Consider the following 57301-nt stretch of genomic DNA (forward strand, 5'->3'; position numbering starts at 1 on the left):
CTTCTTCGTCACAGCATCAAGTGTCGTCATCACGGCACCTTTCCCGCCAGACCCAAGTCCGGCGCGTCAGGCCGGAAACACCGTTTAAGAGACAGTCCCTTCACGTAATGCCGCAGCGTGTGTGTGGTGACGCGTTTCCCGGTCAGGGATGGGCAGGAGGCGGCGGCAGTGGTGGCGGTGTGTCGGATGCCTCGTTCGATCGCGTCGCGGCTGAGCGGGCGCCCGGTGATGGTGGCGAATAACGCAGCGTCGGCGGGACCACCATGTTCGTCGATCCATCCGTTCACGACGGCGACAGTCGCCGGTCGGAGAGGTGTGCGCCGTTCTTTGCGGCCTTTGCTGAGGCAGTGAACGTGCCCGCCGACACCGGTGTGGATGTCAGCGACGGTGAGTCCGATGATCTGCGCTGATGCGCAGCACAGTCTGGATCGCCAGGGTGAACATCGCATGATCACGCCGGCCCATCCTCGTGGTCTGGTCGCAAGCGGCAAGGAGTGCGTCAACCTCTGCAGGGTCACTTCTTGATGGCCTCGTTCTTGTGCACACCCATCACGGTCTCAGCGGCGGCGTTGTCATACGCGTCGCCGACCGACCCGATCGATGAGACCAGGCCCCCGAGGGCGACGGTGTCGGTGAAGCGGGCCTTCCTGTGCCGCAGTCGGCCGACCCGTGGACCCGCTGTGTGTGAGGTTAGCCCAGGCGCTGATTGTAGATGGCGGATGCGATAGCAAGATCCTGCCACGCCATTCCTACTCCCGTGTACAGTGCCGGCCGTTCTCTGCTTCGGACGAGTCCGCCTCGCACGAGCTCGGAGAGGTTGACAATCTGTTCCAGCGCCCACTCCTCGGCGCTCCGCGCAGGGATGAGGTCGCCTGATTCGCGCATTGCCGAGGCACGCGCCTCGACGACGACATCAGCCCGACGCGCCAGTTCCGGGCCTACCTCGCGGGCGTCAAGGCCGTGTGAACCGATCGCGGCGACAACAGCGTGCGGCTGCACCAGCTTGCCTTCGAAGAGGGGCGTGGTCGACGAGGTCACGCAGACGACGATGTCCGCGTCGCCGACCTCGGAAACAGTTCCGCCGCGCGCAGTGATACCGCTGGCATTGCATGTCTCTACGACCGAGGCGATTTTTGCGGCGCTGCGTCCCACCACAACGACCTCTGCGATCTCAGTGATCGCAGCGATCGCCTCAATGTGGCGCCAAGCCTGCGGACCCGTGCCGAAGATCACGAGGCGGCAGGGGCCGGGCGTTTCCCCGTCCGGTCCCAGCCGTCGCGGATCAGCCGCCAGGATGTGCTTGACGGCGAGAGCAGTCGTGGCCGAGGTCCGCAGGAGTGTGAGTTCCGCAGCGTCGAGGCAGGCAACCGGCGCGAGGGTGCGGGCGTCGAAGAGCACGTACACACCCTGAATCTTTGGAAGGCCGACCGCGGCGTTGCCCGCACTCATTGTGAGAACTTTCACGCCAGCGAACTCCGCGCCCAGACCCGGCATGAGCAAGAACTCCCCCCCCCTGGAGCGCGGCTGAACAGTCGCTCGCTGTCCTGCTCGGGATCGAGACCCGAGGCCAGCGCCACCTCGAGCGNGACTGGTTCACCCTCAAGTACGGAAGGTCAAGTGCAGAGGGGGTCACAGAGAGTCCTTATGGGTCGTGGGCGCGGAGAACGCAGATGGCGAGCAGACGGCTTCGTCGTAATCTCGCGGGAATTTGCTCGGCAGGGATGCAGCAGAACGAACCGCAAGGCACATCCTGTTCGTTCTTCCGATTGAGTGTGGCTGTGTCGAACGAGATGTCATTCAGCCGTATTGTCGTGTGGACGGCGTCCGATTGCCGGCTGATCGCCGTCAAAGTATTTCAGGTGACATACCCGTTACCTCCCGTCAATTGCGTGGCCGAGGGCAAGATGCTTGAACAGAGCAGGCACGAACACCTGCAGCATGTTGAGCGAAGACTCGCCACCGACATGGTCGGGTGAACGCTATTGGATTTTGGCGGTGAGTTCGCGAGCAAGTTCGATGAGCGTCGCGACCGCTGTACCCGTGGCCGACCCGGTCGAGGCATCGCCGGCCCAGACGGAGCCGCCGAGGTCGATGTGCGCGAACGCTATGTCGCCAGGAACGAATTCGCCGAGGAAGAGCGCCGCGGTGATGGCCCGCCCCTGGTCGACCATGGGATGGTTTCGCACGGTCGTCGGCGAGAGCCTCACCTGGCTGCGGTAGCGCTCACCCCACGGGAGCGGCCACATCGCATCCCCCGCGCGCACAGCGACGGCAAGTAGCTGCCGCCCGAGTGCCGCATCACGTGATAGCACCGCCGCGACCTCCGCGCCAAGCGCGACGGTGGCCTGGTGTGTGAGTGTGGCCACACTCACGATCGCACGCGGCTGCGATGCGCCCGCCAGCGCGAGCGCATCGGAGAGCACCACTCGCCCTTCGAAGTCGGTGTCCATGACCTGGATTCGAGTACCGTCATACGCACGCACGACGTCACCCGGTTTGACAGCTCCCGGGCCGGGGAGGTTCTCCACGAGCGGAAATACGGCTCGCACGCCGTCAGAGTTTCCGCAGCGAGCCAGCGCGGCTACCGCCGCCAGTGCCGCGGCGGCACCCGCCATGTCATAGCGCATGCCCTGCATGCCGGCAGGTCCCTTGAGCGACAGGCCACCTGAGTCGAAAGTGACACCTTTTCCAACGAAGACCACGGCGTCCGGCTCTGTTGAACCGATTTCGACGAGGCAGGGGCGGTTCGCTGACCCTTCGCCGATCGCGAGAATGGCCCCGAACCCTTCCGCGATAAGGCGGTCCTCGTTCCTCACCACGCACGAGAGTCCGAGAGCCAACGCGATTTGGAGGCTGATTCCCGCCATAACGCTAGGGGTCAGCAGGTTCGACGGGGTATCCGTGAGGGCTGCCGAAAACCACTGAGCGTCCCCGGTCGCGATGCTCCGATCGAGTTCGCCCTCGTAGAAGTCCGTCGCGGGGTTGATGAAGACCGCGAAGCGGCAGGTGCGGTCGGTGGAACGGCGAAGGCCCGACAGGAAAGCTGCGATGAGCGCGGCAGGCAGGGTTCCGCCGCTCAGAGGGCTCAGATCGATCGCTATCTCTTCCAGGCGACTCCGATTCTCGAGCCGGGTTCCGAGGAGTCGGCCGAGGCTGCGTGCCGACTCAGCTGTCAGTTCAGCCACCGCACCGATGCCGACCCGCAGCAAGTCGGGAGAGGCGGCCGACAGCTGGCCAAAGTGCGCGCCGAAAATGCCCCAGGGGTCCTCGGACGACCCTGGTGATACGAGCGCGACCCGTGGACCCAGCGCCGCTACTTCATGAGCGAGACGAAAGTCGTGCTTTGGGGACGTCAAACGAGCTACCGCCTCGTCAAGGTCGAGTTCCCCGAACCCGGCGTTCACCGGAAAGTTCATCAATGTGACTTCATTCTTGTCAGTGACCAGCTAGGCGACGTTGAACGAGTCGCCCCAGCTGACCGATTCTCCCGCCGCGGCAATGTTTTGGGGCACGCCCCAGGGGTTGTCGTCGCGTAGCTCGGGCGGCAGTAGTTGCTGAGGCATGTCCTGGTAAGCCACGGCACGCAGGAAACGGGTGATCGCCGCAGTCCCGACGGAGGTGCCGTTGTCGCTTGTCGTGGCAGGCCAGGGCCCGCCGTGCTGCATCGCAGGGGTGACGGCGACGCCGGTCGGCCAGCCTCCGAAGAGTACGCGACCGGAGGTCTCGGCGAGCGTATGGAAGAGTCCGGTGAGTGTCGCGGTCGAGTCGTCCGCCGCGGCATAGACCGTCGACGTGAGATTGCCTGGGAACAAGCGCTCGGCAAGACAGGCGAGCTCTGACTCGTCCGGGTAGCCGACGACGATCGACAGTGGGCCGAAGGCCTCGTCAAGAAGGGTTTCGCCGGCGAGCTCAAGGGCCTCGGCGCTCGTTGCGACGATCGTCGGAGTCGCCCACACTTGCTCTTCAGAATCAGTGCGCAATGAACCTGACGCCACGATAGTGATGCCGGGGGTACTCAGGATTGCCGCGCGCCTTGCCGAGAAACCGGCTGCGATCGACGAGTTGAGCAGCCTGTGCTCCGGGACAGAAGCGACCGCTGACGCCGCCGCCGAAGCGACCGCGTCGAGTGACGTTGCAGGGACGAAGAGGAAGCCCGGTTTGGTGCAGAGTTGCCCTGCTGAGCCGGCGACACTCGAGGCGTAGCCGGCGGCGAGGGCAGCGGCATCCTCATCGCTCCTAAAGAACGAAGGCAGGGCATAAACCGGGTTGACGCTGCCGAGCTCGCCGAAGAACGGGATCGGGCGGGCGCGGGCGGCGGCCAGATCGGCTAGTAGCCGACCCGCTCGCAGCGAACCAGTGAATGATCCGGCGCGGATGCGGTCGTCCTTGAGCAGTGCCACCCCCTTCGCCTGCCCCGCAACGAGCTGGAACGTTCCCACCGGCATACCGGCGGCGGTGAGACCGGCGATCACGATCGCCGCCGTCGCTTCAGAAAGCAACGGATGCCCGGAGTGCGCCTTCAGGATGACCGGACACCCTGCCGCTAGTGCTGCTGCCGAGTCGCCACCGGCGACCGAGAAGGCGAACGGGAAGTTGCTGCCGGCGTAGTTGAGGACCGGCCCACGCGGAACGAGGGAACGGCGCAGGTCGGGACGCACTCCCAACACGAACTCCGGGTCGCGCCGGTCAATTCGCACATCCATATAGGCGCCGTCCGCGATGGCCTCAGCGAAGAGACAGAGCTGAACCGCGGTGCGTTTGAGTTCCCCGCGCAGTCGCTGTTCGCTGAGCCCAGTTTCGCTCATGCCGATGGTGATGAGGTCATCGGCGTTGGCAATTAGCAAGTCAGCGACGGTGACGAGCGCGACGGCACGCGCTCGTGGCGGAGTGGCCGCGAACAGGGGTGCGGCGGCGGCGGCGGTCGCGGCGATGGATTCGATGGAGCCGATGATGGGGGTGGTCATGATGTTCCTTAGAATTGGAAACCGGTGGGGAAGGGGTCGCTTGGGTCAAGCATGTACTGCCCGATGCCGGTGACCCACGCGCGCCCGGTGATGGTGGGAATGACTGCAGGGATGCCCTCGACCATGGTCTCCGCGATGAGCCTCCCGACGAAACGTGAGCCGATGAACGACTCGTTAATGAAGTCGGTATCCAAGGCGAGTTCGCCGCGTGCCCAGAGCTCAGCCATGCGGGCCGAGGTGCCGGTGCCGCACGGGGATCGGTCGAACCAGCCGGGGAAGATCGCCATCGCGTGCCGCGAATGCTGCGCCGTCGAACCCGGGGCGATGAACTCGACGTGGTGGCAGTGGTCGACACCGTCGATCGTCGGATGCCGGGGGGGATTTTGCTCGTTAATGGCGTTCATGATCGCGAGTCCGGCATCGATGATGTCGTGTTGCCTATCCCGGTCGAACGGCAGGTTGACACTGTCGAGGTCGACCATCGCATAGAAATTGCCGCCGAAGGCGAGAGAGTAGGGAATCGTGCCGAGGCCGGGCACCTCGATCATGGCATCCATGCGGTCAACGTACGACGGCACGTTCTCCAGCGTGACCGACTCCGCATGACCGTCACGCACGCTCACGCGGGCGATGACGAGGCCGGCCGGGGTGTCGAGACGGATTATAGTGACCGGCTCCTGCACGTCTACCATGCCAGTCTCGACCAGGACGGTCGCTACCCCGATGGTGCCGTGGCCGCACATCGGCAAGCAACCGGAGACTTCGATGAACACTACGCCCCAGTCGGCGTCCGGCCGCGTCGGCGCCTGCAGGATCGCTCCGCTCATGGCCGCGTGACCGCGGGGCTCGTTCATGAGCAATAGACGGATGTCGTCGAGGTGCTCCATGAAGTACAGCCGCTTCTCGTTCATGGTGGCGCCGGGGATGACCCCGACGCCACCCGTCACGACGCGGGTTGGCATACCCTCCGTGTGTGAATCAACGGCGGTAAACATACGCTTGCTACGCATAACTTCCCTTACAACTTGTCAGCGGCTCAGCGGCTCAGCGGCTCAGCGGGCGGCGATGTAGCTGAGCGCTCGTTCGGTGTCCGCGCGCACCAACGCTTCGTATTCTGCGCTGAGCGGCCCGCGCGGAGGACGCGTCGGTCCGCCGAAGCTCTGTCCGGCGATGTCGATGGACAGTTTGATGGCCTGCACGAACTCCACGCGGGAGTCCCAACGGAACACAGCGACGAGGTGCTTGTACAGCTCGCGAGCTTCCGTGAGTTTGCCGACCTGCACGAGATCGTAGATTTCTACGGCTTCTTTGGGGAATGCGTTCGGGTAGCCGGCGAACCATCCGACCGCTCCATCCACAAGTGTCTCGAAAAGCAAGTCATCCGCGCCTGCAATGACGTCGAGGTCAGTGAGTTCCTGGATCTCGAATACGCGACGCACGTCACCAGAGAATTCCTTGACCGCGACGACCTCGGGGATTTTCGCGAGCTCGACGAGCAGTTTCGGCGTTAGGTCGACCTTGGTGTCGATCGGGTTGTTGTAGGCCATGATGGGCAGTCCGACCTCAGCAACCCGCGTGTAGTGCTCGATGACTTCGGAATCGTTCGCCCGGTAAAGGGTTGGCGGCAAGAGGAGCACGCCGTCGGCGCCGTCTTCTCGCGCGAACTCAGCCCATTTCTGTGCCTGATGCCAGCCGACTCCGTGTACGCCCGCGATCACGAGGCCGCGGTCACCCACCGCCTCGACTGCCACCTGGATGACCTTGCGGCGCTCTTCGTCGGTGAGTGAAGAATACTCGCCGAGCGACCCATTGGGGCCAACACCACGACAGCCGTTGTCCATGAGCCAGGAGCAATGCTCGGCGAAACGGTCGTAGTCGACGGCGAGCCCGCCAGGCGCGGAAGGGTCTTCCTTGAAGGCGAGCGTTGTGGCGACGATGACGCCACCGAGGTCGAAGGTCTTGTCGGTCATGAGTGTCCTCTCGGGAATGATCCCAGGTAGTCGTACAGGTATGCGTGGATGGTTAATTTGAGTGGTGGCGAAAATCAGCCCCGGCCGCGGGCGCAGCGCCCGCAGCCGCAGCGCCCGCAGCCGCAGCCGACGTCGACGTCGACGCCAGAGTGGCAAGTTCGCTGAGGCGCATTGGCGAGGCGATCGGGCGCCGGCCGGTCGTAAACGGATCCTGCGGCCGCTCCGGGGGCGCGAGGCGTGCAATGAGCTCTTCGGCGGTGCGCCCGCACACGCGAGCCTGGCAGATGCCGAGGCCGACACGCGTGGAGAGCTTGAGCGAGCGAAGCCCGGAGTTGTCGGTAGCCTCGGCCGTCGAACACAGCTCGCCGTAGGTGACCTCTTCGCACCGGCAGATAACGGTTTCGTCTGTCAGCCAGCTAGGCCAACCCGTGCGGACGGCGTGAGCGCTCTCGATTCGGGCTGCGAATGAGCGATAGGTGGTGCGGCGCCGAACGGCCGAGCGGAGGGCGGGGTCACTCACCGATCCTCCCGCGGCGCAGTGGCCGGCGATCTCACCTTCTGCGAGGGCGAGGTCGACCCCGCCGATCCCGGTCACCTCGCCGGCGGCGTAGGCGCCCAAGACAGTCGTGAGCTGGGATTCGTCGACGAGAACGAACTTATTGGCGTCGAGTTCGCATCCGGCGGCGATGGCGAGTTCAAGCCGTGGCGTGAACCCGTGGCCGACGCACACGGCATCGACCTCGACCGTCTTCTCGGTTCCAGCTATGGGCGCCCAGTGCGCATCGACGGACGCGATTACGACTGATTCGACCCGGTCGTTGCCATTAGCTCGGATGACAGCTTTTCCAATGTGGTACGGAATGCGGTTGCGCACGTGGTTGGAGATGTAGCCGGCGAGCTCCCCGCCCTTTTTTGCGGCACGGACGAGCTCCCAAGGTTTGGGTAGCCAGCCGGCGGCGAGCCGAGCGGGTGTGCTTGCTTCGAAGACGCCGAGCACCGTGGATCCGGTCTGGGCGAGCGAGGCGGCGACTGGCAGGAGGAAGGGTCCGGCGCCGGCAACTACGACGCGCTGGCCGATGGACATCCGCTCGCCCTTGGCGAGGGCCTGGGCGGCTCCCGCGGTGAACACTCCGGGCAAGTCCCAGCCGGGGAAAGGCAGGGTGCGGTCGTAAGCGCCGGTGGCGAGGACGATCCCGTCGGGCCGCAGCTCCAGTTGCTCCCGGTCCACACCGTCTGGCTCACCTACTGCGACGTGAACTATGCCGGGTGTGCCGTCGGCCGTCTCGATCGCCCAGACTTGAGCGTTGGTGAGTACGCGGCAGCCCCCATCGCCCTCGAGTTCAGCACGCAGTTGGACGAAGCGTGCCCAACCGTGGTGGAGGAGACTCTCGCGTTCCGCGGGGCGCGAGGGCGGCAGGTGCCGCCAGTATTGGCCACCGATTTCGTCGCTCGAGTCAAGAATCGTCACTGATGCGCCCTGCAGAAGCGCGGAGCGGGCCGCGGCGAGGCCAGCGGGGCCCGCGCCGATCACCAGGACGTTAGTCATGCTTGACCTCTTTCGTGGGCAGCGCGTCGTACTGGGTCGTCACAATGTCGCCTTCGGAAGCGCGGCGCAGGCAAGCGCGGACATCGCGCAGGTCGTTCACCACGATCACGCAGTCGAAGCAGACGCCGATGCCGCAGAAGACGCCTCGCGGGCGTTGATTCGAGGAGGTCGTCCGCCAGGCGAGAGTCCCAGAACCGAGTAACACGCCAGCGATGGTCTGTCCGCGGACCCCCTGAACGACGGCGCCATCGACGATAATGCTGATCGGCTCGTCGGCCAGGGGACGGATCCGGTCACCGAACGAGGGGAGTCTGCGCGCGACCATCAGGATGCCTGCTTCAAGTGGGTGGCAAGGGATTGGCGTCCCGGCGAGAACGGTTCGGCGTTGATCGCCGGCTCGCCGCCCGTAAGCAGGGCAGCGAGCAGGTCACCGGTCGCGAGGCTCAGGCCGATTCCTGCTCCCTCGTGCCCGGTCGCATGCCATAGCCCGGGTAGACGGGGGTCTGCTCCGATGACAGGGAGGTGATCGGGCATGAAGGGGCGGAAACCGCCGTAGCTGCGCATTATCGATGCGGTGGCGAGGAATGGAAAAAGCCGCAGCGCCTTGGTCGCGAGTTCCCTCAAGACTTCCACTTGCAGCCCTGACTCGAACCCGATTTGCTGACGGGAGGAGCCAATGAGTACGGTTCCTGCTTCGGTGCTCTCGACGACGCTGGAGGTCTGCAGATCGGCGTCGTTTGATTCGACGGCGCCCACGTAGTCGGCGTCGTAAACCTTGTGGAAAATGCGGTGACGCATACGGGTGGTTACAAGGACGACGCCGCGGCGTGGGCGAACCGGGAGGTCAACGCCGAGAGCGGCGGATACTTGGCCGGACCATGGACCGGCGGCGATCACTACAGCATCCGCCCGTAATCCTCTGCCGGGAATGCTGATGCCGACGAGGGCGTCGCTCGCGTCTCTGATTCCGCCCAGCACGGGGGCATTGAGTATAACGCTCACCCTCCCGGTGAGTCTGGCGGACGCGAGCAGTGCTTCCGTCGCGATGACGGGCTGAACCTGGGCGTCCTCGGGGTAGTAGACAGCTGCGGTGATGGCAGGGTTGAGGTCGGGCTCGAGTCTGAGCGCGTCGTCGAGTCCGATCGGCTGAGCGTCGACGCCGGCAACGAGCTGGCTAACCGCGAACTCTAGCAGCGGAGTTGCGCCGGCCTCCGTGGTCGCGACAACGAGGCCGCCCTTGCGGTCGAACTCGATCGACGGGAATCGGGGGCCGAGCTGGTCGGCCAATTCCGCGGCCACGGTCGGCCAAAGTCTCGATGAGTGCTGGGCGAGTGCCAGCTCACTACCGGGGCCTTTGTCCGAGAGGAGGAGGTTGCCCTCCCCGGCCGACGAGGTCCCGCTTGCGGTGAGACCGCGATCAACGACGGTGACGTCGACGCCGAGCTGGGAAAGGCTGCGAGCCGTGGCGGCACCAATGATGCCAGCCCCGATGACGATAACGTGCAAGGCTTCCTCCTTCCCCTCTGATCAACACTCGATAATATGTAACATATCACACACTATACGAGAATGGCCCCCCGCAAAGAGGGCTCAACGGCCGCGTTTGCCGATCGCAGCGAGAGCGACGGCTACAAGGATTATCACTCCCGTGACCAAGTCCTTGAGTTGCGCATTGATGTTCATGATGTCGAAGCCGTTGCCGATCAAGGCGATTAGGAACACTCCGGCGATGGAGCGCCAGACGGCCCCGACACCGCCATTGATACTCGTGCCGCCGAGGACGATGGCAGCGATAGCGTCGAGTTCTATCCCGAGGCCAGCCTGGGGCTGTCCGGAGGCAATACGCGAGACGCCGATGGCCGCCGCCATGCCGGCAGCGAGGCCGCTGAGAACGAACACCGAAATGCGCGTGCGGGAGACGCGCACGCCGGAGAGCTCCGCGGCGTGTTCGTTCCCGCCGACCGCAAAGACGTGACGACCGAAGACGGTCTTCTGCAATAGGAACCATCCGATTGCGATCACGGCGATGAGTACGAAGACCGCGACGTACACTCCGCCGACGCGTGCGCGACCGAGGTCGGTGAAGCCAAGGACTTTGACCGTAATAAGCGAGCCGCCTGTGATGAGCACGGCAATCGCTCCAAAGGCGAGGCTCGTGGCGAGTGTGGCGAGAAAGGAATGCACTTTCAGAGCGGTGACCGCGAGGCCGTTTATGAGGCCGAGGGCCAAACCTGCGATCGGGGCTGCGGCGAGGCCGAGCCAAGGATTGCCGGTGGACGTCGCGACTGCCGCCGCAGTAACGCTGCCAACCGCGTATATGGCCCCAGTCGACAGATCGAAGTTTCCTGAGATGATGACGAATGTTCCGGCGACCGCGATGATCCCGAGCGGGACGTTCTGATTGACAATGTTGACGAAGTTCGGGAATGTGAAGAATGAAGGGGATACGGCTGCGAGCACTGCGAGCAGTATCGCCAGGAGGATGAGCACGGCGTAGTCACGCACGAAGAAGAGGACCTGGGCGGGCGCAATGCGCCGGGTCCCGGTGCTGGTTGTGGTGGTCATGACACGTTCTCCTTGAGTTCCGATACAGAAAAAAGTCTGAGCAGTAGCTGGTCGATCGAAGTTGTGGCCGGCTCAATTTCGCCGCGGGTGCATCCACCGCTGACGAGGTAGGCGCGGTGTGCGAGGTTGAGTACTTCCTCGTGCTCGCTTGAGACGAGGAGAACGGCCACGCCCTGTTTTGCGAGCTCAACGATCGCCTCGTAGATCGTGAACTTGGCACCGATGTCGACGCCGCGTGTTGGTTCATCCAAGATGACGAGTCGTGGTCCGCCAATGAGCCACTTCGCCAGCAATGCCTTTTGTTGGTTGCCGCCCGAGAATCCGGAGATCGGCAGGCCGATGGCAGGTGGCCGCATGGCGAGATCGGTAACGGCACGGGTGACGTGTTCTTTCTCCCTGCGGCCGTCGATGAGGCCGAGATGGGAAAATCGGTCGAGGAAGGCGAGGGAGACATTTTCGCGCACCGAACGCACCAGCACGAGTCCCTCCTTGTGTCTGTCTTCCGGGACCAGGGCCATGCCGCGTGCAATGGACTCGCGAGGGCTGGATGACGGGATCGTTTCGCCGTCAAAGATGATCGTGCCGGAGGTCAGCCTGTCCTTCCCGAAAATGGTCTTCAGTATTTCTGTACGTCCGCTTCCGACAAGGCCGAGGAGCCCGACGATCTCTCCTGGGCGCACAATGATAGATGCATCGACGACGCCGTTATCGCTCGCGATCTTGGTGACAGTGAGAAGTGGTTCGACGGATGGTGGAACCGCGGGAGCGCGCACGGGGAACAGGGATTCCAGCTGAGTGCCAAGCATCGCCTCGACGATTGACCGTTTGGTTTCGTCCGCGACCCTCGCGGTGCGCACGAGCTGGCCATCTCGCAAGACGGAGACGGTGTCACAGACTTCGATTACAGCGTCGAGAAAATGGGAGACGTAGACGACCGTGCGTCCCTGGGACTTGAGCCCGAGGATGAGCTCGTGCAGCCGGGCCGTTTCGTGGGCCGTGAGAGACGATGTTGGTTCGTCCATTACTATGACCCGGGCGTCGCGGGCAAGCGCCCGCATGATCTCGACCTTCTGCTGGTCGGCAATGCGCAGTGACCCGACCTTCGTTTTCGGCGACAGCCCGAACCGGGCCTCGCTCTCGAGTTCGGCAAACCGCGCGGACAGATCAGAGGTGAGAACGCCGAGCGAATTATGCTCAATCCCGAGGAACACATTCTGTTCTACCGTCAGATCGGGCACGAGCGACAGCTCCTGCGCGATCATCACCACCCCGGCACGCTGGGCACGGAGAGGATCCCACCGCGACACCTCCGCTCCCGAGACTAGGAGGGCACCTGAATCGGGGGTATAGAGGCCGGCTACGATTTTGCCGAGGGTCGACTTTCCGGCCCCGTTCTCGCCGACAAAGGCGTGAACTTCGCCGGCAGCCAGGGAGATGCTGACGTCCCTGAGTGCCTGCGTGCCGCCGAAACGCTTGGACACGTTCCGTATGTCGACGATCGGCGCCACCGTAGCGGTGGAATCCTTCTCCGTGCTTGTCATATGGAGACTAGCCGTCCCACTCGCCGAGGAACTCGGGCGTCTTGTCCAGTGTTTCCTTGGTGGCAAAAGGCTCGACTCCGCCCGCTGTATCGGCGTCAACCCAGGTCTTGACGTCCTTCCCCTGCAGTTTGTTCAGCAGCTGCTCAAGTGCGGCTTTACCCATGCTGACCGGGAAGTTCAGATAGTCGGCTTTCCACGAACCGTCCCGAACAGCGGCGACGGCGGCGGTTGTCCCACCGCCACCGGTGATGTAGACCGAGCTGAGCTCGATGGCGGCGGCCGTCAGGGCGATCTGGGCTCCCGCGGAGTCCTGGTCCGCGTTGGAGAGGACGACGTTGATGTCAGGGTTGGCCTGCAATACGTTCGTCATCGCGGTGAGCGCGACGTCCGGGTTGTACTGCCCCTCCGTGGTGGCGACAACCTTGATGTTGTCGTGCTCTGCCAGGACGGCGTTGTATGCCGCGACGCGCGCGACGTCGAGCGGCGAGGCCAGGAAGCCCATGAGGAGGACGACCTTGCAGGGGCTGATGTTGGCGCAGTAGTCGACAACGCCCTCCGCCTGCTTGGCTGCTGCAGCCGATGGAGCTACTGCAACCGTCGATACGACACCCTCGACCTGCGGCTCCATTTCCTCGATGTCGGAACCGATCGGAACGAGCACGGAGACGACCGGAGTATCAGTAGCGAGAGGGAAGGCTGCGGCGAGCCCGGGTCCGTCGTTGGGGATGACGACGACACCGTCGACATTGCCTGAGGTTGTGGCATTTTGCATCTGGGAAAGCTGCGTGTTGGCGTCGAACTTACCGTCGAGGAGCTGAAGCTTGATGTCGACACCGGAGGCCTTCGCGGCCTCCTCGACGCCCTTGTATACGGCCTGGCTGTATCCGTTCTGGCTGGATGCCGCCAGGACGGCAATCGTGTAACTTTCGCTGCCGTCCGCAGCGGGGGTCGTTGATGCTCCCGAACAAGCTGTGAGTGCGATGACGCTGAATGCCGCAAGGGCGGTGACCCCGGTGGCGACGAGTGGTCGTCGAGACTGCATTTTTACCTCCGATATCGATACAGAAATGATGGTTGGTGCTGCAAGAGTAATATGTCACATGCCATATTTCAATAGCATGTCAGTGGGATTTCCGGCGTGTTCTTATGGATTATTTCGAAACCGACTGGTCGATCTTCCAGGTTTGACCCACCCCCACGGCGTCCTTGAGTAACTCGCGCAGGATCGTGCCGGTGCGTTCGCGTTCGGGGTTGTCGAGCCAGCCCTGGTAGGCCGCTGTGGAAGGCCAAACCGCGGTGACAAGGATCGCGCCGCTGCCGTCGGTGGCGACGGATAACTCCGAGGCGACGGCTTCGGAGTTATCGAGTGAATACTGCAGGATGTCGTACTCGTTGTAGACGCCAATTACGGCGTCTACAACGTCTGGCGATGCTGGCAGGATCAGGGTGGTGCGGATCATGGGTAACTCCTCCAGGTTGAATTACGGCTAATAGTATGTGAAATACCACACAGCGGCGTCGTGAGAAACGGCATCCATGGTGCGTCTGGCTTGCCCGAAATATTCGCGTTACAAGAGTGACTATCTTTCGCAATGTGAAATGTGACATATTACTTATATCGTGTGCAGCCACACGATGTTAACAACGAAAGGAATGCCCACCATGGCACACGATGTGCGGATCGCGATCGACGTCGGAGGCACCTTCACCGATGTCGTCAAGCTCACCCCCGCAACCGGTGAAATGCGCTTCGAAAAAGTGCCCACCACTCCGGATGCACCGACCCGCGGAGTAATGAACGGGTTCAGCAAAGCGGAGACGAACCCAGCCGATGTCGCCATGTTTAACCACGGAACCACCCTCGGCCTCAACTCGCTCCTGACGCGCACGGGTGCGCGCGTCGCCGTCATCTCCACTTTCGGCTTTCGGGATGTCTACCTCCTCGGTCGCACGGACCGTCGCGCCATGTACGACATCACTTTTACGAAGCCTCCGGCGCTTCTCGATCGCAAGGACACCTTCGAGGTGCGGGAGCGCAGCTACTTCGATGGCCGCATCGCGATGCCGTTCGATGAAGACGATGCCCGCCGTGTGGCACAGCAGATTGCCGCCGGCGGCTACGAGGCCGTAGCCGTCGCGTTCCTGCACTCCTACGCGAACCCCAGCCACGAGCTGCGCATGCTCGAAGTGCTCTCCGAGGAAGCGCCCGACGTCGAAGTGACCCTTTCGCACCAGTTGTCTCGCGAATACCGCGAATACGAGCGTACGAGCACCGCCGTTCTCGACGCCTACATCAAGCCGATCGTGCGCAACTACCTCACCAAGCTGCAGCAAGGCCTCCAGCACGATGGGTTCACCGGCCAGTTCCTCATGTCACGTTCCGGCGGCGGCGCTATGACGGCGGAGGCTGCTGGCCAGCAGCCGGTAAACCTCATTCTCTCCGGCCCAGCAGGCGGCGTAATCGGCGCTGCCGCTCTCTCGAAGCTCATCGATGCCCCCAACCTGATCACCATCGACATGGGCGGCACGAGCCTCGATGCGTCCCTCATTCTTGACAACGAGCCCGTGATGTACCAAGGTGCCGAGTTCGAGGGAATGCCGATCAATACGCCATCGCTTTACATTCATACGATCGGCGCAGGAGGCGGCTCGATAGCGTGGACGGATGAGGCCGGCGCGCTCCAAGTCGGCCCACAGAGTGCTGGTGCGCGGCCGGGTCCTGCAGCCTACGGGCGTGGTGGAGTGCAGCCGACCTTCACTGATGCGGCCCTCGTGCTCGGCTATATGGGCACCGACTCTCCCCTCGGCGGCGACCTCACGCTCAACCTCGAAAACGCCACGAAGTCAATGTCGGCGATCGCCGCCGAGCTGGGACTGGGCGCGACGGAGCTCGCGAGGGGAATCATTCGTATCTCCACCACCAAGATCGTCGGTGCCGTGCGTGCGATCACCGTTGAACTTGGCCGTGACCCGAAAGACTTTGCCCTGCTGTCCTTCGGCGGTGGTGGTGGTCTCGTCGCGATCGACGTTGCGCGCGAACTCGGTATCCCTACGGTCATCGTGCCTCCGGGCCAGGGCGCGTTCTCCGCGCTTGGCATGCTGATGGCCGACGTGCAGCATGACTTTGCCCGCACCTCGGTCGTCTCGCTGTCCGATGTCGACGCCGACTTCTTCCTCGATGCATTCAGCTCGATGGAGGAAGAGTCGGCTGCAGTCCTCAGTACTGAAGGCTTCGATTCGGAGAAGCAGGTCGTTCACCGCACCGTTGACGTGCGATACGCGGGCCAGGAGCATTCGGCCACAGTGCAGTTCCCCGAAGGCACGAACGACGTGATCGCTGCGATTACGAAGGATTTTGCCGTCATGCACGAGCGGCTGTTCGGCCATGTAATGGACGATGACATCGAAATCACCACCGTACGGCTACGCGCTGTCGGACTCGTCGATAAGCCCGAACTTCCCCTCTATCAGGCGCGCACGAGTGGCGAACCGAGCGGCTATGGCCAACGCACCGTCTACGCGTTCGCCGACGAGGGCAGCAGCTATAACCTCATCACACGAGAGTCTCTTATGGCAGGCGACGTCATCGTCGGCCCGGCGGTCATCGCTGAACACACTGCGACGACTGTCATGCACGAAGGCGATCGACTCGAAGTCGGCAGCTACGGCGAACTCGTCATCACTATCGACTACAGCAAGGAGGCCTGACAATGGGCGACCCCATCATCATCGAGATCATCCGCCACGGGCTCCTCGCCGGCGCAGAAGAAATGGCACGCAACCTGTGTCGCACTGCATACAACACGGTCGTTTACGAAATCCACGACTACGGCATCGGTATCCACGACGCTAACGGTGACGTGGTCGCCGATGCCCCGGGAATTGCGATTTTCACTCGCGGCAATGACCACGGCATCAAGAAGTCGATCGAGTTCATCGGCAAGGAAAAGATGCTCCCGGGAGACGTCTTCATTCTGAATTACCCGTATTGGTCGTCCGCCCACACCCTTGACCCGCTCGTGTTCGCGCCCATTCATTTCGAGGGCGAGCTCATCGGCTTCACCTCGTGCCGCATCCACGTGCTAGACCTGAAGCAGAAGGACGCCGGCTACGTCCTCGACTCCACGGACATGTACCAGGAGGGCCTGGTCTTTCCGGTCTCCCGGCTTTACCGAGAGGGCGTTCAGAACGAGGACATCTTCAACATAATCCGCTTCAATAGCCGGATGCCGAAGCACACGATCGGTGATATTCAGGCCCAGGTCTCTGCCTGCGTCACCGGTGTGCGCCGCACCCAGGACGTCGCGGCCAAGTACGGCGTCGATGCCCTGCTTGACGCGATGGTCGCCATCAACGCCCACGGGGAGAAACTCGCTCGCCTCGCGCTCGCCCGCTTGCCGAAGGGCACTTGGTCTGCCTCGGACTTCGTCGACAGTGATGGCGTTGACCTCGATCGCCTGATCAAGATGAACGCGACCGTGACCATCACCGACGACGAGATGATCGTCGATTGGACCGGAAGCGAGATGAACGTGCGAGGTCCGATTAATCTCCCGGTCGGCCAAACCGAGGCGCTCTGCAGCCTAATCTTCAAGTCGATCACGACACCGAACTCACCTGTTGTCGCCGGCAACTTCGCGCCGCTGCGCGTCATCACCGAGCCCGGCTCAGTGATGCATGCAGTGCCGCCGATGCCGACCTTCACACTGTGGACCGGTCTGCTCGCGGGTGAGGTCGTGCTGAAGGCGCTCGCCCAAGGCATGCCCGACCGCATTCCGGCCAGCTCGGGAGGTGACGTCTCCTCCATGATGGGCCTCGGCGTCAACCCGCGCACCGGCGAATCCTGGCTCGAGGCGACCAACGAAGCCGTCGGGTTCGGTGGACACATGAACGGTGACGGCGAAGATGGGATCATGCATCTTTCCGAACCGGGCTGCCGCAACAACCCCGTTGAAGTTCTTGAGACCAAGTCCACGATGATCATCGACTCCTACGGCTACGTCGCGGACAGCGGAGGCGCCGGCGAACACCGCGGCGGTGTCGGCGTGAGCCGCGTCTACCGCTTCACGGCCGACGCCACAGGGATCTGCCTCGTGTACAAGACGAAGTCGCCGCCGTGGTCCATCGCGGGCGGTGACGAGGGCAAGAGCGCACGAATCGTCCTCAACCCAGGAACCGAACGTGAGGTCGTCACCGCAGGAAGTTACAATTCCCTACATGCTGGCGACGTGCTCGCAAACATCACGGGCGGAGGAGGGGGCTACGGCTCCCCATTCGACCGGGCAGCCGAGCGCGTACTCGTCGATGTCGTCAACGGCTTCGTAGGCCTCGAGGCAGCGCGACTCGACTATGGAGTCATTATCAGCCCTGACCTCGTCATCGATACTGAGGCAACGAGAGCACTGCGAGCCGCAAAGTGACCGCGCCCGCCCGCGTTGGCACCCTCACGATAACGAACGCGCTCGTCTTCGACGGAGCCTCCGACGACCTCGTCGAGGCGCACATCCACATTGCAGAAGGCATCATCCGTGAGATTGGCACCGCGGTCACGCCCGCAATGCACACGATCGATGCCAGGGGCCGCGTTGTGATGCCGGGCCTGATCGACGCCCACTTCCACGCCTACAGCTCGGCAATGGGTGGGCTCGAACTCGAACTGCGTCCGCTCAGCTACGTCGCAATCAACGGCACGGCCCGCCTCGGGAGCGCCCTGCGGCGCGGGTTCACCACAGTTCGTGACGTCGCAGGGGGCGACCTCGGTCTCGCGCGCGCCGTCGAGGAAGGACTCTTTCCTTCACCGCGCTACTTCTACACCGGTGCAGCTCTCAGCCAGACAGGCGGACACGGGGATCCCCGACCGGGCGACCTCGACGTGTGCTTCGACAGCGGACACATGAATGAGATTGCCGATGGGGTCGACGAACTGCGTAAAGCTGTGCGTAACCGCTTCCGCGGTGGCGCCCACGCCATCAAGATCATGACGTCGGGTGGCGTCGTATCACTCACCGATCCGATCCGTGTCCCGCAGTACTCGGCCGATGAAGTGCGGGCGGTGACAGAGGAAGCCACGAGGCGCGGCAGCTACGTCGCTGCGCACGCCTACTCGCCGGAAGCCATCATCCACTCGGTGGCAAACGGTGTGCGATCAATCGAGCACGGTAACCTGCTCGACGTCGAGGCGGCCGCCCTCATGCGCGAACGCGACGCCTACCTCGTGCCGACGCTCATCGCCTACGACGCAATGAACCGCAGGGGCGACGAGGTCAACCTCAACCCGATCTCTCGCGCGAAGAACCAGGAAGTACTCTCCGCCGGCCGCGAGGCGGTCGCGATTGCGCGTGCTGCCGGGGTCTCAATCGGCTTCGGCAGCGACCTGATGTCTGAACTCGCCAACGACCAGCTACTCGGCATTCGATTGCAACTCGAGGTGGAGTCTGTCGGGGATGTCATGCGGTCATTGACTTCGGTCAATGCTTCTCTGCTCAACACGACGAGCGTGGGCCGGATCGCGGAAGGATTCGTGGGCGACCTGCTATTACTCGACGGGAATCCCTTCAACGACAGCGCAGCGCTTTGGGACGAATCACGACCCCGAACCGTAGTCCAGGCAGGCCTCACCGTCTAGACAAGTTCAGGAGTAGTTGGGTTTCAGCTACCCAATGAGAGCTCGCGTGAGCGCGCTATCGCGGCATTCGTGGCCCTGTCGAAGAGCTCGGAGAGGTTCGCCGCTTCGAGAACCGCGATGGCCCGCTCGGTCGTGCCCTTCGGGCTAGTGACCTGGCGGCGGAGTTCTCGCGGATCGAGGCCCGAGCTGGTGAGGAGAGCCGCAGCTCCCGTGAGAGTGCCGTTCACGAGGATGGCAGCCTGCTCAGCAGTGAAGCCCTTAGCGATCGCCGCAGCGGTGAGTTGCTCGACCAAGTAGTAAATATAGGCGGGACCGGATCCAGAGATTGAGCTGACGACATCGATCATGGATTCCGGAACCTCGATGACATCACCGAGGCTCTGAAATAGGCGACGAATGAGCGCGAACTGCTCGTTGGTTGTCGAGCCTCCCTGAGTGAGTCCAGTCACGCCGAGACCGATCGAGGCCGGCGTGTTGGGCATCGCCCGCACGAGCGCGGTGGACGCCGGCAGCGAGCGTTCGAAGGATTCGAGGAGCACCCCGGCGGCGACGCTGACCACCACGACATCCGGTTCGAGTGCGTCACGAATCTCACGAAGCAGGTCGCTGACCATGTAGGGCTTGACAGCGATCACCACCAGGCCGGCGCCGGTCACGGCGCGGACGTTCGCTTCCGGCGTTGACTCGGTCGCCAGAGCGGTGACGTCGCTGAGTCCCGCGAGAGCGGCGGCTTTCTGGACCGAACGATTTGTGGTGCGGATCCCTCCGTTGACGGTAACGTCGGGGCTCAGCAGACCGGAAAGGACGGCGCGGCCCATCGAGCCCGCACCAAGGATGGCCGCTGTGGGGAGTTCAAGCACTAGCGTCAATCTCGGCTTGATCTTCTCGACGACCGGCCCACCAACCAAGAATATGACCGATATGGCGATGCATGAGTTCCTCGGCTTCGTCAGGCTTGCCGGCCGCGAGCAAGTCGAGCAGCACATGGTGTTCGTTGGCTGACTTCTCAAGTTCCACAGTGTCACGTAGCTCGGCGAGGCCGACCATGCGGGTCTGGCTGCGCAGCTCCGCGACCAGCCTCACGAGTCGTCCATTGCCGGTCAGTCGCATGATCGCGAGGTGAAAGTCGGAATCCGCGGCGAGGTAGTCGGCGAAGCGTCCTTCTGTGGCCGCCTGTTTGATCTTGTCGGCGAGACTGCGGAACCGCGGAAGGTCTTCGGCGGGAAAGACCTCCGCTGCAAGTCGCGTAGCCGGAACCTCGAGCCAGCGTCGTACCTGCACGATCTCGCGTAGGTCGTCCTCACCGACATGGGTGATGCGGAAGCCTTTGTTGCGCACGGATTCCACGAAACCGCGTTTCTCGAGGTCGAGCATGGCTTCGCGCACTGGTGTTGCAGACACTTCGAATTGTGCTGCGAGAGTTGGCACGGAGACAACTTTGCCCGGCTCCAGTTCGCCCGAGATAATAGCGGAGGAGAGCGCTTGCTCCACCTCTGCACGGAGGCTTGCCACTGGTCCGATGCGGTGGATGCTCTGACTGGTCTTCATAGGTGCTTCCAACTCTCGGTCACGGGATCAGTGGCGCGCCCTTGCGCAAGTGTGGCATATGCCATATTACAGCCCGGAATGGCAATGGTGGGCGACGAATCCAGGATGTCGCCCGTGCTTACGACAGGGGCCGATGCCGGCTCCGTGGCCGGAGCGTGAGCCCGGTCGGCGGGGCGTTAGGTGATCGATCTGCCATCGTGAACCCGCGAAGCTTCCGACTCCAGACACACGTGCACGCCAGTCCAGTTTCCTTATTCGGACGTGATGCGGGACTCAAAGCACGTGAAAAGATGACTTTGCCGTTCACGTCAGATAGGCCCGTTTGGGGAACGCCTGAGTGAGACGGGAAATTGTCGCGGGCTCGCCTATTCCTTCGGCGGGCTCGTCCGGGACGTGTTTATGTGCTTGCCTCACCAGCCGCTACTCGCGCGTCTCCCACAATGGACAAACCTCGCCTGCGGAAGCGACGTTGATCGGCTTTCAAGGATGCGAGTAGGCGCTCGTTAGTGCCTCTGATATGGCGGGTGACGAGCTGCGCTGCAAGATGGGCATTGCGGGCAAGAATCGCGTCGAGAATGTCTCGGTGCTCCCGCCATGCTTGGTCCCGCGCATTGGGCGTGCGAACTTCCCTCAGGACTTCGTCAACATCGGCGGTGGCGCCCTTGCGCCAGGTCAACACATCGAACCCAGCCTTGTGCAGGTGGGCGAACAGCGTCGGGGACCAGCCGCCCCGGTGTCTCTGCGCAACCGACGTATCAAGTCGTACACGGCCGCATAAGTCATCGCCCGACCGTGCGGACGACCCCACAAGTTCACGAAAATGTAGTCCGAATCAAGATCCCCATACTCACCAGAAAGATAGTCCGCATAGAGGCGAATCAGCTCGGCACTGACGGGGATCGTGAGGGAACGTGACGATTTAGAGCGCGCACCGTTAGTGTTCACGCGCCGACGGACGGTGACCTCACGTTCGGCAACTGCAAGGTCTTCGTGTCGCAAGCCCAGGGCTTCCCGATGCGCACGCCGGTGTCATAGAGCACCGCGAAAAGCAGGCGATCCCGGAGGTGCTCACACGAATCCAGAATCCGCTGCACCTCAGTAGGACTCAAGATTCGTGGGATCTTGGACGTCGTGGGAAGTTTTACCGTTCGCCGCGATCCCGGCGAACTCTTGCTGATGTGATGAAGGAAGGGCTTCCACCCGCCATGGCGTGCACCCGGCTCCCAACACGTCACCAACTCGCCCAGATCGAGGCCGTGACGCGCAGCGTGCAGATAGAAGACAGACACCGTGGACAGTTTGCGGTTCACGGTAGCCTCATTGCAATGGTGCTCGACCATAGGCAGCACCGACACCGACTGGCCTCGCGTCGCCGGTGGCCGTCGCAGCCATCGGCTGAAAGCACCGACGTCTTCCAACTTCACCGACTGCCAATCACATTCACGTTCGATGAGGAAAGTGAACCAGTCCTTGAGGTCGTGGGCATGAGCCCTGATCGTGTTCGGCGACCGTTCGGTATCAGCCAGATACCGCAAATAGCGTTCAGCCGGCTCCACGACGCCGTCCTCATCGAGCAACGTGAACGACGTCACGTCATTTGCCGGATTCAGTACCTTCGTCACTCGCATAGCGTCTCCCGCCACCACCGTCTTGGACGGCAATCACGCTAGCCGATCTATGACGAAGTGGCTATGTCAACCCAAGTCGAACCCACCATGGCAATCTAAGCCGGACCCACTTCGGGCGAAGCGGGGTGTCGCGGGCAACCTAACCGGGACCCACCTCCAGCTGTTGCGGTCATCCTCTGGGAGAATAGTGTCATGAGGACTTCCACCAATCCGAACGCTGGCGCAGTCCCTGAGGATTCGTAGTCGTGTCGGAGTGGTGGCAGGTTGTGGTCGGCGTCGTCGTCGGGCTGGTCCTGTTCTGGCTGGTGCTTGTTCTTGTTCTGTGGTTCGAGCAACGCAAACACTCGGGTCGTGCGTCGCTGGTGGATCTTCTTCGTCTCGCCCCGGATGTCGTGCGCCTGCTGAAGCGTCTCGCTTCAGACAGGTCCGTGCCGATCCGGAATTTGTCAAGGTGGATGAGGCCAGTGGGAGTTTAGGCGGCTACTTTGGTCTGTTCAATCGCGGCGGGTTTCTCGGCTGGTTTGTTGATCCATGCCGTATCGGGAATGGTCAGGATTTTCGGGGCGTGATTCGTGCTGAAGCGTTCCGGGAATCGCGCCCGGGCCGCGTCGAGCGTCGCGGTCCGTTCGACGGCCTTGGCCTCGGCGAGGCCGTAGTGGACGTCTGCTGGGGTGTTCAGGCCGATCCCAGAGTGGCGATGGGTGTGGTTGTATCCGTCGACGAAGTCGGCCATGAACGCTCGTGCGTCGGTGAGGGAACCGAAGCGTTCGGGGAACTCCGGGGAGAATTTCAGGGACTTGAACCAGCTCTCCGAAAATGGATTATCGTTACTCACCCGCGGTCTGGAATGCGATTTGGTGACTTCCAGATCGGACAATAACGCGGCGACGGTCTTGGACGTCATGGACGTGCCTCGGTCGGCGTGGACGACCTGTGGGACGCCGTGGATGCCGAAGATTTCCTTCATCATCTCCACGGCGAGCACGGCCGACTCCGACGCGTGGACATGCGCACCAACGATATATCGCGAGTAAATATCGATCATGACGTAGGCGTCAAAATACTTCCCCTTGATCGGGCCAGCGAGCTTCGTAATATCCCAGCTGAGTACCTGGCCAGGTCCGGTCGCGATCAGTTCCGGGATCGCCCGCGCGGGATGACGGGCGAGGCGGCGGCGTTCCTTGACTTGCTTGTTCTCGTTCAATACCCGGTACATCGTTGAAATTGAGCACATGTAGGTGCCCGCATCCAGCAGTTGCGCATAGATCTGGATCGGCGGCAGGTTCACGAACGACTCCGAATTCACAGTGTCCAGAACCTCTAGGCGCTGGACGCCGTCGATCCGATTCGCCGGCACGCGCCGGGGACCCGCGACGGGAATTCGTGGTTTCCGGGTGGCGGTGGCCCGAGGCACCCCGGCCAGATCGGCGGCGCGCCGGGTCGGTATGCCCCGGCTGATCAGTTCGCCGTAGGTGGTCATTACGGCTTCGTGTGCGGTGTTTCGTCCCGCGAGCTCTTCGAAAGATTTTCCAAGAGCTCGTGCATTTTTGACATGATCTCCAACGCCACCCCCGTCGTGACCAGGCGCTGTTCGGTCAGGTCAAGCTGGCGGCGAAGCCGAGCAATCTCCACTTGTTCAGGAGTTAACCGGCCAATCTTCTCGCCGGGCTTCTTCCCCGCGAGAACACCAGCGTCACGCAGCTTGCGCCACTCCGTGATCTGCGATGAGTACAACCCCTCGCGGCGCAGATACGCGCCACCGTCGTTCTGCTTAATGGCCGCGCCATACGCGGCGAGGTGGGCAAGCTTTTGCGCTGGGGTAAACGACCTTCGGGTCGGGCCACCAGCGCGGGGTCCGGGACTACTCATATGACTATCGTCGCGCACGGCGATCAAAGACGGACTGGACACGGTGATGATTCCTGATTCTCGCCCTACGTCAAACAGCGGACTTGCTATTAGCTACTGGCCTCACCCAACCCTGACGGTAATGATGGGAAGAGGCTTGAGGCTGTGTGACCCTAACCCTGACTGACGTCCTTCCGAGGACTGTCTTTTACGTGATCTGTCCGCGGTCTCAAGGCTGCTCAAGGTGCGCTGGCCAGGCGGACATGACTTTATAGGAGCCTGAAGCGAATTCCCATTACCGTCTTGTCTGCCCACCTGGCCAACGTGCTCATCATTTACCCAGATGGACGCGAAGGAAAGGCAATTTCATCATGGCAACAGAGATACCGAATGTCATCGTCGGCGTCGACACGCACTCCGATACTCACTACGTCGCCATGATCGACGAGCACGGCAAACACCTAGCTGCTGAAGAGTTCCTGGCGGTCGGGTCCGGTTACCGGAAGATCCTCGCCTTCATCACCCGCTTCGGTCTGGTCATCGGCGTGGGCGTCGAAGGAACCGGCAGTTATGGGGCCGAACTGAGTCGAGTTCTAAGGACAGCAGGACTCCCCGTTCACGAGGTCAACCGACCCAACCGTCAAGCGCGGCGTCTACGCGGTAAATCGGATCCTTTGGACGCCTACCAGGCTGCGGAATCAGTCCTGGCGGAACGAGGCACGTCGACGCCGAAAAGCAAGGACAGCCCCGTCGAATGCCTCCGCGTCCTCCGCGCCGCTCGCACCTCATCAATGAAGGCTCGCACTATCTCAATCAACCAGATCAAGGGAATCCTCGTCTCCGCTCCCGAGCAAGTGCGCAGCCGGTTTCGCGCCTTGACGAGCGCCCAACTCATCCCGGCGTTGGAGCGCTCCCGTCCAATGGGAAACCTCACGGACCCTGACAACGTAACGGCTCTGACTTTGAAGAAACTCGCCGCCCGCTACCAATTTCTCGAGCGGGAGATTCTTGACACCGATAAAGCGCTGGCGGAGATCCTCAGGGACTGCGCGCCGCTGTTGCGGGACGTCCCCGGTGTTGGCATCGAAGTAGCGAGCCAGCTCCTCGTCACCGTCGGTGATAACCCTGAACGCATCGCAACTGAAGCGCAGTTCGCGGCCCTTGTCGGCGTCGCCCCCATTCCAGCGTCATCCGGCAAGACGAGCCGGCACAGGCTCAGCCGCGGCGGCGACAGAGCAGCCAACGCCGCAGTCCACCACGTCGTCGTGTCACGCCTCGCCACAGACTCCCGGACGAGAGAATATGCGGCCCGACGAACGGCTCAAGGCAAGACCAAGAAAGAAATCATGCGCTGCCTGAAACGATACGTTTCCCGGGAGCTCTACCGTCAGCTCACCAACCCGCAAGCGGCGCCCACAGTCACTGACCTACGCACCGCGCGCCAGGAGCTCCACATCACCCTTCGCGAGGCTGCAGGCCACTTCAACACCTGGCCTGGCACCCTTTCTCGAATTGAACGAGGCCTCAGTCGAGACGACAACCTCGCTAACCAATTCCGGGACTGGCTCCATGAGCAAAAAGAAACCCAAAATATCAATTGACAACTATAGGAGCATCACGTAGGGATCGGGGTCCGGATCTGGTTGGGCGTGTTGTTGGTGTATCTGATCTCGCCTATCGACCTCATCCCGGATTTCATCCCTGTGTTGGGATATGCCGACGACGCGTTGGTCGTAGCGATCGCTCTCCGATTCGCGACGAGGCGCGCGGGCAGCGATTCCATCACGAAGCACTGGCCGGGGACGCCGGCTGGTCTGGCTGCTGTTCTGCGTCTGGCCGGGTTGCCCTCGTCTTGACTTCGGGTGGAACACCGCCCGGTCGGGCTCGTTCTATCAGCCCTAACCGGCGAGCAGCGGTGGAACACGACGACTGCTTCTGTTGACCAAGGCCTTCAGACGGGCATCTGCTCTTGCTGTCTTTGCATGTGGGCGAGGCGGTAGGAGTCGGTGCCAGTTTCGATGATCGTCCCGCCGAAGGTGAGCCGGTCCACGATCGCCGCGCAAAGGCGGGGGTCGGTGAAGGTCTTCGTCCAGCCGGAGAATGACTCGTTCGACGCGATCGCGATCGAGTTTTTCTCTTCCCGTTCGGTGAGGACTTGGAAGAGCAGCTCGGCGCCTCGCCGGTCGAGTTCCATATAGCCGAGTTCGTCGATCATGAGGAGATCGACGCGGCCATAGCGGGCGATGGTGCGGGCGAGATTCTTCTCGTCTGCGGCCTCGACCAGTTCGTTCACGAGCCGGGTCGCGAGGGTGTATTTCACGCGGAACCCTTTCTCTGCCGCCGCGGTTCCGAGACCGATCAGCAGGTGTGATTTTCCGGTCCCGGAGTCCCCGATCAGGCACAGAGGTTGGCCTTTCCGCACCCACTCTCCGGTGGCGAGGGTGTTGATCGTCGCGGGGTTGACGTTCGGGTTGACGTCGAAATCGAAGTCGCCCAACCACTTGTCCCTGGGGAACCCGGCGGCCTTCACACGGCGGACAGAGGAGCGTCGGTCGCGGTCATCACATTCGGCCAGCAGCAGCTCCGCGAGGAACCCTTGATAGGAGAGCTGCTCTTTCTCGGCTGCGATCGTGGCCTCGTCGACGACGGCGCGAATCGTCGGCAGTCGAAGCTTTCGGCAGGCGCCGTCGATGGCAGCGTTCGCGGCTTCTTCGGTCAACCCTCGGCGGCGTCGGAGGGTGGTGGTGATGCTGGTGGTAGTGGAGGTCATGAGCCTGTTCCTTTCTGTCCAGCCGGGACGGCTGTGGGTGGGGTCGTTCGATCGGGCAAGCGCAGCAACTGGTCGTAGGCGAAAACGCTCGGCAACGGCCTTGTGTCAGCGGGAAGGCCAGCGATCACCGCGGCCGGGTCCGCTAGGCGGCGCTGAGTCAGACTGACGACCCGCCGCTCAGGGCCTCGAACTTCCTCGACCGGAGGACGGCCTGAACCAGCCGAGGCTTCGTGGCGACGGGCCTCGACCGCGACAACGTCCGCGGTGACAGCCCCGACCGTGAGCGCGGCCATGATCCCGACGACGACGTCGTTCGTTGCCATTGTCCGGTGCAGCAGCAAAACGTCGATCAGGGCCTTGGTGCCTCGCGCGTCACCGTCTGTTTTCCGGGCGGCAGCCCAGAATGCTTCATGCGCCGAGGTGAACGCGCGCGACGCCCGGGCGTGAGCCAGCGCTGTCGACCCGGGAAGGGCGCCGGGCTTGCGCTGGAGAACTTCGAGATAGTGGTCAAGGTTCACGCTCTGACCATGCAGAGCCACCACCCGCGGGTGCCGTGCGATCTCCGTGCGGCCGTCGAAGACGATCACCTCCGATGCCCGCAGCGCGACACGGACGGGCCGGCCGATGAACCGGGCCGGAACCGAGTAACTCGCCATCCGCACCCGGATCAGGCTTGACCGGTTCACCCGCGGAGTCAACGACAAACCAGGCTCGAACCGATCCGCGGTCACCGGAGCGAGCAGCGGTCGTTCGAGAGCGAAGTCCTGAGCGACAGAGCGGATTCGGTCGCTGATGCGCCGGTTCTCGTCCGCGAGATGCCAGCCACGGATCTGCTCATTCAACTGTTCAAGACAATCCACGACCGGCATCGGGGACAGGTGTGTGCGCCGGAACCGGCCAACTTCACCCTCGACACCTCCTTTCTCATGGGCGCCTTCGATTCCGGGGTGGCAATAGAACGCGTCGAAACCGTAGTGCGACCGAAACATCACCCAGCGGTCGTTCTCGGTGCGCTGCCGGCCCGTGCCGTAAATGACTTTCACGACCGCGTCGGTCAAGTTGTCGTAACGAATGTGTCGGGTCGGGATCCCGCCGATGTCCTCGAACGCATCAATGTGCCCCTCAAGGAACGCCTCCTGCGCCTGCGTTGGATAGACCCGGTGAATCGCCTTCCCCGAGTAGGACAGACGAAAGGTGAACATGTGGCACTTCGTCTTCACCCCGGCCAAGATCACCCAGACCTCCCCGAAGTCCACCTCCGCCTCGGCCCCTGGCGCGTGCTCCTGCGGGACGAACACCTCCTGCAGCCGGCCCACGGCCGCATCGATCTCCGGGCGACGCCGACGGACGTAGTTCCGAACCGTCGAATACGACAGATCCGTCGCACCGTGCTCGTCCGCGAGGCGGGCGAAGACCCGCCGCGCCGTGTGCTTCTGCTTCCTCGGTGCCTCCGTGTCCAGGCGGAGCATCTCGTCGATCACTCGCTTGAACGCGTCCAGCCGCGGCGCGGACCGGACCCGTGGTTTCCGTGGCGGCGGCTCCGCCTGCAGCAGGGCCTGCCGCACCGTTGGCCGCCCGACGCCATAACGTCGGGCCAACTCCCGGACCGAGACGCCCTCCACCCGCGCGTCACGCCGGATCTGCGCGAAAATTTCCACCCGAGACTCCATCCGAACCTCCACCCTGAGCAACCAGAAAACACGTTGCAACGACGGTAAAGGTGGGTCCCGGTTAGGTTGCCCGCGACACCCCGCTTCGCCCGAAGTCGGTCCGGCTTAGATTGCCTTGGTGGGTCCCAGTAACGCTGCCATAGTCAAGATCGCTCGAAAGTCACGTCAATCAGAGTGGGTGTCCGATATTATTGGACAGAAGCGGCGGGGGATCATAAACATGACTGGACACAAAGGGCAGGTGGTTGGCTATGTGCGAGTTAGCGCCGCCGACCAGAACGAAGCTCGGCAGTTTGACGCGCTCGGCACGGTGGACAAGATGTTCTCCGAGAAAGTTTCCGGCAAAAATACCGAAGACCGAGCAAAGCTCCAGGAGATGCTCACCTACGTGCGCGACGGGGACAAAGTCCGGGTGAAGTCACCGGACCGTCTCGCACGATCGACGACTGACCTTCTCGCGCTCGTCGAACAGCTCAAGGCGAAGGGCGTCGCGCTGGAATTCGTCGACAACCCCGCACTGAACACGGATACCCCCCAAGGCGAGTTCATGCTCACGGTTCTCGCCGCCATTGCTCAGTTGGAGCGCAAGACCATCCGCGAGCGACAAGCCGAGGGCATCGCGATCGCTAAGCGGGACGGGAAGTACGAAAAAGCTCCGAAGCTCGCACTGGAGCAGATCGCAGAGGCCCGCGATCGGGTCGTCGCTGGAGTCCCGAAAGCACTGGTGGCCCGAGACCTAGGGGTGTCGCGGCAGACGCTCTACGCCGCGCTGAACGGCTCAGGGAGATACGCGGCGTTGGTGTGAGATTAGAGTCAGGTTGCCTCCGAACGACAATGACTGGCGCCTCCCCGCAGCAGCGATTACACCGACCACGATCAGAGAAATGCCAATTGGCTTCGTCAACGGCACAAGATTGCAATACGACCTCCACATAGTTCTTCGAACTGCACCGCGCTGCATTCCCGAAAGGGAGCCATGAGTTACTCGATAGGATCGGACTCAGATGAGGGGGCTCGTGAGGATTTTTTTATCGTGGTTCATGCGGGCTCTACTTGCGCTGGCTGGGGTCGCTGGGTTGTATCTTGCTGCAGTCGCTATGAGCGCGCTTGTCTACTTCTGGCAAGTGGTTGGTGCTGCGGTAATCATCGGGCTCGGTGCGATGATGGGGCCCAAGGTCAGGAATGCATTTCGTGCGTGGCGGGACTATCCCGCAGCGTTAGCTCGCGCCACAAAGCTTCAAACCGCCCTTTCGGTTTCGCAGGATTCGGAGCGCGCTTTGCGGGCAGGCGTTATACGCGCGAGCGCGGAGGGAAGAGCTGACGGTCGCGCGTCCGCGATCGGCGAACTGCTCGGATCAGCAGTGCCAGTTCCTCAGATCATTGCGATAGCAGAGTACGACGGTTCTGTTTCATTGGTTGTGCGATTCGATGTGGTGGAACCTCCTCTTGGCGCGCGGTTCCGGCTCATCGTCGAGACAACGAGGCAGCTCCGCGGCATGGTTGAAGTAGCCGCCACAGAGGGCGACCGAGGAATCGCGTACCTGTTGTGCGTCGAAGTCACCAGCGAACTCTTCTGGAGTGCCCTTAGCGCGAAAGTCCTAACGGACAATTCGCCCCCTAATGGAGTCGTCTTAGAGCCACCCATAAATCTCCTCGGTGACCCCACATTGCTACTGGCAATCAATCCCAAAAAAGTTTCAGACAAGGAGATCGAAGAATGAGCAAACGGACCGAACACGTGGCCAAGGGTAAGACGGCAAATATCGTCAGCAAGGATCGGCTAGCGATCTCGGTTGGCGAATTGGACGGTGTAGAGGTTGGCGACACCGTTGTGGTTCTTAATAGCGTAGAGATTAAGGATCCCGACTCATATGCAGTCCTAGGGGTGTATCACGAGACTCGACTCCGGCTGAGAGTGGACAGCGTGGCCGAAAAGTTTTCGATCGCGTCGGTCGTCGATCAGAACCCCACCACGGGTGGATTCTCCGCGCTTTCCGCCGCGCTGGATTCGACTCGTGTACGTCGAATGAAGGTGATCGTCCGCTCTGAATCTGCCGAATCGGAATCAGCAGTTTGGGTAGAACCGGGAGAGCCCGTAGTCGTTACGCGGTCTATCGAAGTTGAGGACTAAGAGGATTCGAAACATCACCGTGAATTACCCGAGTAGAAGGGCGATAGTAGTTTGTCGGCGGGCCGCTTGCGCAGCGAGCCTCGTAGGTCAGCAGTGCGAAGCAGTTAGCGGTCACGCATCTCATCGGTTTCTGCGCCAGTACGAGCCCCTGGAGCGTTCGAATGTAACGCTGCGTAGGCTTATGAACGTGCGCCGGGTGGCCTGAACGTGGTTACGCCAGTAGCCAGCGCGTGGCTCCCTGCACACCAGGCTCACGCCTTTTTCACGACCGCCCACATCGACGGCATAATCAACAATCTGTCTGCAGTCTTAGAGCGTTATCAGCGCGACGAGCCGGTGCAGCTCGCTCGGCGCTTCACTCAGACCGAGGAACAGTTGGTGCTTGAGGGCATCCGAGTGCTGCCTCAAGCCGCGGCCCGCCTATTCGCTGACGCCCTGAACCAGGCACGCAACTCCATTGAGCACGCATTGTTCGCGGAGGTCTCGCATCGGCTCAACCGCGCGCTCACCTCCGATGAGTCGAAAGCACTTGAGATCCCCGCATACGACAAACCCGAGAAGTTCGAGCAATGGGCCAAGCACAAACATCGCGTTTCGATAGGTTTGCTTGCGCGAGGCGATGACCTTTACGAGCGCATCCTGCGTCTGCAGCCCTTCCAGCGCCAGCAGCCTGACCTCCACCCGCTTCGTCTACTTTCTGAGCACACAAACTTTGCGAAGCATCGAGAGCCGACTATTGCCCTCACGCGAGTAGCGCACTTCGGTTTCGACTCGAAGCTGACGGTCACGTCCGTGGATGAGCGCGACGTCGTGGAGATCGGTGACGTGCTGGCAGCTGTGCCGATCGGTTCACGTGAACTACTTTCGGTATGGCCCGAGGTAGCGGTCAAACGCCCGCACACCGGAGAGTGGCAGACACTCATGCGAGAAGCTGGGGAGATAGCCGACTGGGTTCGGAGGCAAGCGCTGCCAATCCTCATCGCGGGCGAGACCCAACTCCCGCCCATGCCGCCAGCGCTCGACATCACCGTCGCGTATGACAGCGTCGAGTCAGCATGGCTGACAGCGGGTGATAAGCCAGCTGCCAAGCGCATGCAGAACCGCATAGGCGCTGAACAGCTCCGCGACACCGTCCTAGTGATGATGGTTGGTCTGTTCGGAGAGGAATCGCGGCGGCCCTTCAGTACTTGGCTGGATGGTCTGGACGACCAGACAGTGATGGATAAGTTTTGGGACGTTCTTCAGTCGGCATCCCGAAGCGACTTTGCCTCGTACTACCGCGAGGCCGAAAGGTGGGCCGCTGAGGCCGGCGTGCTACCTCGCAATGTGATCTGAGTGCGTGCCCATGAGCCGGACGACCAGCGCGACAGATCTGGGGCCAAACCACTCGGCGGCTGAGCGCGCCGATGCCATGTCAATTGGGAACCCTCTGCGGTGGCAGCGGCGAAACCGATCATTGACATGCTGCTAACGCTCGACACGGTTCTGCCGGCGTGATGATCTTGACAGGCATATTAGAGGCAGTGCTCATAAGAGATTGTCTCGCTTCAGGTCTAGACACCCGGGAGCAAAGAGTCGCTGACCTCTCGCCCCTCGTGCATTGGTCGGTCCTGCCCGATCTCGGTCATTGGAAGCTTGAGGATCCTAAGTTCGCCGCTCTCATCCTCATATCCCATGGTGAGAGTTGGTTCGGTCGACTCGCGGGCGAGGATCAGAGATTTAGCGTAGAGCTCGCCGCCATATATCCGATCGAGCCACTCGCGCGTGCGGGAAACTAGATCACCGAGGAACGCATCCAAGGAAACGTTTCTCTCCTCATTCCACGCGAGGAAGAACTGCACCGCGACCTTGGCCATGTAGCCCGGGTCTGGATTCAGGGTATGCGTGGCGCAGTGAATCGTCGTTAGGACGGTTTCAGGCTGAAGACGGATTGGGTTCTTCTGCATGGCATAGCTCGGGCGGGCTTCTGCGGCGGTCTGGGCAGGCTGATAGTTCAGATCGAGGCCTGCGGTGGAAAGCTGTTTGAAGTGGAGCGCTCCTGAGATCAGGCCGCGATGTTTGTCGACGATGTCAAACTGGTGAAGGAGCCACAGCATGCTCTCGTCTCGCTCAGTATCCGTGGCCCACGGTTGGAGCTGTCGAACCCGTTGCAGGTACACGGATGGAACCGATTCGAGCGTTGCGGTGCGCGCGGTCCATTCGCCCTCGTTTCGGGTGAGAGGAAAAGTAACCTGCTGCGGGCGCTTTGGCTCAGCTCCGTCTAGTGTGGCAAGCGCCCAGATTAGGTTGTCGAACACACTTCGCAGGTTGTGAAGTGTATCGCCCAAGATCAACGACCATTCGTCGATGGGTGGCTCGCGTCTAATGACCATTCGAAACTCGACGGTGTGCTCGTCAACTTGATGAATGCGGGCCAATAGTGTTTCGGCGGCCGACCATTCGTCGATTCGTCCACGGAGTTCGTTCGCAAGGTGTACAGCGCGGGCGTACTTCAGCTCGGCCCGGTTGGTGAAGTTAACGCCTGCGCGCAGGACGGGTTCAGGATTGGTCACGATCCACAGTAGGGCTTCAGCATGATGTTAGGTGAGGGGGTGTTCCTATCGGGGGCAAGTCAACTCACGCAAGAGATGAAGGTTTCATCCCACGACGCTGGTCGCCTGGATGGGGTTTTTGAAGTCAATCGGCATGGGCAAGAAAAACCCGGGAATGAGAATGACCTGTCCTGTCAACTCTTCCTCGAAGTCGTCACACTTTCGGAAGCACTCAGAAATCTGGATCGACATTGTCCAGGGGGCCACCGAAGTTCAACTTTGCGCGCAGCCCAGCCCAGGCGCGGCCGGGGGCCGCCAGCATGTAGCGATCCCTCCGCACCGCTCATTTACAGCGCCCGCAAGCGGGACCTCCGACGGACACTCCCCCGCAGAGACTGGACTGCGCGGCCCGCCTGGGCAGGAGAGTCGCATTTGACCCGCCCGCACGAAAATCCCGCTCACGTACGTCTTACGGGACGCCCGGTGAGACACTGGCTGACTTGTCCGAGGGCCCGCAGTGGGACGCGCACCGAAGCTGTGCCCGAACCTCAAATCTAGAGCGGAGTCTAGAGCGGAGTTGGGAATCCTTCAGGCAAAAGAAAGACCCTCTGGCCGGTGAAACACCTGGTCAGAGGGCCTTTATGTGTAGCGGGAGCGGGAATTGAACCCGCGACACCACGATTATGAGCCGTGTGCTCTAACCAACTGAGCTACCCCGCCGCGACTTGTCGGCTGTTCGCTTCCAAGCCTGAGCCCCCTGTGGGAATCGGACCCACTACCTCTTCCTTACCAAGGAAGTGCTCTACCAATGAGCTAAGGGGGCAGAGCAACCAAAAAACAGTAGCAATGCCGCGTTTTTGGCAACCTAGAAACTTTATCACCCCAGCAAGGCGATCGAGACCACTTAGCCCACACCGAGCATCCACTACCGATGCCGTAGCATTTAAATATGACTGGCACCAAACTGACTTCCGGCACCGAATGGTGGCGCACGGCCGTTATCTATCAGATCTATCCGCGGTCCTTCGCCGACGCAAACGGTGACGGCATGGGCGACCTCGCCGGCATCAGCTCGCGACTGCCCCAGCTCAAAGAGCTTGGCATCGACGCCATCTGGCTCTCTCCCTTCTATACGTCGCCGCAACGCGACGCCGGCTACGACGTCTCCGACTACTGCGACGTCGACCCGCTGTTCGGCACCCTGGACGACTTCGAGGTGCTGCAGCGCACCGCCCACGACCTGGGCATTCGCGTCATCGTCGACATCGTGCCGAACCACTCTTCGAGCGACCACGGCTGGTTTCAGGCGGCCCTCGCCGCCGGCCCGGGCAGCGCAGAGCGGGCCCGTTACACCTTTCGCGACGGCAAGGGCGAGAACGGCGACCTGCCGCCGAACAACTGGGAGTCCGTCTTCGGCGGCCTCGCCTGGACCCGCACGACCGACCCCGACGGCACCCCCGGCCAGTGGTACCTGCACCTGTTCGACACCAGCCAGCCCGACTTCGACTGGGACAGCGAATGGGTGCGCGAACAGTTTCGCGCGGTGCTGCGTTTCTGGCTCGACCGCGGCGTCGATGGTTTTCGAGTGGATGTCGCGCACGGCATGATCAAGGCTCCCGGCCTCCCCGATTACACGCCACCCGCCGAGGGCGGCAGCATGGGCGGCGCCCCGGCCACCCTCGAGCCCGGCATCAGCGCCGAATCGCCCGTGACCGCGCCCTACTGGGCGCAGGACGGCGTGCACGAGATCTACCGCGACTGGCACAAGGTGCTCGCCGCCTACCCCCGGCGACCGCGTCCTCGCGGCCGAAGCCTGGGTCGACCCGCTGAGCCAGATGGCCAAGTGGGTGCGCCCGGACGAGATGCACCAGGCCTTCAACTTCGCCTACCTTGAAACGCCTTGGAACGCAGCAAAGCTCAGGAGCGTCATCGACGAGTCGATCGAAGCCTTCGGCAACGTGGGAGCCCCGAGCACCTGGGTTCTCTCGAACCACGACGTGGTGCGGCACGCTTCCCGGCTCGCCCTCACCGGCGAAAACCTGCAGGGGCACGGCATTGGGCCCAAGACCGTTGGACTGCCGGACACTGCGGTGGGGCTGCAACGCGCGCGGGCAGCATCCGCTTTGATGCTGTCGCTGCCGGGCTCGAGCTACCTCTACCAGGGCGAGGAACTCGGGCTGCCCGAGGCCGTCGACCTGCCCGACCACGCCCGCGAAGACCCCACCTGGTTTCGCACCAACGGTGAGCGGTACGGGCGAGACGGATGCCGCGTGCCGGTTCCGTGGGAAGGTGCGAGCGCGTCGTTCGGCTTCAGCACCGGCGCGAAGAGCTGGCTGCCACAACCGGCTGAGTGGGCCGGACTGGCCCGCGACCAACAAAACGGTGTAGCCGGATCCACCCTCGAGCTGTACAAGCTCGCGCTCAACCTGCGCCGGGAGCACTCCCTCGCCTCCGGCACGGTGGAATGGATCGACGGCTTCGGGCCGGACGTCGTGGCCTACCGCAACGGCGACGTGACGATCGTGGCGAACACGGGCGCGGCATCCGTTCAACTGTCCGCCGGCGACGTGTTGCTCGCGAGCGAAGACCTCATCGGCCGCACCCTGCCCGGTGACGCGACCGCCTGGTTGCGCGCCGTAACAGAATGACCGCCGCGCTCGACCAGCCAGACGATGCTGCAAACACCGCGCTGGGGACCATCGCCGCCATGCGCGAGCTCAAGCTCGAACTGACCCGATTCATGATGTCCTACAAGTTCGCGACCGACGAAATGTTGACCAAGATCAACATTTTGAAGGAAGAATTCAGCTCGATTCACGACTACAGCCCGATCGAGCATGTCAGCTCGCGGCTCAAGTCGCCGGAGGGCATTCTCAAGAAGGCCATCCGCAAGGGGCATCCGCTCGAGCTCGACGGTATTCGTGACAATATCCAGGACATTGCGGGAATTCGCATCACCTGCAGCTTCATCTCCGACACTTATCGCATTCGCGACCTGCTCGCCGGGCAACGGGATGTCACGGTGCTGCAGGAGAAGGACTACATCCGGGAGCCGAAGGCGAACGGCTACCAGAGCCTGCACCTGATCGTGGCGATTCCAGTGTTCATGTCGGACCGGGTGCAGCCGGTCACGGTCGAGATTCAAATTCGCACGATTGCGATGGACTTTTGGGCCAGCCTCGAGCACAAGATCTTCTATAAGTACAATGGCGCCGTGCCCGACACGCTCGTCGAGGACCTGCGGCAGGCAGCGGATGCCGCCAATCGCCTCGACGTGAAGATGGAGCTGCTGCACGACCAGGTCGTGGCGCGGGGACCCGCTGCCGATGACGCCGACCTGTTCAGCTTCGACGGCCTGCCGCCGTTTCCGCTGCCAAAGGGCCTGCTTGAGTCCTTCATGCGCGGGCGCACGGAACCGGAATAGCTAGTTCGTGTTGGCGTAAAGCCACTCGAGGGGGTCGATCTTGGTGCCGTCCTTGCCGCCGATTCGGATGTCCAGGTGGAGGTGCGGGCCGGTCGACATGCCTGTGCTGCCGGTCTTGCCGATGACCTGGCCGACCTTGACCAGGTCGCCCTCCTTGAACAGCATCGATCCGTGGATCATATGCGCGTAGACGGTCGTGACGAGCTCGCCGTTGATCATGTGGTCGATCATCATGTGCACGCCGAGGCTGGCTTCGCCGTCTTCGGCGTAGCTGACCACGCCGTCGGCGATGGACTGGATCGGTGCGCCGACCCCCGGGTTGAAGTCCTGGCCACCGTGGTTAGCGGAGCATCCGGAGCAATTGCGCGGGCCGAAGCGGTCGCCGATGTGCACACCGACGGCAAACGGCCACTGAATGGTTCCGTTCGGGTTGTTGGTAAAGGTATCTTCCAAACGGATGCCGCTGGCCGCGGCCACCTCGGCGATCGAGCTTGACTCATACCCGTCACGTTCGACGGTGAGAGTGTCGCCGTCGGCCAGGTCCATGCTCTGAATGTCTTCGGCCGGCAGAACGCGCTGGGCTTGCAGAGCTGAGGCCTGCACGTCCTGCGCCGAGAGCAGCGCCTCAGCCGGAAGTGACGTGGCGACGGCCATCAGGGCGACGAAGGACATCGCGAGGATCGACGCACCCTTGGCGGCGCGCTTGCGCATGCTGCTGCCGAGCGGGCGCGACGGGGCCGCGCGACGCGGCAGCGTGCCGGCCGGAACGAAATCGCGGGCTGGCGCGAAGGACTCCCCCGCCGTCTGCTCGGTGCGCTGGCGGCGGCGAGGCCGAGCGCCGGCCGGGGGAATTACGGTCGGAATCGACTGGGTGGCACCGAGAACCAGCAACTTTTCGTAGTCGGTGGGCTCGGCATCGGCGACCGCGACGGCCGCGACGATGCGGTCGGTCTCGGTCACAACGGGCGGTTCGAGGTCGGGTTCGGTCAGGTCTGCAGCGACGATCAAATCGGCGGCAGGGCTGAGCCGCACGACCTCTGCGACGTTTTCGTCGACCGGCGCTGCGGTGGCGAATGCCACGCGCTCGCGCTCCCGCAACTGACGCCGGGTCAGGGCCGCAGGTTCCACGGGGGGAAAGACAGCGTCGTCACTCTCGCTGGACACGGAAGTATCCAAGGATGGAGTGTGACGTGACAAAATGCAGCTTTCGGCGAGGCGGACGGGAACTGGTGCTCGTACTGGACAACGCCAAACAACGACTGGCCAATATAACGAATTGATTAAGGATAGCGCGCAAACCTGAGAGTAGCAGAGGAACGCGACGGATCACACCCCGATTTGGGCAAGTGGGTAAAGAGTCAAGCTTCCTGCGCGGGAGCCGGAAAACGGTCGAATAGCTCGACCAGCACGGGTTCGAACTGACCGTAGAGGCGGGGAGCTGCGGCGATGAGCAGGTCGCGACCCTCGGCATCCGCTTGAAGGGCGCCGACCCGGGCGCCAGCCTCGCGGGCGATCAGGGCGCCGGCGGCGTGATCCCAGGGGTTGAGTCCGCGTTCGAAATAGAGGTCGAGCCGCCCGCAGGCGACCGAACACAGGTCGAGTGCGGCCGACCCGATGCGACGGATGTCCCGCACCTGGCCGATCAGACCGCCCACGACGTTCGCCTGCCACACCCGCCGCGCAGCCTCGTAGCCGAAGCCCGTGCCGGCCAGGGCGAGCGAGAGCGGAACGTCCTGGTTCACGTGCAGGCGCTGGTCGCCGAGCCAGGCGCCCGACCCTTCGGAGGCGGTGAACACCTCGCCGAGGGCCGGGTTGACGACCGCGCCGGCGAGAGTGTTCCAACTGGCCGGATCGGGATCGCCCTGCACCACGGCGATGCTGACGGCGTAGAACGGGATGCCGTAGAGGTAGTTGACGGTACCGTCGATGGGGTCGACCACCCAGGTGAGCCCGCTCGTTCCGCCCGTCGCGTCGGACTCTTCACCGTAAAACCCGTCGTTCGGGCGAGCGTCGGCCAGCAATGCACGAATGTGCCGCTCGACCTCACGGTCGGCCGCGGTGACGATGTCTTCCGGCGAGGACTTGGAGGCGGCGATCTCGACCCCCTCGGCGCGGCGCCGGTGGGCGAGCGCGCCCGCGGTGAGGGCGATGGTGCGTGCGAGGTCCAGCAGCTCGGTCGGGGCAGGATACGTCATGCTCCCACGCTACAGGTAGCTGTGTTAACGAGAACAGGCAGGCCCTGAGGCCTGCCTGTTCTGCTGGTGGCGAGTGCGAGGTTCGAACTCACGAAGGCTACGCCGTCTGATTTACAGTCAGATCCCTTTGGCCGCTTGGGTAACTCGCCAGACGCTCCCGACCAGGTGTAATCACTTGACCGGAGACGCGGGGTTAACAATACAAGACGAAACGCCTCACCGAGAAATCAGCACGTTTGACAAGGCGGGCGTCTACCCGGCGGGCGGTCCGCCCATGCCGGCCGGCGGGGCGCCCGGCTCGGTCGACGTGTCGCCGCCGAGGCCCGCGAGTCCGCTCGCGGTCTCGGTCTCGGAGCTGGCGATGGCGGCATTCAGATCGGCCAGAATCACCGTGTCACCGATGTCGATTCCCGTCGTGATCTCGGTCAGTTCGGAACCGATCGCACCCACCGTCACCTCGGCGCTCGTCGAAACGCCGTTCTCGAGCAGGTCGACCGTGTAGACGGAGTCGGCCAGGTGCACGGCCGAGGTCGGCACGGTGAGCACCTCGTCGAGGCTCGCCACCGCAACGGTGACCGCGGCCGATCCGCCGTTCAGCAGGACAGGATCGGTGCTCTTCAGCGCGATCTGCACCGTGTAGGACGGCGTGGACGACGATGACACGTTCAGAATGCCGATCGAGCTGACGGTACCGGCGAGTTCTTCGTCAACGCTCGCGACATCGACGGCGGCGCTTTGGCCGACGACGACCCCGGCGATGTCGGTGAGCGAAACGGTCGTGCTCACCACGAAGCCGTCCTCGCCGATGACCGTGATCACGGCACTGGACGATGACGCCGTGACGGTGTCACCGACCGCGAGGTCGACGGCCGCGACAGTGCCGGCGATTGGGCTGGTCAGCGTTGCCAGGGTTAGATTGCGCTCAGCGATCGCCAGTTCCGCGACCGCCGCGTCGATCTCGGCCTGGTCGGCCACAATGGTTTCGGCCGAGGCTGCCGTTGCGGCCGCAGCGCCACCCGCGGTGGTGCTCCGCACTTCGGCAGCGGATGTCGCAGCCGCGCTGGTCGCCGACGCGGCGCTTGATCCGCTGCTCGCGCTGGTGCTCGGAACCGTGGCGGCGTCACTCCCCGTCGATCCGGACTTCGCCGTGCCGGCTACCGCTTTCTGTAGCGCGCTGACGGACTGGTTGAGGTCATCGACGAGCGTGAGCACGCTGGCCTGAGCCTCGTTGGTCTCGGTCTGGCCGGCGAGCACGGCGGTGATGGCGCTCTGACAGTCGGCGAGGGCGACCTTCGCGGCCGCAAGCTTCTCGGCTGCGGTCAGGGGGGTAGCGGCGGTCGTGTCGGTGGTCGTATCTGCAGTTGTGTCGGTGGTCGTATCTGCAGTTGTGTCGGTGGTCGTATCTGCAGTTGTGTCGGTCGTCGTATCGGTCGTCGCGTCCGCAGTTGAATCCGTGGTCGTATCCGTGGTTGAATCCGTGGTCGTATCTGCAGTCGTTTCCGCGGTCGCGTCCGCGGTCTCATTCGCCGCAGCCTCGTCGAACGCGGCCTCCAGAAAGGGCAGGCAAACGTCGGTCGTCGACGCGATGGCGGCGTCGGTCGCGGCGAGCGCGGTTACGGCCACGTCGTACTGGGCAAGCAGGGCGGCTTGCGCGGCGCCGACCGCCGTGACGGCTTCCGCCATAGCGGCCGAGACCGCGCCGGTCGAAGCCGACGCCGATCCCGAGGTCGATGCAGAGGAGGTCCCCGAAGTAGCGCCGGCACCCGACGCAGCCGACGTCGTCGACGTGGCCGCAGCATCCGTGGTCGATGTCGTGGTCGTCGCCGTCTGCGAGTCGAGATCACTCTCGAGAGCGAGCTGGGCGCTCGCGATATTGGCCTCTGCCTCGTCGATCGCATCCTCCAGGCTCGCCACGTCGAGGGTGGCGAGGGTCTGCCCGGCGGCCACCGTATCGCGCAGGCTCACTGCTACGCTGCTCACCGTGCCGGCGACCGAAAACGATGCGTCGCTGCGGCTGGCTGAGGCCAGGGTCCCGACCAGGTCGAGCGATTCGCTGACCGAACCGAGCGCGGCTGCGACCGTGCGGTAGTCGCCGCCCTCGGCACGGGTCATGGCGTAGGCGACGCCGCCGCCGGAGGCGACGAGCACGGCCGTGACCGTTCCCACAGCGAGCAACCGCCGGTGCTTCTGACGGGCTGCCCGCAGCTTCTTCGCGGATGGCTGGTTCTCCACAGCGGATGCCGCCGCGCTCGTGTTGGTCGCCGTGCGCTTACTCATTTGCGTCGCCACCCATTCGGCCACCGGAGCCGGCCATGGCGCTCACGCAGCCGTCGTCGCCAGCCACCGAGAGTGCGACAGCACTAGCCGCAAAGCTTCCGGTGTCGTCGACCTCGCCCTGGGCGCTCGCGCACAGTCCAACCGCCAGCGCCGACGCATCGGCAGCGGATGTCCGGGTGTAGCTGGTTGAGTCGTCGACCGTCACCGTCTCGCTCGACACCACACCGTCAACATCGGTTGATTCGACCGTGATGGTGGTCGCGGTCAGCGCGGTGACGAGGCCGCTCGTGCGGGAACCGAGGCCGCCGGCATCCGCTGGAATCTCGGTCGGCATGCCGGTCGGCGCGGCCCCGTCGGCACCCATCGGCATATCCTCGGGCAGACCGGTTGGCATATCGGTCGGCATATCGGTCGGCGGCGTGCCACCGGCCATGCCACCGCCACCCAGTCCGCCCAGGCCCAACGCGCAGGCACCGTCGACCGCGTCGGTGACGGCGACGCTCGTCGCGACGGTTGCGGTATCCGTGCCGTCGGCCGCTGCCGCACTCGACACATTCACGCACTGGCCAACGGTCACGTCGGCCAGTGTCGCGGCGAGCGTCGAGGTGAAGGTCGTGGCGTCGGAATAGGTCACCGCGGTCTGCGATTCGCCGTCCTGCAGCTGAAAGGTTTGCCCGGTCAGAGCCGCGATCTCGCCGTTCAGGCCGGGCGCGAGTCGCTCTTGTCGTGCAGCGGTATCGCTCGAGGTCGCCGCAGCGGCGGTGGAGTCAGAGGTGCCGGCGCAGCCCGAGAGCAGCAGCACGCCGCCGAGGGCGAGTGCCCCGCCCGCGAATGCCGCCCGGCGCTTGAGTTTCATCATGTCAGTGGTCTCATTTCGTTCGAAAGCATGGAAGTTATTCACTGCGCAGGGCGTCAATGGGAGCGAGGCGGGCGGCCCGGGTTGCCGGGTAGACGCCGAAGCTGATGCCGATCACGATGGCGACGCCGATGGAGAGCCCGACCGCGGCCGGCGAGACGACGATCGAGCTGCCGATCACACCCGGCAACAGCAGGGCCGCGGTGACCCCGAGTATCGCGCCGAGCAGTCCGCCGCTGAGGCCGAGAATGGCCGCCTCGATCAGAAACTGCCGGCGGATGGCGCCTGGCGGCGCCCCGAGGGCCTTGCGGAGGCCGATCTCGCGGGTGCGCTCCGAGACCGAGACGAGCATAATGTTCATGACGCCGATGCCGCCGACCAGCAACGACAGCGCCGCGACGCCGGTGAGCAGAATCGTGAGCGTCTCGTAAACGGCCGTTGCGGTGCTCACCAGGGCGTCCTGGCTGCTGATGGTGAAGTCGGCGGCCGTGCTGTCGGTGATGGAGTGCAGGTTCAGCAACAGGGTTTCGGCCTCCTGATACGCGGCGGAAAGCTGAGTGTCGCTGGCGGCCTGCAGGTAGATGGTCGACACGGCGGAACTTTCGGTGCCGCCGACCAGCACGCTCGCCGCAGTCGAGAACGGCACGATGGCCATATCGTCGAGGTTGGCCGAGGAATCCGACCCGGCGGACTCGAGCACCCCGATCACCTGGAACGTTTTGTCGCTGATCACCACGGACTGGCCGACCACCCGCTGGGTGCCGAATAGTTCGTCGGCGGTCTCAGGGCCGAGCACCACGACCGCGGCCGAGGTTTCCTCGTCGTCGTCACTGATGAACGCGCCCATGCTGAGAGTGCGGGCGCGCACGTCCAGCCACGAGGTGGTCGTGCCGGTAACGGATGTCGTCCAGTTCGTATCATTCGCTTCGAGCGACAGCGACAGGGTCTTTTCGGCGGCGACCGCGGAAATATCGGGAGCGTTAACGCTCGACGTAAGCGCCTGCGCATCCGCTATGGTCAGCGTCGAAGTCGAGCCGAAGCCGCCCCGCAGACCGGCGGTGTCGGTGCTGCTGCCGGGGGCGATGATCAGCAGGTTACTGCCGAGCGAACTGATCTGCGCGCTGACGTCTTTCTGGGTGCCGAGGCCGAGGCCGACGGTGAGGATGACGGCGGCGATTCCGATCAGAATGCCGAGCACCGTAAGGATCGAGCGCAGTGCGTGCGAGTAGACGGCGCTCCAGCTGGTGCGGAAGGATTCCAGCCAGCTCATACGGCAACCTCCTCGGTCAGTTCGTCCCGGAGAATTTCGCCGTCGCGCACCCAGACGATGCGGGCGGCCCGGCGGGCGACCTCGAGCTCGTGCGTGATGAGCACGATGGTGCGGCCGCGGGAGTGCAGTTCGTCGAACAGGGCGAGCACGTCCTGGGTCGACACCGAGTCGAGGTTTCCGGTCGGTTCGTCGGCCAGAATCATGGTCGGCTCACCGACCAGGGCGCGAGCCACGGCCACGCGCTGCTGCTGTCCGCCGGAGAGCTCGCCCGGCCGATTCTCGAACCGGTCACCGAGACCGACCCGGTCGAGCGCCTGCTCGGCGCGGGCTTTGCGCTCGTGCCGCGGCACTCCCCCATAGATCAGCGGCAATTCCACGTTGCGCCAGGCCGTCAGCGACGACAGCAGGTTAAAGCCCTGAAACACGAACCCGATCTGGCGGTTGCGAATCTCGGCGAGTTCGACCTCGTCGAGACCGTTCACGTCGGTGCCGCCGAGGCGGTATTCGCCGCGGCTGAGGGTGTCGAGGCAGCCGAGAATATTCATGATCGTGGACTTTCCCGACCCCGATGGCCCCATAATGGCGACGTATTCGCCCTCATGAATCGCGAGGTCGATGCCCGTGAGGGCTTCGAATTCGATGCTGCCGGAGCGGTAGGTCTTGCCGGCGTTACGCAATTCGATGACCGGGGTATCCGATTTAGTTTTCGCGTTAACCATTGTCGGGACCTCCAGGCATCTGACCGGCCGGCATGTCGCCGCCGGGGGGCATCATGCCGGTGCGGTCGGTGCCGGTGTTGCCGCTGCCGGGGGTGAAGGATGCCATGACGACCTCGTCGCCCTCGGCGAGTCCCTCGGTGATCTCGGTGAGGTTGCCGATCGTGGCCCCGACGGTGACCGGCGTCGAGACCTCGTTACCGTCGGCGTCCAGTACGGTCACAACGGATGCCCCATCCACGATGGTCACAGCGGCGCTAGCCACCGTCAGCACGTCGGTGCGGCGTTCGTACACGATGTCCGCGGTCACCGCGACGCCGTCATAGAGGCCCTCAGTGGATCCGGTGACCACGACGACGACCGGGTAGGCGACCACACCGGTGCTCGTTGAGGGCAGCAGGCCGACCTCGGAGACGGTGCCGAAAAACTCAGTGCCGTCATCGAGTGCCAATTCGACCTGGTTATCGGCCGCAATGAGGGCGGCATCCGTCTCACCGACGGTGAAGTCAACGGTCCAGGAGTCGGTGCCGACGATGGTGAAGGCGGCGCTGCTGGCGGTGGTCGTCGCGCCGGCTCCGGTTTCCGCCGTTCCGGCCGCTGCGCCGCCGCTCGCTGCGCCGCCGGTCGTGCTGCCGCCCGAGACGGCCTCGCCGAGGGCGACGTTGACCACGGTGATGAGTCCGGCGACCGGCGCGGTGAGTGTGACGGCAGCTTGCGCGGCCAGGGCCTCATCGACACCGTTCTGTGCCGTGGTCACGCTGGCCTCGTTGGCGGCGATCTGGGCCAGGTCGGCCGTGCTTGTGTCACTCGCATCCTCGCTGTCGGCCAGTTTCGCTGCAGCGGAGGCGAGGGTGGCGCGGGCCGCGAGCAGCTCGGCGTCGACGGTGAGGGTGTCGACGGTAGCGAGCACGTCGCCCGCCGAGACCACCGTTCCGACGGCCACGTTCACCCCGGTGACGTTTCCGGATGCCGCGAAGGACACCTCCTCCTGCACGGTCGGGGTGAGGGTGCCGCTCACCGTGACGCTCTGTTGCATGGTCTCGAGACTCGCGGCAACGGTCTGGGTGGCCGGAGTGGCCTCGGCACTGGTCGGCTGGGCGGCAATGAACCACCAGGCCCCGCCGCCGATCAGGGCGAGCACGATGACGCCGCCGCTGAGCATCCACCACCGGGCTTTCATTTGACGGATGCGTGTGCGCAGCTTCATTGTTCTCCTCAGATATTCACCTTCGGCACGTTGTTCCCTGTGCCGCTACAACGAACCTAAGGACGCTGTCTATGCCCGAGGCATCCGTGGCCTATCAATTGGCTATGACCCGAGCGAGAGCGCAGAAAGTGCCTGTTTGAGCACCCCAATCGGGCACTTTTTGCGCTCTCGCGGGTCGGATACCATGGGGGAATGGCAGATTCAACGTTCGACATCGTCAGCAAGGTCGACCCGATGGAGGTCGACAACGCCCTCAACCAGGCGCACAAGGAAGTCGCGCAGCGCTACGACTTCAAGAACGTGGGGGCCTCGATCGCGATGAGCGGCGAGAAGGTGCTCATGAAGGCAAACACCGAGGAGCGCGTCAAGGCGATCCTCGAGGTCTTCGAGTCCAAGCTGATCAAGCGCGGCATCTCCCTGCGCAGCCTCGATGCCGGCGAGCCGTTCGCCTCCGGAAAGGAGTACCGCATCGAGACGTCGATGAAGGCCGGGATCGACCAGGAGAACGCGAAGAAGATCAGCAAGATCATTCGCGATGAGGGGCCCAAGGGCGTCAAGAGCCAGATTCAGGGCGACGAACTGCGGGTCAGCTCGAAGAGCCGCGACGACCTGCAGGCGGTCATGGCCCTACTCAAGGGCAAGGACCTCGACGTGGCCCTGCAGTTCACGAACTTCCGCTAGCCGCACGCCCGCACCTCCCGCACCTCCCGCACCTCCCGCACCTCCCGCACCATTTTGGTCGCCGGGCCCACCCTATGGAAGCGGGCCCATGATGGATCATGGGCCCCGTTCCCGGGCCCGGGCCCGGGCCCGGTCAGAATAGGACTCTTGCTCGGCGCGAGACACCGGGCATTCTGTGCCACCCGGCGTTCGAGAACCCCCCTCGTGGAAGTCCGTCGCCGGGCCCACCTTATGGAAGCGGGCCCATGATGGATCATGGGCCCCGTTTCCGGGCCCGGGCCCGGTCAGAAGAGAGGGGCGGCGCGGGCTACTCCGCGCGGGAGACCGCGACCATTTCGTCGCGATCGACGACCTTAATGCGGATGCGGCCGGCCGCCTCACCGAGCGCGAGCTCGTGCTGGTCCAGGTTGTGCCAGCCGTCAAGTCCGGTGTAGCGCACGCCGCGATCGGAGAGCAGCGCCACGATACTCTCCTCCGACGGCGACTCGGGCCGCCACCAGTTCCCGAGGTCATTGATCAGGTGCTTGATGGTCTCCATCGCGTCGCTTTTGGTATGGCCGATCAGGCCGACCGGCCCGCGCTTGATCCAGCCGGTCGCGTAGACGCCGTACATCTGCTGGTTGAACAGCCCGCCGGTCCCGGCCGAGGGGTCACGCCGCAGCACCTGACCCTCGCGGTTGGGAATCACACCGCGCTTCTTGTCGAACGGCACGTCGGCCAGCTCGGACCCGAAGTAGCCGACCGCCCGGTACACGGCCTGAACCGGGATCTCGCGAATCTCACCGGTGCCGACGACGCCGCCGGCGGCATCCGTTATGGTACGTTCCCAGCGAAACGCAGCTACCCGGCCGGTGCCGTCATCGACGACCTCGACCGGCTTGGCGAAGAAGTGCAGGTGCAGGCGGCGGCTGGCCGTGCCGGTCTCGCGGGCGCGCCACGCGTTCAGCGTCTTGTCGATCACGAAAACCTGTTTGTTGCTCGCGACGGCATCCTTGGCTGCTTCGTCGTAGTCGAAGTCCTCGTCGTAGACGATCATGTCGACGTCGTTCAGCTCGCCGATCTCGCGCAGCTCAAGCGGCGTGAATTTAACGGATGTCGGCCCGCGGCGCCCAAACACGTGCACGTCGGTCACCGGTGACGCCGCGAGCCCGTCGTACACGTTTCCGGGAATCTCGGTCGGAAGCAGGTCCTCGGCGTGCTTGATCAGCATGCGGGACACGTCGAGGGCCACGTTGCCGTTGCCGATCACGGCGATCTCGCGGGCCTCGAGCGGCCAGGTGCGCGGCACATCGGGGTGACCGTCGAACCAGCTGACGAAGTCGGCTGCGCCGTAGGAGCCGTCGAGCGAGGCGCCCGGAATGTTGAGGTCGGCGTCCTGCACGGCCCCGGTCGCGAAGATGACCGCGTTGTAGTGCTTCTTGAGGTCGTCGAGGGTGATATCGACACCGAACCGCACATTGCCGAACACGCGAATATCGCCGCTGTCGAGCACCCCGCGCAGGGCGGTGATGATGCCCTTGATGCGCGGGTGGTCGGGCGCGACGCCGTAGCGCACCAGCCCATACGGCGCGGGAAGGTGGTCGAACAGGTCGATCGAGACCTCAAAGTTACGCTCAGCCTTGAGCAGAATATCGGCGGCGTAGATGCCGGCCGGGCCTGCGCCGACGATAGCCAGTCTCAATTTGGTCACGGAAGTTTCCTTACTGCGCGAGCAGTCGGGGCAAGCCCCAACACGCTCTAGCTGGAGCGCTCGACGATGGTCTCGGCGAATCGGGTGAGAGCTTTCTTAACCGAGCCCTTCGGCAGCAGGGCGAGGGCAGCTACCGCGTCGCGGGCCCAGCCGTGCGCCTCGGCGAGGGTTTCGGCGGTGACGGCGTGCTCGCGCAGCGCGGTGATGGCCGCATCGGCAGCCTCACCCTGTTCAGCGCCGGCCGACATGACGTCGCGTTCGAGTCGCTGCAGCAGATCAGCGGATGCCCCATCGCTCACGGCGCGTTCCCGCAACCGAAGCAGCGGCAACGTCACCACTCCCGCCCGGAGGTCCGTTCCCGGCACCTTGCCGGTCTCCTGCGGCTGCGGCGACAGGTCGAGCACATCGTCGATGAGCTGAAAGGCCACGCCGATCTTTTCGCCGAAGTCGACGACGGGCTGCTCGAACTCGGCCGGAGCGTTGGAGAACACCACCCCGCCCTGCGCGGCTGCCGCGATGAGCGAGCCGGTTTTGCCGGCGAGCACCTGAATGTAATGCTCGACCGGGTCGTCGCCGGCGCGCGGGCCGACCGTCTCCTGAAACTGGCCCATCACGAGGCGCTCGAAGGTGGTCGCCTGCAGCTTGATGGCGCGCTCACCGAGCCGGGCCATCAGCTGACTGGCACGGGCAAACAACAGGTCCCCGGTGAGGATAGCGATGGAGTTGCCCCACACCGTTTGGGCGCTCGGTACGCCGCGACGCTTGTCGGCATCATCCATCACGTCGTCGTGGTAGAGCGAGGCGAGGTGGGTCAGTTCGATGGCCGTCGCCGCGGTGACCACGTCGGGCAGAATGCCCTCGCCCAGGTGCGCGGTGAGCAGCGCGAGCATGGGACGCACCCGTTTGCCGCCCGCGTTGAGCAGGTAGCGGCTGGTGACCGTGGCGATTTCGTTGGCGTAGACCAGTTCGGCGAGCAGGGCGGCTTCGACCTGTTCAATGCCGGAATCGATGTTCGCGGCCAGGCCACGATCGGCGGAAGTCGAGAAGATACGATCGCCGAGGCCCGCCTGGCTAGTCACCGACGCGCTGCGTCGGATCACGGGGGCTCTGGATTTCACGTAAGTCAGCCTATCGAGTTGATCAGGATTTGGTTCCACGGTGCAGCGCCACGATGCCGAGCGTGAGATTGCGGTAGGCGACGCTGGAGTAGCCGGCCGAGCGCAGCCATCCGCTTAATACCGGCTGGGTCGGCCAGGCCGCGATGGACTCGCCGAGGTAGTCGTAGGCCTCGGCGTTCGACGAGGCGAGCCGCACGACCCGCGGCATCACGTGGTTGAGGTAGGCGAAATAGCTCTGGCGCACGAGCGTGAGCGGCGGGGTCGAGAACTCGCAGATGACGACGCGGCCGCCGGGCTTGGTCACCCGGTAGAACTCGGCGAGCGCCTTCTTCGGTTCGACCACGTTGCGCAGCCCGAAGGAGATTGTGACGGCGTCGAATTCGTTGTCTTTGAAGGGAAGCGCCGTGGCGTCGGCCTGCACGAATTCGATGTTCGGGTTGTGCGCGTGACGGGTCTTGCCGACCTCGATCATGCCGGCCGAGAAGTCGGCGGCCACGACGTGGGCGCCACTGTGGGCGAGGGCTGCGCTGGACGTTCCGGTGCCGGCGGCGATGTCCAGAATGCGCTCCCCGGCTTGCGGGTTGACGGCCTTGGTGGTGGCGAGGCGCCAGAGCGACGCGTTGCCGACCGACAGCAACGCATTTGTGCGGTCATAGTGGGCGGCCACCTCGTCGAACATGGCAGCCACCTGCGCGGGCCGTTTGTTCAGGTCTGCTCTATTCACCCCATCATTCTAGGTCGCGCGGGCGGGGCGAAACTGCATGGTTGCCGGGGTACGCGTTCGTATAGGAGCAGCGGCGCGGGCGTAGGCTACAGAAGTGAATGTGCAGGCCTTGACGGTCGAAACCTCCCCGATAGCCGATATCCGCCAACTGATCCTGCTGCTCGATGGCCGCACGCCTCTTCTCTGGATGCGTCGCAACCAGGGTTTGGCTGGCATCGGCTGCGCGCTGCGGCTCGAATTCTCCGGCCCGACCCGCATGACGGATGCTGCGGCGGCGTGGAAACAAGTCGTCGCGCTGGCCACCGTGACCGACCCGCTGGCCCGCACCGGCACCGGGCTGCTGGCCTTCGGTGCGTTCGCCTTCGACGAGTCCTCCGCGCAGACCAGCGTGCTGATCGTGCCCGAAATCATCGTCGGCCGCGAAGACGGCCAGTGCTGGGTGACGCGCATTCACGTGACCGGCCAGAGCGCCGGCGCGAACCCGCTCGCGCTGCATCCGCTCGGCGACGAGTATCGCATCGCGCTGCTCCCGGGAGCGTTACCCCCCGCAGACTTTCGCACCGCGGTCAGCTCCGGCATCGAACGCATTCGCGCGCAACAGGTCAACAAGGTCGTGCTCGCCCGCGACCTGATCGGGCGGGTGCCGGCCGAGTCCGACCTGCGCCGCGCCATCAGCAAGCTCGCGCTCGGCTACCCGGACTGCTGGACCTACGCCGTCGACGGCCTCATCGGGTCGAGCCCGGAAACCCTCATTCGCGCCGACCACGGCTCGGTCAATGCCCGGGTGCTGGCCGGCACGATCTCGCGGGGAGCGGATGCCGAAGACGACCGCGAGGCAGCCCTGACCCTGGCGACCTCGTCGAAGGACGGCGACGAGCACGAGTTCGCCGTGCAGAGCGTGCTCAAGTCGCTGCGCCCGCACACCTCGGTGCTCGCGACCAGTGAGATTCCGTTCACGGTGAAGCTGCCGAACCTGTGGCATCTCGCGACCGACCTCGAGGGCACGCTGAGCGACGGGTCAACCTCGCTCGACCTGATCGCTGCGTTGCATCCGACTGCCGCGGTCGCCGGAACTCCGACCCTCGAAGCCCTGAGCCTCATTCGCGAGCTCGAACCGTTCGACCGCGGCCGCTACGCCGGGCCGGTCGGCTGGGTCGGCGCCGACGGCGACGGTGAATGGGCGATCGCCCTGCGCTGCGCCCAGGTCGCCCCCGAGGGCGGCATTACCGCCTACGCCGGCTGCGGCATCGTGCTGGACTCCGACCCCGACCGCGAGCTGGCCGAGACGAAGATGAAGTTTCGCCCGATTGTCGAAGCCTTCGGCTAGCTCGCGGCTATTTCCAGCGCCAGGAATCGATCGCGGCGGCAATGATTTCCTCACCGTTGTCCTCGGGAATGACGAAGGAGATCACGAAGAACTTCACCGGATCGGCGGCGAACTGGTAAGCCTTCGGCGCGAGGACGGTGAGGAAGGCCCTTGTCCGGGTGTTTTCGGCGGTGCCGTTCAGGCGCGTGAGGTTGGCGTCGACGCCGTCGAGGCTGACGGCCTCTTTCGGGCTCGTGACCTCACCGGCTTCGGGATAGTAGGTCTCGATCACAGACTCGACCACGTCGTCGAGGCTGCCGTTCCGCACCCCTGCGTCGGTGATCATCATCGCGTCCGGTGTCACCATTACGCGGCCTAAGACGCTGCCAAACCCCGTCTTGTGGATGACACCGTCCGCGTCGCGTTCGCCCAACAGTTCCAGCGCCGTGACGCAGGCCCGCGTGTTCCCAAAAGAATTGGTGTAGTCGCGGGGCCCAGTGAAGGAGTAACAAGGGGTGACAATGGGTTGGCCCCCGGCCATGATCACCGCGCCGATTCCCGAACTCGCCAGCGAGATCACGATCACCATGGTCACCAGCACGTTGGTGACCCCGGCCAGCGCTGAACCGATCAGGCCCGCTCGCCCGAAGGATTTACCGGCCGGTCTGCGCATGGCGAGGACACCGAGGACGATCCCGTTGATGCCCAGGATCAGACCCAAAACTGGAATCCAGCCGGTGACGAAGGCGCCGATCCCCACGATGAGCGCTGCGAGGGCAATGCCGCCTGGCCGATTGGAATTTGGTCGGGGATCCTGTTGGAGCGCTTCTTCAGAAGAGCCGCCCGGCTGAGCGTTGTCCTGGTGCGAGTCTGTGGTCATCTTGGCCTCCCGGCATCCGTGTGCCTCACAAAGTAGCAAGCCGCCGGTTTGCAATACCGCCTACGGCAAACCTGTGGATAACTCAATTCCCGGCCTCAATTCACCATTTCTCATATTGTGCGAGCGGTGTCGATCCAAGCCCGATCGCGAGCTCGCCGAGACGAAGATGAAGTTTCGGCCGATCGTGGAGGCCTTCAGCTAACCCTCGACCGGTGCCACACTCGCTTCGCGGGAGTTGCGCCGCTGCGCGGGAACTCGACGAACCCCCGCGCACCGGCGGAGGTCCCGCGCGGCGCGCGTGGCGGCGCAGCGCCCACCGCGCGAGGGTTCGCAAGTCGACCTAAACCCGCGCCGGATGAGCGATTTGCACCCCCTCAGCCCCCGCGCTCGCGACGCAGACTCAGCGAACGAGTGGGACCTCGAGGATGGCCGGACCGGTCGGGGCGCCGGTGAGGGCGCGCTCCAGGTCGGCCCGCGTGGCTGCGACCTCGTACTCCCAGCCATAGGCAGCAGCGAGGGCTTGAAGGTCGACGCTGCGCGGCGTGTACAGCACCCGTTCCATCGCCTCGGCCGGGGCCGTTGCCGCGACCTCGAGGCCGTCGAAGATGCTGCCGCCGCCGTCGACTCCGACAATGACCTGCAGCCGCGGCCGCGGTTCACCGGGAGCGAGCAGCAGCGAGCCAACGTCGTGCAGAAACGTCAGGTCGCCCATTAGCACCCGTGTCACTCCGACCGAGCGCGGTTCCGGTTCGGCCTGGCTGGCCAGCGCCACTCCGAGCGCCGTCGCAATGGTGCCGTCGATTCCGGCCAGCCCGCGGTTCGCCAGCACGGTGATCTTCTTGCCGGGAACGCGCTTGTCCGCCTCCCGAATGAGCCGGGAGGCGCCGAGTACGAGCCGGTCGTGCGGCCACGACGCCCGCCACACCGCGTCGACGAGCAGCGCCCGAGTCAGCGGTGCCCGCAGCACGGCCAGCTCGGCGCGGGTGATGCCGCGTTTGTCGATCGGGGCCCGGCCTTCATCGGCCGCCGCCTCGGCGAGGGCCCGGCTGGTCATCACCCAGCGTCCCAGCCACGCCCGACCGGCCGGGGTGCGCGCGGCCGCCGCGCACGAAGCATCCGGTCCAATCGAGCGGGTGAAGGCGCGCGCGGAGCGGCCGGGGTTGTACCATTCGAGTCCGGTCGGGGCGACCACGATTGTCTCCACACCGGGGCGTTCAATGAGGGCGGGAATTTCTCGGCTGAGCGTGGGGTGGCCGAACACGATCACGCGCTCGACCTCGCCGCCCAGATCCACGGCGCCAAGCAGCTCGCGATAGTGCACAATCAGGTTCGGGCCGAACCGAGCCCCGCTGGACACTTCGGCCAGCAGCGGCCAGCCCCCGGCGTGGGCGAGTTCTTCGGCCTCCGGACCGGCGCCATCGCCGGCAACGACAACCGTGCGTGGTCCGGGGGCGAGCAGCATGGTCGGGCCGTCGGTCGAGACGGCAGGTGCAACGGGGGCAGCCGGAGTCACCCTCGGCAATCCAGCAGGAAGCGCGGCCGACAACGGCTCCCGAAACGCCAGATTCAGTTGCACCGGGCCGGGTGCGGCGGTGCTTTCCCCGGTGGCGGCATCCGTCGCCTGGCGGGCCAACGCTTGGGCAATGCCGGTCTCGTCGGGTTCGCCGACCGGCGCCGGAACGTCAAGGCACAGTCGGGTGGCGACGCCGAAGATGCCGGGCTGCACGGTGGTTTGGTTCGAACGGATGCCGCGCAGCTCGGCCGGACGATCGGCCGTCAGCAGGATCATCGGCACCCCGGCGTGGTGCGCTTCGAGCACGGCCGGGTGCAAATTGGCCACGGCCGTGCCCGACGTCACGACGACAAGGGCGGGCCGACCGGTCTCGAGCGCAAGCCCGAGCGCGAGAAAGCCGGCGCTGCGTTCATCGGTGCGCACATGCAAGCGGATACCGCCGGCCCGTTCCAGCTCGGCCGCGGCCAGCGCGAGCGCCTGCGAACGCGCACCGGGACAGAGCACGAGGTCGCGCAGCCCGAGACGTATAAATTCGTTTAGAAGGGAGAAACTAAAATCGGTCGCCGGGCTACCGTTGAACGGCTCAGGCATCCCGACGGCCAGGCTGCTCGCCTTCGCCCGGTTCCTTTTTCTTCTTCTTCGGGTCTACGCCGGTACCATTGCCCGGTGTCGGATCGTTCTTGTCGAGATCGGCGAGGTCCTGCTCCATCCGACGGATGCGCTCCTGCTGGTCTTTCTCGTTGAATGGCCGGTTTTCGCCGGTTGCTGTGGCCACGCCGCCGCCGTTCAGGCCGCGCAGAAAATCGAGGTCGTCATCGGGAGCGACCGATCGGTACGACCGGGTGGTGGGGGTGGAGCGTCCGTGGCCGACCAGCAGCCAGAGCAGCGGGCCGATCAGCGGTACCAGAACGATGACGAAAATCCACACCCAGCGCGGCAAACCTCGAATGCGTTTGCGGTCGAAGACGGCGCAGTCTACGAGGGTGTAGACCGTGAGAATGACCAGGGCCAGTCCTAGTCCGATCAAGAGCTTGGGCATGTCTTGATTGTATGGCGCTTGGCCGTGAGAGACATGTGCGGATGCTCAGGCGCGGCGTTCTAAACTTGGCTCATGAAATTCGTGGCCCCCTGGCTGTACTACTCCGTGATGCGCGTGCTGATGTTTGCCGTACCGCTGGCGATCCTGCTCTCCCTCGGTTTCTGGCCCTGGGCTGCGGCCGTCATCGCTGCCATGCTCGGCCTGTGCCTGTCCTACCTGTTTCTCGGCAAGTCCCGCGAGAGCGTGGCGCGTGACCTGTACCGGGCGCGGCACCCCGGCAAGGAGCCGGTAAACCCGGATTCTGAGGTCGAGGACCAGGCGCTGAATGCCGAAGAAACCACCAACTCAGAACGCGAAAGCAAGTCCCAGTAGCAGCCCGTAGGCCAGCGCCGCGAGGCTGGTCAGCTTCAGCGCAAGGATGAGTTCCCTGGCCGACGTCGCGGTGACCGTAATGAGGCAGGCCGGCAGCGCCAGCAGCAGCACGAAGAACGTGAAGATCCCGAGCGGATAAACCAGGCTGAACAGGCCGGCGATCACGAACGGCAGCAGCAGGAAGACGCAGAAGACGACCCGGGAAGCCGTGCGGCCGATGCGCACCGCGAGGGTGCGCTTGCCGGCGGCCTGGTCGGGCACGATGTCCCGCAGGTTGTTGACCATGAGCACGGCACAGGCGATCAGTCCCATCGCCACACCGCCGAGCACGCTCTCGGTCGTGAAGTCGCCGACCTGCACGTAGGTGGTGCCGGCGGTGGCGACGAGCCCGAAGAAGACGAACACGAACAGTTCGCCGAGGCCGAGGTAGCCGTAGGGCTTTCTGCCACCGGTGTAGAACCAGGCCGCCACCAGGGCGACGACGCCGACGAGTAGCAGCCACCAGTACTGGGTCAGAATGACGAGGGTCAGGCCGGCCACGGCGGCGAGGCCGAAGAAGACCAGGGCGACGCGCAGCACGGTACGGGGGTTGGCAACGCCGCCGCCGGTCAGCCGGGCCGGACCGACCCGAAAAGCGTCGGTGCCGCGAATGCCGTCGGAATAGTCGTTGGCGTAGTTGACGCCGATCTGCAGCAGCAGGGCCACCGCGAGGGCGAGCAGCGCGCGCACCGGGTGGTAGACGCCGGGGCCGGCCGCGACGATGGCGGCTCCGGTGCCGAGCAGTACAGGAGCGATGGCGAGCGGCAGGGTGCGCAGGCGCGCACCGGCGATCCAGTCGGCGGCCGTGGCCGGTTTGACCGCGGCGGGCCCCTTGCGCGGCACGTTTTTGAAGGCTGGATGGCCTGACTTGCCGTTGGTCTTGCCGCCGGAAGCGGCACCCGCCAGCGTCGCCGCAGGGTTCAGTCTTTGTTGTTTGGGCCTGACCGGCCGAGCTCCTTGTGCCACGCCACCATGCTACTTGTTGGCCCAGGACCGGCCAACACAGTACTGGCAAACACAATACTGGCCAACGCCACCCGGTCGGGCTTACCCGAGGCCAGCAGCGGGATCTGCTCCACTCGCACGACGCGCGCGGGCCTGGCGGCACGTCCCAGCAGCGCCACAACGGATGCCCCCACGACAGCCAGATCCGCCGCCGCGCCTTCCGGCCCGGCCACCACCAGAACCGGCACCTGGCCCCATTGGGCATCATCGCCACCGAGCACAACCGCCGTCTCGAAGCCCACACAGGACCGCACGATCCGTTCGACGGCGTCGAGGGACACCTTCTCGCCGCCGGAGATGATCACGTTGTCGGCCCGGCCGAGCACCGTGACGCGACCGCTCAGGGGATCGACTTCGCCGAGGTCGCCGGTGCGATACCAGCGCACCCCCTGCTCCACGATGAACCGGTCAGCGGTGCGCGGTGCATCGTCGAGGTACCCCTCGGCGAGTACCGCGCCCGACAGCTCGAGCTGCCCGTCGACGAGACGCACGAGGGTGTCCCCGATCGGAACCCCGTCGTAGACGCACCCACCGGCCGTCTCCGACGATCCATAGGTGCGCACGACCCGCACCTCCAGTTCGGCCGCCCGCGCGATGAGCTCGGGTCGGATGGCCTGCCCGCCGACCAAAATCGCGGTGAAGCGCCGCAGCACGGCCAGCAGGGCCGGGTCATCCGCTGCGTCGAGCAGCCGGGCCAACTGCACCGGAACCAGCGCGGTGTAGCGCAGCGGCTCGGTCATGGTCTCGGCCAGACGAAGAAAATTCTGCGGATCGAAGTGGCCAGGCGGTAGCACGATCGGGGTGGTCTCGGCGGCGATCGAGCGCACCAGCACCTGCACCCCGGCGATGTAGTGCACCGGAAGGGCCAGCAGCCACTGCCCCGGTCCACCGAGGGCGACCGCCGACGCCGCGGCACCGGCCAGCAGCGCATTGGTGGCGAGCATGGCCCGTTTCGGCGCCCCCGTCGACCCGGAGGTCTCGATCACCACGGCGACCCGCTTCGGCACGTCGCCGAGGACCGGCATTCCAGCAGCCCGATCGGTCGACAGCGGCAGCACGGCCGGCCCGCTGCCGGCGAGCGCGTTTCGCAGCACGGCCAAAAAGTCGAGCGGATGCTCCGGCGCGACCGCGAGCAGCGGCCTCACGTCAGTACTGCCACGGGTACGGCGACCAGTCCGGTTCACGCTTCTCCAGGAAGGAGTCCCGGCCCTCGACGGCTTCATCGGTGCCATAAGCGAGGCGGGTGGCCTCGCCGGCGAACACCTGCTGGCCGACCAGCCCGTCGTCGACGGCGTTGAAGGCGAACTTGAGCATGCGAATCGCGGTGGGCGACTTGGTCAGAATCTCTCGAGCCCAGTCCAGCGCCACGGTTTCCAGTTCGGCGTGCGGCACGACGGCGTTGATCGCGCCCATCTCGAGCGCACGCTGGGCCGAGTATTCGCGAGCCAGAAAGAACACCTCGCGGGCGGCTTTCTGGCCGACCTGGCGGGCGAAGTAGGCGCTGCCGTAACCGGCATCGAAGGAGCCGACATCGGCATCCGTCTGCTTGAATTTGCCGTGTTCGGCGCTGGCGATACTCAGGTCGCAGACCACGTGCAGGGAGTGCCCGCCGCCGGCCGCCCAGCCGGGTATGACCGCGATGACGACCTTGG

Annotated in this window: 51 protein-coding genes, 3 tRNA genes and 2 pseudogenes (1 of these 56 cut by a window edge); 15 read left to right on the top strand and 41 right to left on the bottom strand. The window is 64.1% G+C overall.

Annotated elements, in window-relative coordinates:
- Positions 1–29: 29 nt before the first annotated feature.
- The gene (locus tag E3T43_RS19745; protein WP_370449934.1) at positions 30–449 is read right to left on the bottom strand and encodes a tyrosine-type recombinase/integrase; all 420 of its coding nucleotides are present in this window, start codon (positions 447–449) and stop codon (positions 30–32) included.
- Between the two features lie 241 nt (positions 450–690).
- Positions 691–1527: pseudogene (locus E3T43_RS09985) on the bottom strand (ornithine cyclodeaminase family protein); the annotation flags it as partial.
- A 194-nt stretch (positions 1528–1721) separates the two neighbouring features.
- Here E3T43_RS09985 and E3T43_RS09990 point away from each other — a divergent pair.
- Positions 1722–1976 (top strand): hypothetical protein, encoded by a 255-nt coding sequence (locus E3T43_RS09990; RefSeq protein ID WP_166791298.1) that lies wholly within the window; start codon positions 1722–1724, stop codon positions 1974–1976.
- Between the two features lie 3 nt (positions 1977–1979).
- Here the strand turns inward: E3T43_RS09990 and E3T43_RS09995 are convergent, their stop codons facing one another.
- The 11 genes from E3T43_RS09995 to E3T43_RS10045 all read right to left on the bottom strand — a co-directional run bounded on the left by E3T43_RS09995 (position 1980) and on the right by E3T43_RS10045 (position 14046).
- Positions 1980–3416 carry a hypothetical protein gene (locus E3T43_RS09995; RefSeq protein WP_134472352.1) on the bottom strand — a complete coding sequence of 479 codons (1437 nt, stop codon included), beginning with the start codon at positions 3414–3416 and terminating at the stop codon, positions 1980–1982.
- A gap of 30 nt (positions 3417–3446) precedes the next feature.
- Positions 3447–4964, bottom strand: a complete 1518-nt coding sequence (locus E3T43_RS10000) for an aldehyde dehydrogenase family protein (protein ID WP_134472353.1) — start codon at positions 4962–4964, stop codon at positions 3447–3449.
- Between the two features lie 8 nt (positions 4965–4972).
- On the bottom strand, positions 4973–5974 hold the full coding sequence (locus tag E3T43_RS10005; protein WP_134472354.1) for a proline racemase family protein: 1002 nt from the start codon (positions 5972–5974) through the stop codon (positions 4973–4975).
- 42 nt (positions 5975–6016) lie between these two features.
- Positions 6017–6934 carry a dihydrodipicolinate synthase family protein gene (locus E3T43_RS10010; RefSeq protein WP_134472355.1) on the bottom strand — a complete coding sequence of 306 codons (918 nt, stop codon included), beginning with the start codon at positions 6932–6934 and terminating at the stop codon, positions 6017–6019.
- A gap of 52 nt (positions 6935–6986) precedes the next feature.
- Positions 6987–8480 carry an FAD/NAD(P)-binding oxidoreductase gene (locus tag E3T43_RS10015; RefSeq protein WP_134472356.1) on the bottom strand — a complete coding sequence of 498 codons (1494 nt, stop codon included), beginning with the start codon at positions 8478–8480 and terminating at the stop codon, positions 6987–6989.
- Positions 8473–8805, bottom strand: a complete 333-nt coding sequence (locus tag E3T43_RS10020) for a (2Fe-2S)-binding protein (protein ID WP_134472357.1) — start codon at positions 8803–8805, stop codon at positions 8473–8475. Before E3T43_RS10020 ends, E3T43_RS10015 begins: the two co-directional genes overlap by 8 nt.
- Complete coding sequence (locus E3T43_RS10025) at positions 8805–9986, bottom strand: FAD-binding oxidoreductase (RefSeq protein ID WP_134472358.1); 1182 nt, start codon at positions 9984–9986, stop codon at positions 8805–8807. Before E3T43_RS10025 ends, E3T43_RS10020 begins: the two co-directional genes overlap by 1 nt.
- 84 nt (positions 9987–10070) lie before the next feature.
- Positions 10071–11045 (bottom strand): ABC transporter permease, encoded by a 975-nt coding sequence (locus E3T43_RS10030; protein ID WP_134472359.1) that lies wholly within the window; start codon positions 11043–11045, stop codon positions 10071–10073.
- Complete coding sequence (locus tag E3T43_RS10035) at positions 11042–12586, bottom strand: sugar ABC transporter ATP-binding protein (RefSeq protein WP_134472360.1); 1545 nt, start codon at positions 12584–12586, stop codon at positions 11042–11044. Before E3T43_RS10035 ends, E3T43_RS10030 begins: the two co-directional genes overlap by 4 nt.
- A gap of 7 nt (positions 12587–12593) precedes the next feature.
- Positions 12594–13628 carry a sugar ABC transporter substrate-binding protein gene (locus tag E3T43_RS10040; RefSeq protein WP_134472361.1) on the bottom strand — a complete coding sequence of 345 codons (1035 nt, stop codon included), beginning with the start codon at positions 13626–13628 and terminating at the stop codon, positions 12594–12596.
- Between the two features lie 109 nt (positions 13629–13737).
- Positions 13738–14046, bottom strand: a complete 309-nt coding sequence (locus E3T43_RS10045) for a hypothetical protein (RefSeq protein ID WP_134472362.1) — start codon at positions 14044–14046, stop codon at positions 13738–13740.
- Between the two features lie 202 nt (positions 14047–14248).
- Here E3T43_RS10045 and E3T43_RS10050 point away from each other — a divergent pair, with 202 nt between their 5' ends.
- The 3 genes from E3T43_RS10050 to E3T43_RS10060 are packed head-to-tail and all read left to right on the top strand — an operon-like array spanning position 14249 to position 19211.
- On the top strand, positions 14249–16294 hold the full coding sequence (locus E3T43_RS10050) for a hydantoinase/oxoprolinase family protein (RefSeq protein WP_134472363.1): 2046 nt from the start codon (positions 14249–14251) through the stop codon (positions 16292–16294).
- Between the two features lie 2 nt (positions 16295–16296).
- Entirely contained in the window at positions 16297–18006 is a 1710-nt protein-coding gene (locus E3T43_RS10055) for a hydantoinase B/oxoprolinase family protein (RefSeq protein WP_134472364.1), read from the top strand.
- On the top strand, positions 18003–19211 hold the full coding sequence (locus E3T43_RS10060; RefSeq protein ID WP_134472365.1) for an amidohydrolase family protein: 1209 nt from the start codon (positions 18003–18005) through the stop codon (positions 19209–19211). The genes E3T43_RS10055 and E3T43_RS10060 overlap by 4 nt, the downstream gene beginning before the upstream one ends.
- 23 nt (positions 19212–19234) lie before the next feature.
- Here E3T43_RS10060 and proC read toward each other — a convergent pair whose 3' ends face one another.
- The 6 genes from proC to E3T43_RS10085 all read right to left on the bottom strand — a co-directional run bounded on the left by proC (position 19235) and on the right by E3T43_RS10085 (position 24256).
- Positions 19235–20071 carry a pyrroline-5-carboxylate reductase gene (gene proC, locus E3T43_RS10065; RefSeq protein WP_166791296.1) on the bottom strand — a complete coding sequence of 279 codons (837 nt, stop codon included), beginning with the start codon at positions 20069–20071 and terminating at the stop codon, positions 19235–19237.
- The gene (locus E3T43_RS10070) at positions 20064–20759 is read right to left on the bottom strand and encodes a GntR family transcriptional regulator (protein WP_134472367.1); all 696 of its coding nucleotides are present in this window, start codon (positions 20757–20759) and stop codon (positions 20064–20066) included. The genes proC and E3T43_RS10070 overlap by 8 nt, the downstream gene beginning before the upstream one ends.
- A 397-nt stretch (positions 20760–21156) precedes the next feature.
- Positions 21157–21438 carry an FCD domain-containing protein gene (locus tag E3T43_RS19750; protein WP_166791299.1) on the bottom strand — a complete coding sequence of 94 codons (282 nt, stop codon included), beginning with the start codon at positions 21436–21438 and terminating at the stop codon, positions 21157–21159.
- A complete protein-coding gene (locus tag E3T43_RS19235; protein ID WP_241978915.1) occupies positions 21432–21758 on the bottom strand; it encodes a tyrosine-type recombinase/integrase in 327 nt (108 codons plus the stop codon). The genes E3T43_RS19750 and E3T43_RS19235 overlap by 7 nt, the downstream gene beginning before the upstream one ends.
- Positions 21701–22381 (bottom strand): site-specific integrase, encoded by a 681-nt coding sequence (locus E3T43_RS10080; RefSeq protein ID WP_241978916.1) that lies wholly within the window; start codon positions 22379–22381, stop codon positions 21701–21703. The genes E3T43_RS19235 and E3T43_RS10080 overlap by 58 nt, the downstream gene beginning before the upstream one ends.
- A 478-nt stretch (positions 22382–22859) precedes the next feature.
- Positions 22860–24256 (bottom strand): IS3 family transposase gene (locus tag E3T43_RS10085; protein ID WP_134472392.1). Its coding sequence is split into 2 segments (ribosomal slippage): positions 22860–23938 and positions 23938–24256, totalling 1398 coding nucleotides; the frame shifts between segments, so codons are not numbered across the junction.
- A 350-nt stretch (positions 24257–24606) separates the two neighbouring features.
- Between E3T43_RS10085 and E3T43_RS10090 the strand changes: the two genes are divergently transcribed.
- Positions 24607–25836, top strand: coding sequence for an IS110 family transposase (locus E3T43_RS10090; RefSeq protein WP_134472369.1), 1230 nt, complete (start codon positions 24607–24609; stop codon positions 25834–25836).
- A 57-nt stretch (positions 25837–25893) separates the two neighbouring features.
- Complete coding sequence (locus E3T43_RS10095) at positions 25894–26091, top strand: DUF1232 domain-containing protein (RefSeq protein WP_241978925.1); 198 nt, start codon at positions 25894–25896, stop codon at positions 26089–26091.
- Between the two features lie 95 nt (positions 26092–26186).
- On the opposite strand, the gene istB is transcribed toward E3T43_RS10095, so the two are convergent.
- Positions 26187–27005: an IS21-like element helper ATPase IstB gene (gene istB, locus E3T43_RS10100; RefSeq protein WP_134472370.1), complete on the bottom strand. Its 819-nt coding sequence runs from the start codon at positions 27003–27005 to the stop codon at positions 26187–26189.
- Entirely contained in the window at positions 27002–28675 is a 1674-nt protein-coding gene (gene istA, locus E3T43_RS10105; protein WP_134472371.1) for an IS21 family transposase, read from the bottom strand. The genes istB and istA overlap by 4 nt, the downstream gene beginning before the upstream one ends.
- Positions 28676–28895: 220 nt before the next feature.
- Between istA and E3T43_RS10110 the strand changes: the two genes are divergently transcribed.
- The 4 genes from E3T43_RS10110 (at position 28896) to E3T43_RS10125 (ending at position 32141) form a co-directional block, all read left to right on the top strand.
- The gene (locus tag E3T43_RS10110) at positions 28896–29480 is read left to right on the top strand and encodes a recombinase family protein (protein ID WP_134472394.1); all 585 of its coding nucleotides are present in this window, start codon (positions 28896–28898) and stop codon (positions 29478–29480) included.
- Positions 29481–29679: 199 nt separating this feature from the next.
- Positions 29680–30396 carry a hypothetical protein gene (locus E3T43_RS10115; protein WP_134472372.1) on the top strand — a complete coding sequence of 239 codons (717 nt, stop codon included), beginning with the start codon at positions 29680–29682 and terminating at the stop codon, positions 30394–30396.
- The gene (locus tag E3T43_RS10120; RefSeq protein WP_134472373.1) at positions 30393–30806 is read left to right on the top strand and encodes a hypothetical protein; all 414 of its coding nucleotides are present in this window, start codon (positions 30393–30395) and stop codon (positions 30804–30806) included. The genes E3T43_RS10115 and E3T43_RS10120 overlap by 4 nt, the downstream gene beginning before the upstream one ends.
- A 207-nt stretch (positions 30807–31013) precedes the next feature.
- Positions 31014–32141: a hypothetical protein gene (locus E3T43_RS10125; RefSeq protein ID WP_134472374.1), complete on the top strand. Its 1128-nt coding sequence runs from the start codon at positions 31014–31016 to the stop codon at positions 32139–32141.
- A 218-nt stretch (positions 32142–32359) separates the two neighbouring features.
- Here E3T43_RS10125 and E3T43_RS10130 read toward each other — a convergent pair whose 3' ends face one another.
- The 3 genes from E3T43_RS10130 to E3T43_RS10140 all read right to left on the bottom strand — a co-directional run bounded on the left by E3T43_RS10130 (position 32360) and on the right by E3T43_RS10140 (position 34160).
- The gene (locus tag E3T43_RS10130) at positions 32360–33358 is read right to left on the bottom strand and encodes a hypothetical protein (protein ID WP_134472375.1); all 999 of its coding nucleotides are present in this window, start codon (positions 33356–33358) and stop codon (positions 32360–32362) included.
- Positions 33359–33983: 625 nt separating this feature from the next.
- Positions 33984–34057, bottom strand: a tRNA-Met gene (locus E3T43_RS10135).
- A 31-nt stretch (positions 34058–34088) separates the two neighbouring features.
- A tRNA-Thr gene (locus tag E3T43_RS10140) sits at positions 34089–34160 on the bottom strand.
- A 126-nt stretch (positions 34161–34286) separates the two neighbouring features.
- On the opposite strand from E3T43_RS10140, the pseudogene E3T43_RS10145 reads away from it, so the two are divergent.
- Together E3T43_RS10145 and E3T43_RS10150 are read left to right on the top strand one after the other, a co-directional pair.
- Positions 34287–35985: pseudogene (locus E3T43_RS10145) on the top strand (glycoside hydrolase family 13 protein).
- Positions 35982–36761, top strand: coding sequence for a GTP pyrophosphokinase family protein (locus E3T43_RS10150; RefSeq protein WP_174844339.1), 780 nt, complete (start codon positions 35982–35984; stop codon positions 36759–36761). Before E3T43_RS10145 ends, E3T43_RS10150 begins: the two are co-directional and overlap by 4 nt.
- Here the strand turns inward: E3T43_RS10150 and E3T43_RS10155 are convergent, their stop codons facing one another.
- From E3T43_RS10155 to E3T43_RS10190, 8 genes are all read right to left on the bottom strand, one after another.
- Positions 36762–37937 carry a M23 family metallopeptidase gene (locus E3T43_RS10155; RefSeq protein WP_134444170.1) on the bottom strand — a complete coding sequence of 392 codons (1176 nt, stop codon included), beginning with the start codon at positions 37935–37937 and terminating at the stop codon, positions 36762–36764.
- Between the two features lie 182 nt (positions 37938–38119).
- Positions 38120–38956: an inositol monophosphatase family protein gene (locus E3T43_RS10160; RefSeq protein ID WP_134472376.1), complete on the bottom strand. Its 837-nt coding sequence runs from the start codon at positions 38954–38956 to the stop codon at positions 38120–38122.
- 64 nt (positions 38957–39020) lie between these two features.
- Positions 39021–39105 (bottom strand) — tRNA-Tyr (locus E3T43_RS10165).
- Between the two features lie 103 nt (positions 39106–39208).
- Positions 39209–41233 carry an HlyD family efflux transporter periplasmic adaptor subunit gene (locus E3T43_RS10170; protein ID WP_134472377.1) on the bottom strand — a complete coding sequence of 675 codons (2025 nt, stop codon included), beginning with the start codon at positions 41231–41233 and terminating at the stop codon, positions 39209–39211.
- Positions 41226–42092, bottom strand: a complete 867-nt coding sequence (locus tag E3T43_RS10175; RefSeq protein ID WP_134472378.1) for a DUF5666 domain-containing protein — start codon at positions 42090–42092, stop codon at positions 41226–41228. The genes E3T43_RS10170 and E3T43_RS10175 overlap by 8 nt, the downstream gene beginning before the upstream one ends.
- Before the next feature lie 34 nt (positions 42093–42126).
- The gene (locus E3T43_RS10180) at positions 42127–43359 is read right to left on the bottom strand and encodes an ABC transporter permease (protein WP_134472379.1); all 1233 of its coding nucleotides are present in this window, start codon (positions 43357–43359) and stop codon (positions 42127–42129) included.
- Positions 43356–44078 carry an ABC transporter ATP-binding protein gene (locus E3T43_RS10185; protein WP_134472380.1) on the bottom strand — a complete coding sequence of 241 codons (723 nt, stop codon included), beginning with the start codon at positions 44076–44078 and terminating at the stop codon, positions 43356–43358. Before E3T43_RS10185 ends, E3T43_RS10180 begins: the two co-directional genes overlap by 4 nt.
- Positions 44071–45282, bottom strand: coding sequence for an efflux RND transporter periplasmic adaptor subunit (locus tag E3T43_RS10190; RefSeq protein ID WP_241978919.1), 1212 nt, complete (start codon positions 45280–45282; stop codon positions 44071–44073). The genes E3T43_RS10185 and E3T43_RS10190 overlap by 8 nt, the downstream gene beginning before the upstream one ends.
- Positions 45283–45474: 192 nt before the next feature.
- Between E3T43_RS10190 and E3T43_RS10195 the strand changes: the two genes are divergently transcribed.
- Positions 45475–45963, top strand: a complete 489-nt coding sequence (locus E3T43_RS10195) for a YajQ family cyclic di-GMP-binding protein (protein WP_092448417.1) — start codon at positions 45475–45477, stop codon at positions 45961–45963.
- A 307-nt stretch (positions 45964–46270) separates the two neighbouring features.
- Here the strand turns inward: E3T43_RS10195 and E3T43_RS10200 are convergent, their stop codons facing one another.
- From E3T43_RS10200 to ubiE, 3 genes are read right to left on the bottom strand one after another with little or no spacing between them, the layout of a single operon-like run.
- Positions 46271–47653 carry an FAD-dependent oxidoreductase gene (locus tag E3T43_RS10200; RefSeq protein WP_092448418.1) on the bottom strand — a complete coding sequence of 461 codons (1383 nt, stop codon included), beginning with the start codon at positions 47651–47653 and terminating at the stop codon, positions 46271–46273.
- Positions 47654–47700: 47 nt separating this feature from the next.
- Positions 47701–48771, bottom strand: a complete 1071-nt coding sequence (locus tag E3T43_RS10205) for a polyprenyl synthetase family protein (protein WP_241978920.1) — start codon at positions 48769–48771, stop codon at positions 47701–47703.
- A 22-nt stretch (positions 48772–48793) separates the two neighbouring features.
- Positions 48794–49495: a bifunctional demethylmenaquinone methyltransferase/2-methoxy-6-polyprenyl-1,4-benzoquinol methylase UbiE gene (gene ubiE / locus E3T43_RS10210; RefSeq protein WP_104131648.1), complete on the bottom strand. Its 702-nt coding sequence runs from the start codon at positions 49493–49495 to the stop codon at positions 48794–48796.
- Between the two features lie 94 nt (positions 49496–49589).
- Between ubiE and E3T43_RS10215 the strand changes: the two genes are divergently transcribed.
- Positions 49590–50822 carry an isochorismate synthase MenF gene (locus E3T43_RS10215; protein ID WP_241978921.1) on the top strand — a complete coding sequence of 411 codons (1233 nt, stop codon included), beginning with the start codon at positions 49590–49592 and terminating at the stop codon, positions 50820–50822.
- A 7-nt stretch (positions 50823–50829) separates the two neighbouring features.
- Here the strand turns inward: E3T43_RS10215 and E3T43_RS10220 are convergent, their stop codons facing one another.
- From E3T43_RS10220 to E3T43_RS10230, 3 genes are all read right to left on the bottom strand, one after another.
- Positions 50830–51561: a hypothetical protein gene (locus E3T43_RS10220; RefSeq protein WP_166791300.1), complete on the bottom strand. Its 732-nt coding sequence runs from the start codon at positions 51559–51561 to the stop codon at positions 50830–50832.
- Positions 51562–52081: 520 nt separating this feature from the next.
- Positions 52082–53785 carry a 2-succinyl-5-enolpyruvyl-6-hydroxy-3-cyclohexene-1-carboxylic-acid synthase gene (gene menD, locus E3T43_RS10225; protein WP_134472381.1) on the bottom strand — a complete coding sequence of 568 codons (1704 nt, stop codon included), beginning with the start codon at positions 53783–53785 and terminating at the stop codon, positions 52082–52084.
- Complete coding sequence (locus E3T43_RS10230) at positions 53778–54233, bottom strand: PLD nuclease N-terminal domain-containing protein (RefSeq protein ID WP_134444204.1); 456 nt, start codon at positions 54231–54233, stop codon at positions 53778–53780. Before E3T43_RS10230 ends, menD begins: the two co-directional genes overlap by 8 nt.
- 72 nt (positions 54234–54305) lie before the next feature.
- On the opposite strand from E3T43_RS10230, the gene E3T43_RS10235 reads away from it, so the two are divergent.
- The gene (locus E3T43_RS10235; protein ID WP_134444206.1) at positions 54306–54605 is read left to right on the top strand and encodes a DUF4229 domain-containing protein; all 300 of its coding nucleotides are present in this window, start codon (positions 54306–54308) and stop codon (positions 54603–54605) included.
- On the opposite strand, the gene E3T43_RS10240 is transcribed toward E3T43_RS10235, so the two are convergent.
- The 3 genes in view from E3T43_RS10240 to E3T43_RS10250 are tightly spaced (at most 1 nt apart) and all read right to left on the bottom strand, a layout consistent with a single transcriptional unit that may run on beyond the window.
- Positions 54579–55610, bottom strand: coding sequence for a 1,4-dihydroxy-2-naphthoate polyprenyltransferase (locus E3T43_RS10240; protein WP_370449933.1), 1032 nt, complete (start codon positions 55608–55610; stop codon positions 54579–54581). The genes E3T43_RS10235 and E3T43_RS10240 overlap by 27 nt on opposite strands.
- Complete coding sequence (locus E3T43_RS10245) at positions 55565–56794, bottom strand: AMP-binding protein (RefSeq protein WP_241978922.1); 1230 nt, start codon at positions 56792–56794, stop codon at positions 55565–55567. The genes E3T43_RS10240 and E3T43_RS10245 overlap by 46 nt, the downstream gene beginning before the upstream one ends.
- Position 56795: 1 nt before the next feature.
- On the bottom strand, positions 56796–57301 hold the 3' portion of the coding sequence (locus tag E3T43_RS10250; protein WP_134444208.1) for a 1,4-dihydroxy-2-naphthoyl-CoA synthase. 406 nt of this gene lie beyond the right edge of the window; only the last 506 of its 912 coding nucleotides appear in the window; the start codon falls outside the window, past its right edge; it ends in the stop codon at positions 56796–56798.

It is taken from the genome of Cryobacterium sp. Hh7, assembly GCF_004403155.1.
Classification (GTDB): Bacteria; Actinomycetota; Actinomycetes; order Actinomycetales; family Microbacteriaceae; genus Cryobacterium; species Cryobacterium levicorallinum.

Excerpts from the sequence above, each read along its gene's own strand:
- E3T43_RS19745 (WP_370449934.1), bottom strand. The coding sequence starts at position 449 with ATGCGATGTTCACCCTGGCGATCCAGACTGTGCTGCGCATCAGCGCAG.
- E3T43_RS09990 (WP_166791298.1), top strand. The coding sequence starts at position 1,722 with ATGCAGCAGAACGAACCGCAAGGCACATCCTGTTCGTTCTTCCGATTG.
- E3T43_RS09995 (WP_134472352.1), bottom strand. The coding sequence starts at position 3,416 with ATGAACTTTCCGGTGAACGCCGGGTTCGGGGAACTCGACCTTGACGAG.
- E3T43_RS10000 (WP_134472353.1), bottom strand. The coding sequence starts at position 4,964 with ATGACCACCCCCATCATCGGCTCCATCGAATCCATCGCCGCGACCGCC.
- E3T43_RS10005 (WP_134472354.1), bottom strand. The coding sequence starts at position 5,974 with ATGCGTAGCAAGCGTATGTTTACCGCCGTTGATTCACACACGGAGGGT.
- E3T43_RS10010 (WP_134472355.1), bottom strand. The coding sequence starts at position 6,934 with ATGACCGACAAGACCTTCGACCTCGGTGGCGTCATCGTCGCCACAACG.
- E3T43_RS10015 (WP_134472356.1), bottom strand. The coding sequence starts at position 8,480 with ATGACTAACGTCCTGGTGATCGGCGCGGGCCCCGCTGGCCTCGCCGCG.
- E3T43_RS10020 (WP_134472357.1), bottom strand. The coding sequence starts at position 8,805 with ATGGTCGCGCGCAGACTCCCCTCGTTCGGTGACCGGATCCGTCCCCTG.
- E3T43_RS10030 (WP_134472359.1), bottom strand. The coding sequence starts at position 11,045 with ATGACCACCACAACCAGCACCGGGACCCGGCGCATTGCGCCCGCCCAG.
- E3T43_RS10035 (WP_134472360.1), bottom strand. The coding sequence starts at position 12,586 with ATGACAAGCACGGAGAAGGATTCCACCGCTACGGTGGCGCCGATCGTC.
- E3T43_RS10040 (WP_134472361.1), bottom strand. The coding sequence starts at position 13,628 with ATGCAGTCTCGACGACCACTCGTCGCCACCGGGGTCACCGCCCTTGCG.
- E3T43_RS10045 (WP_134472362.1), bottom strand. The coding sequence starts at position 14,046 with ATGATCCGCACCACCCTGATCCTGCCAGCATCGCCAGACGTTGTAGAC.
- E3T43_RS10050 (WP_134472363.1), top strand. The coding sequence starts at position 14,249 with ATGGCACACGATGTGCGGATCGCGATCGACGTCGGAGGCACCTTCACC.
- E3T43_RS10055 (WP_134472364.1), top strand. The coding sequence starts at position 16,297 with ATGGGCGACCCCATCATCATCGAGATCATCCGCCACGGGCTCCTCGCC.
- E3T43_RS10070 (WP_134472367.1), bottom strand. The coding sequence starts at position 20,759 with ATGAAGACCAGTCAGAGCATCCACCGCATCGGACCAGTGGCAAGCCTC.
- E3T43_RS10090 (WP_134472369.1), top strand. The coding sequence starts at position 24,607 with ATGGCAACAGAGATACCGAATGTCATCGTCGGCGTCGACACGCACTCC.
- istB (WP_134472370.1), bottom strand. The coding sequence starts at position 27,005 with ATGACCTCCACTACCACCAGCATCACCACCACCCTCCGACGCCGCCGA.
- istA (WP_134472371.1), bottom strand. The coding sequence starts at position 28,675 with ATGGAGTCTCGGGTGGAAATTTTCGCGCAGATCCGGCGTGACGCGCGG.
- E3T43_RS10110 (WP_134472394.1), top strand. The coding sequence starts at position 28,896 with ATGACTGGACACAAAGGGCAGGTGGTTGGCTATGTGCGAGTTAGCGCC.
- E3T43_RS10115 (WP_134472372.1), top strand. The coding sequence starts at position 29,680 with ATGAGGGGGCTCGTGAGGATTTTTTTATCGTGGTTCATGCGGGCTCTA.
- E3T43_RS10120 (WP_134472373.1), top strand. The coding sequence starts at position 30,393 with ATGAGCAAACGGACCGAACACGTGGCCAAGGGTAAGACGGCAAATATC.
- E3T43_RS10150 (WP_174844339.1), top strand. The coding sequence starts at position 35,982 with ATGACCGCCGCGCTCGACCAGCCAGACGATGCTGCAAACACCGCGCTG.
- E3T43_RS10160 (WP_134472376.1), bottom strand. The coding sequence starts at position 38,956 with ATGACGTATCCTGCCCCGACCGAGCTGCTGGACCTCGCACGCACCATC.
- E3T43_RS10170 (WP_134472377.1), bottom strand. The coding sequence starts at position 41,233 with ATGAGTAAGCGCACGGCGACCAACACGAGCGCGGCGGCATCCGCTGTG.
- E3T43_RS10175 (WP_134472378.1), bottom strand. The coding sequence starts at position 42,092 with ATGATGAAACTCAAGCGCCGGGCGGCATTCGCGGGCGGGGCACTCGCC.
- E3T43_RS10180 (WP_134472379.1), bottom strand. The coding sequence starts at position 43,359 with ATGAGCTGGCTGGAATCCTTCCGCACCAGCTGGAGCGCCGTCTACTCG.
- E3T43_RS10185 (WP_134472380.1), bottom strand. The coding sequence starts at position 44,078 with ATGGTTAACGCGAAAACTAAATCGGATACCCCGGTCATCGAATTGCGT.
- E3T43_RS10190 (WP_241978919.1), bottom strand. The coding sequence starts at position 45,282 with ATGAAGCTGCGCACACGCATCCGTCAAATGAAAGCCCGGTGGTGGATG.
- E3T43_RS10195 (WP_092448417.1), top strand. The coding sequence starts at position 45,475 with ATGGCAGATTCAACGTTCGACATCGTCAGCAAGGTCGACCCGATGGAG.
- menD (WP_134472381.1), bottom strand. The coding sequence starts at position 53,785 with ATGCCTGAGCCGTTCAACGGTAGCCCGGCGACCGATTTTAGTTTCTCC.
- E3T43_RS10230 (WP_134444204.1), bottom strand. The coding sequence starts at position 54,233 with ATGCCCAAGCTCTTGATCGGACTAGGACTGGCCCTGGTCATTCTCACG.
- E3T43_RS10235 (WP_134444206.1), top strand. The coding sequence starts at position 54,306 with ATGAAATTCGTGGCCCCCTGGCTGTACTACTCCGTGATGCGCGTGCTG.